We start from the raw sequence: 57,671 nt of genomic DNA on the forward strand, positions 1-57,671 counted from the left end.
AGCAGAATAATGCGGCTTTTAATAGTAGATTTACGTACCGTGGTGAACACTCCTTCAAGAATAATGAACCTATTTAAAGCGTTTTCAACTACCATAGCATATTCCTGCGTTTCATTATAGAGCCAGGGGGAGAAGCTGAGAATTTTACAGGTTTCGGATAAGAAATTACAGGTTCGGGGCAGGCCGTGCGGAGAAGAGCACAGAATAGTGAATGAACTGTGTTTGATTTTGCATCCCCATCGGCTCTGAAAAGGCTTACAATTTGAACTAAGGCCGGATCAACAGGTGCCGGCCGCTGCACCATCATAAGAAGATAAAGGGGATACTTACATGAACTTGAAAAGATTCTACGGCATGACCCTTGCCACCGCGCTCTCCGTGAGCATGCTGGCCGGATGCTCCGGCAATAACAATACGAAAGACGCTGCTGCAACTAGCGCACCTGCTTCGGGCAACGCTGCAACCGCTTCCTCCGAACCAAGCCAGGAGCCGGTAACACTGAAATGGGCGCTGTGGGACTGGGAAGCAACTGCATACTACAAGCCGCTGATCGATGCTTACAAGGCTGCACATCCGAACGTAACCATTGAATATGTCGATCTTGGATCCACCGACTATATGACCATGCTCAGCACACAGCTCTCGGGCGGAGCGGATCTGGACGTCCTGACGATCAAAGACATTCCGGGCTACTCGAACCTGGTGAAGCAGAATCACCTGGAGCCGCTGAAGACTTACATGGGTGACAAATCGATCGATCCTTCCGTATACGGCGGTACGGTCGAGCAGATTGAAGTGAACGGCGAGGTGTATGCGCTTCCGTTCCGCAGTGACTTCTGGCTGATCTACTACAATAAAGCCTTGTTCGACAAAGCAGGCGTGGATTATCCGACCAATGATATGACCTTCGACCAATACGACGAGCTGGCCCGCAAGATGACCTCCGGCAGCGGCTCGGAAAAAGTATACGGTGCCCACTACCACACTTGGCGGAGCGCGGTTCAACTGTTCGGCATTCTGGACGGCAAGAACACCGTGGTTGGCGGCAACTATGACTTCCTGAAGCCTACCTATGAGCGGATTCTGAAGGAGCAGGAAGACGGTATTGTTATGGATTATGCGACCCTGAAGACCTCCAGCACGCATTACTCCGGCGTATTCTACAACAACTCCGTAGCCATGATGAACATGGGCAGCTGGTTCATTGCCACCCAGATTGAGAAGGTGAAGAGCGGCGAATCCCAATCTGCGGAATGGGGCATCGTGAAATACCCTCATCCTGACGGCGTTGAAGCCGGTACAACTCTGGGAACGATTACTTCTCTGGCTGTGAACCAGAAGTCGAAGCATAAGGAAGCTGCCCTTGATTTCATGAACTTCGTAACGGGTGCGGAAGGCGCTAAGGTTATTGCTTCGACAGGTACGATTCCTGCGATCAAGAATGATGAAGTTATCAATTCCATCACCTCCATCGACGGCTTCCCGGCGGATGAGAACAGCAAGGCTGCACTGAATACCGTTCAGACTTACCTGGAAATGCCGATTCATGAGAAGAGTGCGGACATTGAGGTTATTCTGAATGAAGCGCATGACAACATCATGACCAAGAACGCTACGATCGACGAAGGCTTGAAGGATATGAATGACCGTGTAGGCCAGCTTTTGAACAATTAATGTGAATCTGTAATGTTAGTGTCCTGAAGGAAGGGCGGGCGAAGGCCCGCCTTCCATATAAATAGAGGACATCACAGCACTCACATTAACAGGTGTCGATGTAATTCCCACTTTGCGGGGATGTTATATAAGGTTTGGAGGAGAACGAATGCAGAACGAAACCATATTGCGTACAAATAAGAGCCCAAAAAGCCGGTTGTCGCGCGGACTCCGGGATAACCTGGTCGCGTACAGCTTTATTGCGCCGAACTTTATCGGATTTGCCCTGTTCACCCTGGTACCGATGATTTTTGCCTTTATTCTGGCCTTTGTGAAATGGGACGGGGCCAATCCGATGAAGTTCATCGGGCTGGACAACTTCTCCCGGCTGATCTCGGATACCACCTTCCACAAAGCCTTGTGGAACACGATTGTCTACACCGTCGGAGTCGTGCCGCTGACCATGATCGTGGCGCTGGCATTGGCGATTCTGCTCAATCAGAAGATTATGGGCCGTAATTTCATGAGAACGGTCTTCTTCTTCCCTTACGTGGCTTCGCTGGTAGCGGTTGCGGCGGTATGGAACTTCATCTTCAGCCCGACCATGGGTCCGGTGAACAACATCCTGCACTTGATTACCGGCATTCCGCTGGAGGAGCTGCCCCGCTGGGCGGCGGATAAGCAGTGGGCGATGTTTACGGTAGTGCTTTTCACCGTGTGGAAAAATATGGGCTACTACATGGTCATCTATCTGGCCGGTCTCCAGGGCATTAATCCAGAGCTGTATGAAGCGGCTGAGCTGGACGGGGCAGGCCCGTGGAGAAGATTCCGCAACGTAACCGTGCCGCAGCTGGCACCAACCACCTTCTTTGTCCTGATGATTCTGGTCATCAACTCGTTCAAGGTCTACGATATCTTCATCAACCTGTTCGCGGGCGCGGATAACCAGCTCAACAATGCTACACGGGTCATGGTCTATCAGATCTACAACACGGCGTTCCGCTCGCTGGATTACGGATATGCCAGTGCCATGGCGATTGTGCTCTTCTTGCTGGTACTCGGCATTACCATCGTCCAGTTCCGCGGCGAGAAGAAATACGGACAATAGGGGGATCTATAAGATATGGTTGGTAAAAGTAAAGGACTTAAAATCAGCTTAATGGTGCTTGTATATGCCCTGTTAATTCTGACCGTGCTGGCAATGCTGGTGCCGTATATCTGGATGCTGTCGTCATCGCTCAAGCTGAACAAGGATGTCTTCTCCTTCCCGATGCAGTGGATTCCGGCGAATCCGCGCTGGGAGAATTTCCAGGATATCTGGACCCGGATTCCACTCGGACGCTTCATCTACAATACAGCGAAATTATCCATTATCGTTACGATTCTGCAGCTGCTGACTTCCAGCTTCGCGGCGTATGCCTTCTCGAAGCTGCATTTCAGAGGCAAAAATGTGATCTTCCTGGGGTACATCGCGACAATTGCGATCCCTTGGCAGGCCTACATGGTGCCGCAGTTCATTCTGATGCGCTACATGGGACTGAACAATACCCACCTGGCAATCATTCTGCTGCAAGCCTTCTCGGCCTTCGGCGTGTTCATGATGCGCCAGTTCTATCAGGGGGTGCCGGATGAATTATGTGAAGCGGCCCGGATTGACGGACTGAGCGAATACGGAATTTGGGCGAGAATCATGCTTCCGCTGTCCAAGCCCGCGCTCTCTACGCTGACCATCTTCACCTTTGTCGCTACCTGGAATGACTTCCTGGGGCCGATGATCTACCTGACGGACACGAAGCTCAAGACCATCCAGATCGGTCTGCGGATGTTCATCTCACAGTACTCTGCGGAGTATGGCCTGATTATGGCGGCGAGTGTGGTGTCGATCATTCCGGTAGTGATTGTGTTCCTGGCGCTTCAGAAGTACTTTGTGCAGGGCGTTGCTGCTTCGGGGATTAAGGGGTAGTGGATTGAGGTGAGTAGAGTATCCGCCTGGCAGTTGCAGCTTGTCGCAGTCTGCCAGGTATTTGTATACCCGCATTGTGAATTTAGACGAAGGTCTGCCCAAGTCAATCATTCTTCTACCGACATGTTGAATGCGCTTACTTAAGTGAGAAAGAGGAGGATTAATGAATGAACAGAAAGAACCGCGTGAAGAAAAGGTTTTTCTCCGTGCTGATGTCCGCTACACTCGTGGCTGGAATGTTCCCTGCCCTTGGTCTGCCGTCGGCATCGGCGGCTGCCGTCGATACGGTCTATGCTGCGGCTTATATGGGCGCCAAGACTACCGCAGGAACGACACTTCCGGCAAGCATCGAGATTGCAGGCCAGGCTGCAGCCGTGAACTGGAACATCGGAGAAGATACCTTCGATGTGCCGTATGATACGGTGGCAGTTACCGGAACCGCGAACGGCGGACCGGTGGTTGCCAGTGTGGAGGTGGTTCCGCCAGCCAGCAGTCCGCTAGTCTATTTTGTGGATAGCGGCAGAGGAGGGGATTCTTTTGGTAATGGTCCTTCTGCTTCACCGCTATACGAAGCGGTCAAAACGTTGACAGGCAGTGAGCTACTTAACCTGTCACCGGACCAGAAGTATGTCGCGGGGACGACGGACTGGGGTTTTGATGATTCGATCCATAAAGTGAAAAATTCCAAGAACGGGAATCTCACCGATCCGGCCACTGATCCAAGTCTATGGGTCGTGGGGCTGCGGGCGGACCCGGCCAGCAATGACATTATCTATAAATTGAAAGCGCTTCAGTCCGGCACCTATACACTTAGCAGCGGTTTCTATGATTGGTACGGCAGCCGTGACCGGGTCATACAGCCCCGGCTGGAATACAAGAATAGCAGCGGGGAGAGCAAGACGATCCCGTTTGCTCAGTTCAACACGAATACGACAAAATTTATTTCCGGTGAATTTACCATTCCCGGAGATATTGATACCGGCAGTCCGATGACACTAACCTACGCCTATGTCAGTGGTGAGAAGCCGATCCTTAGCTGGTTCGCTGTTGCCAAGGGCGCGATCAAGCAGAAGTTAGACAACGCCCGTGAGACCGCTGCTTCTACGGTCCGGATTCAGCTGGACGGCACGGACATCAAGGACGGGAATGTTAACGGGCTGACCTTCAAGGGGTTCGGCGTACTGAGCGGCAACAGTACCAGTGCGCTGCTGATGGACTACAAGTCCGAGCAGCCGGAGGCGTATGCCCAAATGCTGAAGATCCTGTTCGGGGGCGAACGCCCGCTGATCGACCATGTCAAGATAGAGATGGGCAATGACCGGAATAACTCTACCGGTCCCGACCCTTCGACGATGCGTACGGAGGATGAAGCGGCCAATGTGGCCCGGCATCCCGGTTTCCAGCTTGCGGCTGATGCGAAGGCCATTAATCCGGCAGTCAAGGTGAGCTTCCTGCGCTGGAATGCTCCGGCCTGGGCGAACAGCAATGATAAAATCTATACCTGGTACAAAAACACCATTCTGGCCGCATACCGTGAATACGGGTATATGGTGGATTATGTGAATCCCCATATCAATGAGCACGCGCCGGATCTGGCCTGGACGAAGCAGTATGGCGAGAGGGTCAAGGGGGATACCGAGGGCTTCGAGAATGAGACGGAGAAAGAGCTATACCACAGCATCCAGCTGGTTATTTCCGACGAGGTTGGAATCGGCTCCTTCGGTGATGCCATGGTGAGTGATCTGTCGCTGCGAGATGCGGTAGCGGCTGCCGGATTTCACTACAATACCGATGACGACAGCAAAGGTAACTTCAAACGGCTTGCCGATGAATTCGACAAGGAAATCTGGAACAGCGAGGCACAGGCCACCTTCAGCAACTCGGCCTTCCGCCCCAATAATAATATGAAGGACCCGTCGGAGGCCGGGACGGGCATCGGCGGCACCGGCGGTCCGCTGGAGATGGGCAATACCATTATCAAGGGCTTCGTGAATTCCCGGCGGACGCATTTCATCTATCAGCCGGCGATTGGCTCTTTTTATGAAGGTGGACAATATTCCTTCAAGGAGCTGCTCAGTGCGCGTGACCCGTGGTCGGGCTTCATTCATTATGACGCGGGGCTGGTTATTCTAAAGCATTTCAATGGGTTCGCCAAGACCGGCTGGGAGAACGAAGACAATACGGCTGGCATCTGGAGAGCAGTTCCTGCGGCCAGCTATACCGGAGCAACGGGCACGAATCCGGTCAGCGGACGCAACGGTACTCCGAGTTATATGACGCTTGCCGCTCCTGACAAGCAGGATTTCTCGACTGTAATCATCAATGACAGCCAGTATGAGAAGATCTACAAGCTCCAGGCCGTGAACATGGGCTATACCGGAAATCCTTCGTTAGAGGTATGGGAGACCCGCGCGGCGGACAAAGGTCAGGCTTTTAACAGCAACTATATGAAAGATCTTGGGGATGTGCATGCAGACGGCAGCGGTGTGTATACCATCCGTGTGAAGCCGTTCTCGATTGTTACGGTAACTACGCTGGATAACCGCACGAATGAAGAATTCGGTACCCCGCTCCCGGTGGAGGGCGAACGCACAGTGCTTGATACAGATGCTACCGGGTCCGTGCAAAATACGGAGGATCAGATGCTGTATGCCGATGACTTCAATTATGGCGACCGGAGCGTTCCCGTGATCGGAGAGGGCGGACAGATTACCGGCGCGCAGAGCTATGTCACCTCGCGCGGAGGCCCGTATAGCGTCATGCCGCGTTATACGCAGGATCTCAACGGGGCGTTCGAGGGCTATCTGGTCGATGGCACGGATAACTATGTGCTGCGGCAGCAGCTGGACCAGACGACTACCGGAGTAGGCGGCGCTTGGAACGGTGGCGACCCAGTCACAGCCATCGGGGATTACCGCTGGACCAATTATAAAGCGAGTGCCGATGTGTCTTTTGAACAGAATAGCACTTACGGCGGAAATAATTACGCTGCGATTGGAGCCAGATACCAGGGCGGGCCGCAGACGATTAACGGCACCCCTTATGCGCTAAAATTCTGGTTCGACGGCGGCTGGCAGCTGCTGTCCAGCGGGACCGTGGTAGCCAGCGGTAACGCAGTGACCGGCTCAGGCGGTGTGAAGATTGCTGATTTCAATACGGCACATGACGCGTGGCATAACATTGCTATTCAGGTAACTGGTGACACGGTCACTGCATATCTGGATCAGGTTGAGCTTGCAGCCTATACTGATCCGAGTCCGAAGCTCTCCGGGCGCGTACAGCTCGCCAGCGGCTTCTATCATGTCCGCTTTGATAATCTGAAGGTGGAGAAGGTAGACGGATACACCCCTTACTACGCCGAGCAGTTGGATAATCTGGAGATGACGGATCTGGCGGAAGTCCCGGGGACGAAGCTGGTCTATGAAGGCGATTGGGCCCATGAGAATGGCAAAGGCATGTATGTGTATCAGCGCTCCCTCTCTACCAGCCAAGGGGCCGGTGCGGTGCTGAAGTATACTTTTACCGGCACGGGACTTGATATACTGGGGCCGAACGACGGCTCTGCCAAGCTGGAAGCTGTAGTGGACGGAGAGGTTGAAGTGGTCTCGGGCAGCACGGCGGCAGCGAGGGAGCTGTACCAGACCTTCACACTCCGCGGACTGAAATACGGTGAGCATACGGTTCAGCTCAAAGTGCTGAGCGGAACCCTGGCGGTAGATTCCGTTGCAGTCATTGGCGGGGAAGGCGCAGGCAGCGCGGATACAGCGGAGCTTAAGCAGGCGGTGGATACTGCACTTGTGGTCAGCAGGGAAGACGGCTATCCAGAGAAGGATTGGGAGTTGTTCACGAATGCCCTTGATACTGCCCAGGCAGCGCTGAATGATCCGGTTCTCTATAGGCTGGACCAGGAAGGGGCAGCACAGCTTGTAGAACGTCTGTCTTCCGCTCTGAATCTGCTGCTGCTCGGAGATGTGAGAGAGCTTGCGTCCATTCCTGATAGGGCCACCTATGCCGGGAAGCTGCCGGAGCTTCCAGCCAAGGTAGAAGCCACACTCGCAGACGGCAAGACCACACAAGTGGCGGTGAAGTGGAATCTCGATGCGCTCAGCTTCAACACTCCCTTTGAACGGGTAGCGGTCACTGGCACCTATGGAAGCCTGAAGACCATTGCCTATGTGGAAGTGGTTCCTGAGGGGCTGGTGTACTTCCTGGACATGGGTCTTGCCGGGGATGGCGACACTCCACCGTATACAGCCATCCGGGATCTTGCAGGCGACAGTCTGCTGAATGACAAGGGAGATCAATTGTCCACAGGAGATACGTTATGGGGACATACGAATACGGGCGTTAACTACAGTGTCAAAGGACTGGGCGGTGATGTAGTTGCCTCCAATAAAGCCCAGACTGGAGTGTACAGCTCGAATACGAAAAATACACCGCTGGTCTACAACCTGCCTCTAAGTGCAGGTAAATACACAATTACTTCCTATCATCTGGACTGGTGGAACAATGCCAGCCGGACCATGGATATTACCCTTAGCTATGTTGATGCGGGGGGTCAGACCGTGAGTGAGACGGTTAAGACCGGACTGGTTGCCGGTCTGGGAGGAGTGAAGGTTCAACATGATTTCACGCTGCCGGTCAGCGGTACGGTGAAATATTCGGTGAATAATACGTTCAGCCAGGCTTCGCTGATCAGCTATCTGGCTGTGGCGAAGGACTTGGCCAGCGCGGCCAATGAACAGGCAGTACTTGAGGCGAAGGGAATTATTGAAGGCGCAACATACAGTGTGAAAAAGGATGCAGCTGTCAGCGAAGAGGCTGTACGTACCTGGCTGGCGCAGACCATTAGCGGGTTGCCGGGCTTCAGCGACACCGGGGTTACCCTGGGTGACATTACCTTGTCTGCATTCCAGGAAGCCACTGAGGATACAGAGGGCAGCTTCACTTTCTCGGTAACACTGAGCAAAGGCGAAGCATCGGCAGAAGGCACTGCTAGCGGAACGATCACGCTGCCGGAACCGGATATGGTTCCGCCGGTTATTAGCCTGATTGGCGCTGCGGAAGTGACTTTATCACTGGGTGCGGAATACACCGATGCGGGAGCTAGCGCTTATGACGATCAGGACGGGGATATCACAGAACGCATTGTGACCACCGTAACCAGTGATGTCTACAGCTTGACCGAACTAGATACGGCGCAAGCAGGGGAATATATCTTCCACTATAATGTCAGCGATACAGCCGGCAACGCAGCCGAAGAAGTGACAAGAACGGTGACGGTAAGCGAAGAGGAGCTGCCGCCGGTGGAGCAGCCACCAACCCCGACGCCAACACCAGCTCCTGAACCGTCAGCCACATCGGTTCCAACGAATGAGCCGGTATGGATACCGGCACCGACTGCAACACCAACACCGAAACCGGCTGTAACGCCTTCCCCGTCCCCGTCTTCAGAGACGGAGAAGGTGATTAAGCCGCAGGACCTTCCAGCTCCGGCTGACGGAGTCCTGACCGTTCAGCTTACGGATGTGACTGAATCCGTGCTGCTTCCAGCAGAGATAATAGGCATGACAGGAGCGAATACCCTGCGTCTTGCCTGGAATACAGTGGCTGTTGATCTGAGCCCGGAAGTACTGAAGAGCATCCGGGAGAAGGCTGTCAGTGCAGGAGGACAACAGGAGGGGACGGCAATCCGGCTCTACGCCGTGAAGACAGCGAGGGCAGCTGCGGAGCAGCTGATGAATAATCCGGCAGTCAACGGGTCTGTCCGGTTAACAGCAGCGAGCGAGGTCATCAGCTTCAGCCTGGAGGTTGTTGCTGCGGACGGAAGCACCGTACCGGTGACGGCTTTTGCCAAGCCGCTGACTGTGACCTTCGCAGTAGATTCTAAGGCGAACCGCGATTTGCTTGGCGTCTACTATATCGCTGCTAATGGAGCTGTAGATTACATGGCCGGTAAGCTGACAGACGGTAATGGTACAATCTCTACTGCTGTCAACCATTTCAGCCAGTACGCCGTACTGGAGTACGATAAGAGCTTCTCCGATGTCAGCAGCAACAGCTGGGCCAGCGGTGTCATTAAGTCCATGGCTGCTAAGCATATCATCGAAGGCATCTCCGGCACCGAATTCCATCCGCAGGGTGAAGTCACAAGGGCGCAATTCGCCGCAATGATTACACGTGCGCTTGGACTTAAGGCGGCAAGTCCATCCGCATCGGCCTTCACCGATGTGGACTCCAGGCTGTGGTACGCCGAAGCTGTTGCCGCTGTAAATGAAGCGGGCATCGTGCTCGGACGCAGCAAGGAAGCCTTCGCTCCGGATGAGCACATTACCCGCGAGGAGATGGCGGTTATGATTGTCCGTGCTTATGAACACTTGAAAGGAAGCAAGGGCAGCAGTGAATCGGCGGCCAGCTCGTTCAGTGATTATTCCCTGATTCGTGACTGGGCGAAGCATGCAGCAAGCATTGCCGAACAGGCGGGCCTGATCAAGGGGCGCAGCAATCAGCAATTCGCGCCGCAAGCCACCATGACCCGTGCCGAGAGTGCGCAGGTCATCTCGAATCTGCTGGGGCATATGTAAGCAGGCGAATAGTATGTAGTATCAAATGAATCTGCAGGTTGAATAGATGAGCGCTCCAGACCATTAAAGGCTAACAGCGCAGCGGTTCTCCAGCTATGGGAGATCCGCTGCGCTGTTTTGCATTCTTCAATCTTTACAACGATTGATTACTATAACCGGAAATAATATTCTTGACGGTAACAGGATTATTACTTGCATGCCCAAGCGGAATTGCGGGCAGGGCCGATGCGGTTGCCAGATCAATCGGCCGAACCGAGGTCAGTTCTCCCACATAGGCCATGGTGTCTGAGAAGAATGCCAGGTCGCCGACCTCAGAAAGAGGAACAAACCGGGAAGCAGCATTTTGAACATCGTAGATTTGCAGACCGCCGTCCGGGAAAGTAGTGGGCTGAATGGTGATGCCAACTAGCTTTGTGTACGCGATACACGAATTTTATCCTGGCCTTTGTAACTGGGGATATCTGCAAAATTATCATAGGTGATCTCACCCTTCCAATCAATGTCTAGATCGGCAAATCGTTTCAGATAGGCTCTTTCTCCTTGGGTGGTGCAGAATAGCAATTTGTTCTCCAGATAGAATCGCTATTCGCATTCCCTGCAAAGGCGTAAGGCTTGCCTGGATTGCCAGGGACAACATCCACATTTATGATAACCGTATCCGTGAGGGTGTCAATAATCGTTACGTTACGTTCTCCGGCATTGGCTACATAGACTTTGTTACCTTTGGGAGCGGCGAAGATAGCAATAGAATTGGTCTTCGAGCTTCCTTAGTGGACTCGCCGGGCCCGGCGGACAGACAACCTAATGGGCAGGCGCGCCAGGTGTGTCCGGATGCCGCATGAGGTTGTTTGCTGTATGTTATGTCTGAATGCTCCGGCTCGAATAATCCATTTTTCCATGAAAGCCACAAAAAGGGGGGCTACCCTTGAAGGAACAAGAGAGTCCACGCAAATAGAAGCTGCCGCAAAGTCCATTTCGACTTGAAGAGGCAGCTCTACGTTAACGTTACATGTACCTTAGGTTTGATTGCTATAACCGCAAATAACATTCTTCACTCTGAAGTACACTGTTCCTATGCTGATCTCTTCTAGAGGTCTTGCATTGATCAGATCAATGGGTTGAACCGAGTTAAATCCTCCCACATAGGCTTTGGTGTCTGAGAAGAATGCAAGATCGCCAGTGGAAGCAAGCGTAAGAAACCGGGAACTTAAATGATCTACATCAATAATTTGCAGACCACCCAGCGGGGAATCATAAGCTTGAACGGTGACACCAATATACTTTTGCGTAAGCGAAGCGCGAATTTTATCCTGGCCTTTGTAACTGGGGATTTCTTTGAAATAATCATAGGTGATGTTCCCATTCGCATCAGTATTCAGGTTCTTAAATACTTTCAAAATTTCCCTTTCTTCCCGCATCGTGCAGAATAACAAGCCATTGTCCAGATAAACCCCGGATACCGTATTGTCCAGCAAACTTGTCGTATTAAAGGAAGAATTAAGACCATTAATAAAATCGACAAATCCAATATTTGCAAGCTCGACCAGCGTTTGTCCATTCGGGCGAACGGTCAAGGGATTATGGGTCGGGTCATATACACGTTCCTTCGCATGAGTGGAAGAATTGCCATACCCATTTTCAATCATGTTAAAATAAACAACAAAATCTGGAATTGGAGAAAATCCCTTGCCGGCAACAGAGACAAAGGGGTTGTTCTCATTGCACGCAATGGCGAAAGGTGTGCCGTATTTCTTCAAATTGAAACTTCCAAGCACTTTAAGAGTGATGGGATCAAAGAACGTCACACTCGCTTCTCCATAGTTGGCTACAAAGCCAAATTTGCCGCTAGGCTCTATGAGGATAGCAGCAGGTTTGTTGCCAACTGGAATTCCGCCTAAATAGCGAAAGTCATCCGTACTATAGACAAAGACTACATTCCCAAGGTCATCCGCCACGAAAAGCTTATCCCCAGAGGGACTCAAGCACATAGCGGCCGGACTACGGCCTGTTGAAATTCGTTTTTTGATCTCATCGGTAGTGGGATCAATAACAGCGACATATCCATTATTATTATTACTTACATAAGACACATACACATAAGAAAGGCCACTCCGTGTATTCCTGTTACGGTTTGCAGTTCGATTCATATTCATAGATGAAATCCCCTTTCATGGAGCTCTAGTTGGTGGACTCGCCGGGCCCGGCGGACAGACAACCGGATGCCGCATGAGGTTGTTTACTGTATGTTATGTCTGGATGCTCGGGCCCGAATAGTCCTAATGTCCAGTAAGATAGAAAAAAAGCTGCCCCCCAAGTCAGTTCGACTTGAAGCGGCAGCTCGATTTTTATACTAAATCTACATTCAAGGATTGATTGCTATAACCGCAGATTATATTATTGACGGTGATGCGATCAGTGGAATTGTAGCCAATCAGAAGAGCGGGCAGCGCTGTTGCCGTTCCCACATCAATCGGAACAATCGAGTTCACCTCTCCTACATAAGCCGTGCTGTCACCGGCAAACGCTAAATCACCTACATAGGGGAGCGGAACAAACTTTGAACTAGAAGTGTTTACATCGTAGAGTTGCAGACCACCTGTCGGGGAAGTGGTGGGCTTTATGGTGATGCCAATATAATTTTGACTATGTGTAGCACGAATTTTATCTTGGCCCTTGAAGCTGGCGGGTTCTGTAAATTCATCATAGGTAATGTTTCCTTGCTGGTTGAAAAATAGGTTTTTAAATTTTTTCAGATAAGCTCTATCTTCTTGCGATGTGCAAAATAACAAATTGTTGTCCAGGTAGACTCCAGATACTGTATTGTCCAGCAGACTTGTAGCTTTGGACTCTAAAATTGCATGAAATGAAGAAACAACCACCATGCCAGTCGGTCCAAATGTGACCAGCCCCGCTCCATTTGGATAAAAGGTCAAGGGGTTGTGGATCCCGTCAAATTCAAGCTCAATATCTTCCCCAACAGGTTGAGCGGTGTTATATTCAACATCAATACCGACAACATTACCTTTATCATTATCTTTAGACTTGCAGGCAACAAAGACAAAGTAGTTATTCATGTTACCGGCAAAGGCGAACGGGTAGCCACTTCCGTCAGGCAATTCCACTTGTGCAATAACCTCGTCCTTGTCAGCGTCAATAATTGTAACGGCCTTGTCACCAGAATGGGCTACATAGACTTTGTTCACGCGAGGAGCAGCGAAGATAGCAACAGGAGCGCTTTGAGCGGACGAACTGCTAATGGGAAGGGTTTTGATAACTTTAAAGGAATACGCATCAATGATAGTGACCGAATCCTGGACATTACTCACTACATAAAGCTTATCCTCCTGGTTATTCAAGCACATAGATACGGGCTTTGGGCCCACCATAATCCGTTCAATGATCTTATTTTGTGCAGGATCAACGACAGCAATATAGCCAAAGTAAAGGGAATGTTCATAACTCACAAACACGTAAGGATTAGTACCTGATGATAAATTTCTGCGACGCTTTGCCATATTCGTATTCACGAATAAAAACCCCTTTCATGTGCTGCTGGATAATGGACTCGCCGGGCCCGGCGGACGGACAACCGGATGGGCAGGCGCGCCGGATCTCCCGGATGCCGCATCAGGTTGTCTGCTGTATGTTATGTCTGAATGCTCCGGCCCGAATAGTACATTTGTCCAATAAAGCCACAAAAAGGGCTGAGGTTACCCCTTCACCGCTCCCGCCGTAAGTCCGCTTACAATGCATTTCTGGCAAAAAAAGAGCTGTCCTCAAGTCCATTTCGACTTGAAGAGACAGCTCGATTATTATACTAAATGTGCATTACAAGGATTGATTGCTATAACCGGAAATAATGTTCTTCACGTTGACGCGGTCTGAGGGACTTGTGCCAATCGGAATAGCAGGAATGGGATTACTTGGATCTCCCAAAGCTATCGGTTGAATCGAAGTCAGTTGTCCTACATAGGCAATGATGTAATCGTAAAGTGCTAAATCACCGACATAAGGGAGCGGAACAAACCGTGAACTAGCAGCGTTTACATCGTAAATTTGCAGACCACCTGTCGGGAAAGTGGTGGGTTGAATGGTGATGCAAATAGTACTTTGATCACTTGAAACACGGATTTTATCCTGGCCTTTGTAGCTAGGAATTTCTGTGAATTGATCATGGGTGATGTTTCCTTGCTGGTCCATGAACAGGTTGTTGAATTTTTTCAGATAGGCTCTATCTTCCCGCGAGGTGCAAAATAACATATTGTTATCCAGATAGATCCCGGATACCGTATTGTCCAGCATACTTGAAGTTTTGGACGGACCAATTGTAAGTTGTTCAAAATGAGTCAACATGCCAGTCGGCCCAAGTGTGACCAGCTCCACTCCGCCTGGGTACACGGTCAAGGGGTTGTGGGTCCCGTCAAATTCAAGCGGAGTATCATCCCCAACTGGATGGGCGGTATCATCGTCAACGGAAATGGCGACAACCTTGCCTTTATCATTATCTTTAGACTTACATGCAACAAAGACAAAGAGACTGTTCACCTTACCGGCAAAGGCAAAAGGGTAGCCGCTTCCGCTAGGCAAATCCACTTGCTTAATAACCGTATCTGTGACGGAGTCAATAATTGTAACGGCCCTGTTACCCGAATGGGCTACATAGACTTTGTTCACGTTAGCAGCAGCGAAGATAGCAACAGGAGCGCTAGAGGTGGACGAAGAGCCAATGTGAAGGGTTTTGATAACGTTAAAGTTATATGCATCAATGATAGTGACCGAATCATTGCCCGTATTTACTACATAGAGCTTATCCTCACTTGGATTCAAGCACATAGGACCAGGGTTAAGGCCTACCGGAATCCGTTTGGTGACCTTATTGTATACAGGATCAATGACAGCGACGTAGCCAAAATAATAGGAAAGTTCATAACTCGCAAACACGTAAGGATTAAAATTTGATGCTAGATTTCTTCTGTGGTTTGCTATTTTTGTATTCATAATTAAAAGCCCCTTTCATGTGCTTCTGGCTCATGGACTCGCCGGGCCCGGCGGACAGACAACCGGATGGGCAGGCGCGCCGGATCTCCCGGATGCCGCATCAGGTTGTCTGCTGTATGTTATGTCTGAATGCTCCGGCCCGAATAATCCATTTGTCCAACAAAGCCACAAAAGGGGCTGAGGTTATCCCTTGACCGCTCCCGCCGTAAGTCCGCTAACAATGTACTTCTGGCAGAAGATATACAGGATCAGTACGGGGAGGGAGGTCAACACCAGATCCGCAAAGATCAGGTTCCAGTCCCGGCTGTACTTGCCGTAGAAATTGTATACCGAGAGCGGCATCGTCCAGTCCGAACTGTCCGTCAGGAAATAGAGCGGAATGGTGATGTCGTTCCAGACGGACATGAAGACCATAATGGCTACGGTGGCGTTCACCGGGACGATCAGCGGGGTGACGATCTTGAAGAACACATCGAAGGTATTCGCCCCCTCCAGAAAAGCCACTTCATCCAGCGCCTTCGGAATAGACCGGATGAATCCGCTGTACAGAAACACACTGAACGCCGTATTCAGCGACGCATAGATCAGAATGACGCTGGTGATGCTGCCATAGAAGCCCATCCATTGCACAACACGGATCGTGGTGATGGTGGACATCGGCGCAATCAGGCCCATGAAGAAGAACATGTACAGGAAATTCGACCACTTGGTCTCCCGGCGTACCAGAATGAAGGAGGCCGCCGAGGAGGTGAAGATATTCAGAACAGACGAGACGCCGGTAATCAGCATCCCGTTCAGGAATGCCCGTCCCAGACCGCCTTCCTTGAAGACGGTTGTATAGTTGGAGAACTTCCACTCCTCCGGGAGCCGCAGGGAGAACTTCAGTACCTCGGAGCTGGTCATGAAGCTGCCGAACAGCATAATCAGGAGCGGTAGGATAATCAGGAGCGAGGCCAGGATCAGGAACCCCTCCACCAGATAGTTTCGCCAGGCCATTTTACGGGAAAAGCTCATTATTCCGATACCTCCTTACGCCGCATGAAGATCAGCAGGGGAATGGCGATGACAGTTACAGCAGCGAACAGCAGGGTATTGACGGCTGTGCCCAGCCCCCAGCTGCCTTCCCCGAACGAGCGGAGGATGATGGTACCGACCACCTGGGAGGCATTGCCCGGTCCCCCGCCGGTGAGCACGAATACCTCGGAGAATACCTTGAGGCCGCCGATCAGGGTCAGCATCAGGTTGATGTTGATCGCAGGAAGCAGCAGCGGAATCGTGATGCTGCGGAAGCTGCGCCAGGAGCCGGCGCCGTCAATGGTGGCGGCTTCATAATATTCCTTGGAGATCGACTGGAGCCCGGCCAGATAGATCGCCATCTGGAAGCCGGTATGCTGCCAGATGGATACGAAGGCAACTGTCCAGATGACAAGAGCCGGATTGGTCAGCCAGGCCTGGCTCAGCGAAGGCAGACCCACAGCCTCGAAGATGCGGTTAATCGTCCCGTCGGAGCGCAGCATGGGCGTGAACACAATGCTGATGACCAGCACGCTGAGGATCGACGGCGAGTAGAAGATCGCCCGCAGAAGGTTTTTGGACTTCAGCTTCATGTTCAGGCCGACCGCAAGCGCGATGCCGAGCAGATTTTTACCGAGTACGGTAACGATGGCGAAGATCGCTGTGTTTTTCATCGCAAGCAATAGCGTTCGATCTGTGAAAATCCGTTCGAAATTGTCCCAGCCGATAAACTTGATAGCTTCTCGGTCCAGCCGCCAGTCGGTGAAGGAATAGAAGAGTCCGATCAGCGCTGGCAGCACGAAGAAGATCGAATAGATGAGCAGTGCAGGCCAGATCAGGTAATACGAGTATAGTCTCTTGGATACATTCATCTCTTCACACTCCTATATAGCCAGGGACAGAATAAAGCCCTGGACGGGCTTTATTCTGCCTGCTGTATGGTTAATCAGATTGGATACTTGATTTAAAAGCCTTCCACGCCTTTGTCCTTCATCAGCTGGCTGAATTTCTCATCCCAGGCCTTGAGTACGCCCTGGGCATCCAGGCCGCCGGCGAATTCATCCTGAAGCAGACGGTACAGCTCGCTGCGGTCTACGATCATGTAGGCATCTGTGGTCAGCGTAGTCTTCTTAGGTGTGATATATTGATCGACAATCTCCTGCTTGTATTCCGGAAGCTTCGGTGTAGTGACATCGCTGAAGTTGGAGACGGAGCCCTGGCTGTCCACCATTTTCTGTGCGACTTCTTTGGTGGCAAGGAACTCCAGGAATTTCTTCGCTTCATCCATATGCTTGGCTTTCTTCGGAATGAACAGCTGGCCGCCCAGCGGGCTTGCGCCCAGTTTGGCGTCTTCAGAGGAAGGGATGGCGAACAGGCCCAGATGCACATTCGGGTCCTTCTCGGCCACGTTCACGATCAGCCAGTCGCCCATGAACATCATCGCCGTTTCCTTGTTCAGGAATTTGCCCACGGCCATATCGTAGCTGTCGCTGAGAATGTCTGTGTTGGTGTAGCCTTTCTTGTAGACCTCGTATTGTTGGTCCAGGAAGGTGGCGAATTCAGGGACATCGGACCACTTTTTGCGGCCGGCATTAATGTCCTCGAACAGGGATGGCTCATTCTTGGCTGCCCAGTCAGCAAAAGCGGCTGCCGGCCAGATATTCGCCGCCCAGTTATCCTTGAACGGCATGAACACCGGCGTAATGCCACTGGCCTTGATTTTCTCGCACACGGCCAGGAATTCCTCGTAGTTCTTCGGAATGCTCAACCCCAAGTCCTTGAAGATATCCTTGTTATAGACGACTCCCTGCATCCCTGTATCCTGGCTGTAATGGAAGCTGTAGACATGATCGTAAGCGGAGAGCACATCCTTATTCAGCAGCCGGCTCACCCAAGGCTCATTATCGAGAATCTCGAAATTACGCTCCAGGTTCAGGTCCGTGGTCGCACTGGCGAGATTATATTGAATCAGGTCAGGCACCTCGTCAACGGCCAGCTTGGTCTGTAGTACGGTGGCGGTCTGTTCTGCCGGAAGCAGCTGGAGATTTACTTTGATGTTGGTTTTCTGCTCGAATTCATCCAGCACATCCTGGGCCACGAACGCTGAATCCTGCGAGCTTTTGGAGATGGCCAGCTCGATGGTTACCTTTTTGCCGCTGCTGCTGCCTCCGCTGTTACCGCCTCCGCTGTCCGTTGCCGCAGCATTGCCCTTACCTGAATTGTCAGAGCCGCATGCCGCCAGCGTTAAGGTCATGATTCCAGCGAGCAGGCCTGTCGCGATTTTCTTCATTTGCTTACTCATGTGATCGCCCCCGTAGTGTATTTTCTGTGAACTGAATCCGTTTACATTGCCCATTATAGAATGAGGACGGCGCAAGGTACATGTTTGTACTTGACACTTTCTGTGTAATATTCTGAACTCCGGGGATGGCTTGTCATTTCGCCCGATTGGTTGTAAAGTAGGCAGCATCCTAAGGTTCAGGGAGGGCTCGGGCTTGGCTACTATTGTTCAGAAATTGCGCGGAGGCAGGGTTCAGGCCAGTCTGCAAACGAAATTCTTCTTCACCTTCATGCTGCTGCTGCTGATTGTGCTGGGCTGCTTCCTGGTCTACGTGAATTATATGGTGATCCAGCCGCTCAAGGACAAGACGGAGAACGAAATGAAGCGGGCGGCTGTCCAGGTCAGCGACCAGCTGAACCTGTATATCAGTAACCAGAACCAGCTCTCCCAGCGGATTCTGTCGAACAAAGAGGTGTTCACGCTGCTGTCCGCAGGTGATTACTCACAGCTTACCCTTGAAGGGCTGACCCGGAGCCGCCGGCTGAAGGACATCATGTTCCAGGCGCTGGGGCCGAGTCTGAACATTGAGGATATGATGATCTATGATCTGACAGGGGAGCGGGTGGCAACCTATATCGGATATGCGGATAGCCCGGCTTCGCTCAGGCCGTTTCTGGAAGAGAGCAGCAACCTGCCGACCTGGAATGCAAGCGGTTACGCGCTCTATCGGCAGGGGGCGGATGCCATCTCTTTTGTGCGTGCGATCAGGAACCAGAATGGTCAGGTGTTCGGCTATCTGGCGGTGCAGCTTGATCAGCGGTATTTGAACAGATCTGCTGCGGGCCTGGCGGGCGGCAAGGTCTATATTGTAGATCAGGACCAGCGGCTGGTCTCCAGCTCTCCGGCACTGCGTGAAGGGGAGAAGGTCCCCGAATTCGCAGCGTCTCCCTCTGAATCTGCAGCAGCTAGCGGAATTTATCTAAGCAGCGGCCAGAACTATGTGGCTTACCACCGCTCTGCTGAGACGGGCTGGACTACCTACGTGGTGAACCCCAAGAATGTGGTGCTGGGCCCGGTCAATTCGGTGAAATACATCTCTATTCTGCTGATCACCGCGCTGATTCTGTTCTCGTTCATCTTCATCTACTTCTCGACCCGGAACCTGCTGCTTCCGATCCGCAAGCTGCGCAGCCAGATTCTGCGGATGAACTACAGCAACCTGAATATGAAGACGGGCCCGCGTACCCACAACAATGAGCTGATTCAACTGAATAGCGCTTTTCAGGAGCTGCTGGAGCGGCTGCAGGAATCCATCGAACGGGAAAAGCTTGCGCTCCACGAAGAAGTGAAGTCGCGGAATTCCGCCTTGCAGGCCCAGATCGCGCCTCATTTTATCCACAATGTCCTGTATCTGATCAGTATTGCCGCCCAGGAAGGGAAGAATAACGTGGTGACCGAAATGTGCAAGCATCTCTCGGACAGCCTGCGCTATATTGTGTCCTCCCCTTATCAGCATGTGACATTGACGGAGGAGCTGAAGCATACCCGGCATTATTTGTCCCTGATTCAGCAAAATTTCGAGGATGACCTGGAGTGGGAGATTGACGGGGACGGGGGGCTTGAACGGATTGAGCTGCCCCGGCTGGTGATCCAGCCGTTCGTGGAGAATTGTATCGAGCATGCTTTTAAGAATACGGACCCTCCTTGGAGGATTGAGGTGCGGGTGAAGGTATATAACGGTCTGTGGGCCATCGAAATCCGGGATAACGGGGAAGGCTTCGCGCCGGGCAGGATCAGGGAGATTCTGGACAATATTGAGGACTCGGATTCCGGGGTTAACGAGCTTCGGCATGATACCTCAGGGATTGGCAATATGGGGATTGTGAATACGGTGAACCGGCTGAAGCTGATGTACAGGAACCGGCTGTTCTTCAACATCTACAACCACTTAGACGGGGAAAAGGGTGCCACGGTCCAGATTATCGCATCTATGAGTAAAGACTTCTACTAGAACCGGGGAGGGAGCGCTATGTATACCGCTATCATTGCAGAGGACAGCAAGCCGATTCTGCGGAATATCGAGGCTCTTTTGCAGTCTATGGAGCTGCCTGTCCGTATATCCGCCACCGCCTCGAACGGGCTGGATGCCCTGGAATACATCAAGGCTAACCCGGTGGATATCCTGCTGACTGATATCCGCATGCCCAAGCTGGACGGACTTGCGCTGATCGGGCAGTGCAGGCAGGTGAATCCGGCGCTCAAGGCGGTGCTGATCAGCGGCTACAGCGACTTCGAGTATACGCGCAAAGCGCTGAATCTGCAGGTATTCGATTATCTGCTGAAGCCGGTGGAGCGGCAGCAGCTTGTCGAAGTGATGCAGCGGCTGGTCGCACAGCTGCAGGAGCAGGAGGGCAGCAGAATAGGATTGCCGGAGGGAGCGATCTCAGCCGGGCAGCAGCGGCCTAAGAGCAGCGAGGAGCTGTTCCGGCAGCTGGAGCAATACGTGCAGGAGCAGCTCTACGCTCCGCTCTCCATTACCGAGGCCGCGCTTAAGTTCCACGTGAGCCCTTCCTATGTCAGCCGGATCTTCAAGCGCTATTCGCACCAGACCTTCGTGCATTACAGCATGCGGCTGAAGATAGCCGAAGCCTGCCGGCTGATCGCGCTCCGGCCGGAGCTGAAGGTGAAGGAGCTGTCGGAGCTGCTGTCCTTCGGCGACCAGCATTATTTCTCCAAGGTGTTCAAGGACTATACGGGCGTAAGTCCTACGGAGTATAGGGGAGGGGAGCGGTGACGGTAGCGGGTATAAAGATCGATCTTAAAGAATTTGAGTTGAGAGAAAAGTGGCGGAGGGGAATTTTGGAACTGGAGGAGCGGTAGCGTCCGCCTTTGTATTAGGATTTCTACCGCAAAGAGTGGTACAAATTCATGAAATCCTAATACAACAGCGGCCGGAAGTCCAAAACTTCTCTGGAGTCACGGCTAGGCCCGCAACAACAAAATCATTAGTTCTCTTGCTAAGACGGCAGCGCTGCGGATAGGCGGTGCCGTTTTTATTTGCCGTATTTTCCTGGAGGAATGCCCGTGATGTTCTTGAAGGTGCGGATGAAATTGGCATAATCATTGAAGCCGGACAGGTAGCAGGTATCGGACACGGAGTTGCCGGCGGACAGGAGCTGCTTGGATAACGCGATCTTTTTGAGCAGCACATAACGGTAGATGGTGCCTCCGGTCTGCTGCTTGAACAGATGGCTGAGATAATATTTATCCAGATTCAGCTCCCCGGCGATATGCCCCAGCGACAGATTCAGGTGCAGGTGGTTGTCGATATAACTCATCGCGGATTGAATATGGGAGGAGATTATGCTGGGCACGGCGGCACGGGAGCGGCTGTACAGCTCGTTGACCAGTACCAGAATCTGAATCAGATACGTCAGGGCCAGCACCTCGCTGCCGTACTGCTTGCGTTCCAGGGCTGTAATCAGCTGTGAGGAGAGAGCGGTATACTCCGAGAGCAGCGGCTCCTCCATCCGGGCCAGGTTATTCTCTCCGGGCTGGCGGTTCTGGAAGCAGGCCAGCAGATTCGTGGTTGCCGTACAGAACGGATAGACCAGCGGGGCTTTGAAATGTATGGTCAGCCGCTCATAAGGGTCGGGGGAGCGGTTGATGATTTTATGAATCTCATGATTGTTGAATAACAGGACGTCGCCGCGCTCCAGCGGATAGCTGTACTGGTCCACGAAGCCGTTCACGCTGCCTCCCAGGAACAGGAAGATTTCGTAGTGGTCATGGATATGGAAATCCCTTGTCGGCGAGATCGGGGAATTGCCGATACCGGCCAGAATATCGCCGTCGAACGTTTCATAATACCGGGCATGCTTCATTGTCACTGCCCCTTTCATGTTGATCACAATATACGCAATATTTCACCACTATTCGCAAAGACATTGCAATAATACCACAATACACTAGAGAAGAAGAATACCTGAGAGGGTGGAACTAGGGATGAGTGGGATAGAACAGCGTAAATACTGGCTGGATACGATGCTGCGGATTGGAACGCCGGTCCTGGAGGCGCTCTCCGCGCGGAAACTGAAAGAACAGTTACCTGCGGAGTTTCATAGCGGGCGCAGCCAGTTTGCGCATCTGGAAGCTTTTGCAAGGCTGGCTTGCGGCATGGCTCCCTGGCTGGAGCTTCAGGGGCTTGAGGGTGAAGAAGAGCAGCTGAGGGCCCGTTATGCCGGGCTGATGCTGGAAGCGATTGATGCGGCGGTCGATCCGCAGTCGCCTGACTATATGGAATTCAAGACCGAGGGCCAGCCGCTGGTCGATGCGGCATTTCTGGCCCATGCTCTGGTGCGGGCACCGAAAGCGGTTACAGCCCGGCTGGACACACGGGTCAAAAGCAATCTGATTGCGGCGCTCAAGCAGACGCGGCGGACCGCCCCCAGCGGCAGCAACTGGCTGCTGTTCAGTGCGATGGTGGAAGCAGCCTTATACCTGCTGGGCGACCCGGAGTATGACCGGATGCGGGTGGGTTATGCGGTCCACATGTTCATGGACTGGTACAAGGGTGACGGGGTCTACGGGGACGGAAAGGATTTTCACTGGGATTATTACAACAGCTTTGTCATTCAGCCGATGCTGTTGGATGTGGTTACCCTTTTCGAACAGGAGAATGAGGAGTATGCCCGGCTTAGATCCTTGGTCCAGCAGCGGGCGCAGAGATATGCCTCCGTGCTGGAGCGCAGCATCGCCCCGGACGGAACGTATCCGTTCCTTGGGCGTTCTATCGTTTACCGGTTCGGGGCATTTCAGCTGCTGTCGCAGGCGGCGCTCCAGCATCTCCTGGAAGACTCGCTGCCCCCGGCCCAGGTGCGCTGCGCTTTGACCGCTGTCATTAGCCGGATTATGCAATACCCGGGCACGCTGGATGAGAACGGCTGGCTGCAGCCGGGGATCTACGGCTATCAGCCGGAGCTGGCCGAGAGCTACATTAATACGGGCAGTCTGTATCTGTGCGCCGCTGTTTTCCTGCCGCTGGGGCTGCCTCCTGCTGACCCCTTCTGGTCGGGAGAGGACATGAAATGGACGGCCCGGAGAATCGCAGACGGCGAGAATGTGATGCGGGACCATGCTTTGGAATAAGGGATACAGACAGAGCGAACAGGAGAGGGAGCTTGGGCATGAACATACAGGAACTTAAGGCAATCGTAGAGAACATGAAGCCGGCAGATCTCAGCTTATATTATCCGCAAGGGGATGCGGCCGCTTTTTGGAGTGAGGCGGGATCTTCTGAAGTCTTACAAGCCAGTCTCAGTGAGATTCATGCAGAGGCACGGAGGCTGGAAGGGCAGCCTATACCGCTGCTGACGTATCGTTTGTTTACCCTTTTCCGGCAGACGGGGTCGAGACTGGAGTATGAGCGGCCTTATTTTGAACGGAGAAGAAGATTGAATACGTATGTGTTCCTTAGTCTGCTGGAGCCGGAGAATGCAGCAGCTCTGGAGCAGCTTACAGATATTCTATGGGCGATCTGCGATGAGTACACATGGTGTGTTCCCGCTCATCTTCCTGAGAAGCATGATGCTGCAGACATTAATCGGCATATCGACCTGTTTTCTTCCGAGACGGGCTTTACCTTAAGCGAAATTCTGCTCCTGCTCGGGGAGCGTCTCCCGCTGCTGCTCCGCTCCCGGATACGCAGTGAGGTGGAGAATCGAATTTTCCGGCCGTTCCTTGCGCATGGCCCTTATTTCTGGGAGACCTCGACTCACAATTGGGCAGCGGTCTGTGCGGGTTCTGTCGGGGCGGCTGCACTGCTGCTTGTGAAGGACAAGGACATGCTGGCGGAGATCCTGCTGAAGACAGAGAGCAGCATGAATTATTATCTGCAGGGCTTCGGGGCAGACGGAGCCTGCCAGGAAGGGCTGGGCTACTGGAATTACGGGTTCGGCTATTTCACTTATTACAGCGATCTGCTCCGTGCAAGAAGCGGAGGCACGCTGGACTGGTTCAAGCAGGAGAAGGTGGCACAGATCGCCCGCTTCCAGCAGCAATGCTTCATAGACGGCAGCTATGTCGCTAATTTCTCCGATTCCGTGCCCCGGGTGCGGGTGCATATGGGACTCTCCCATTATCTGGCGGACGTCTATCCGGATGTCCTGCGCCCGCCTTCTGCGCTGCGCGCCCCGTTCACAGAGGATCATTGCAGCCGCTTCGCACCGGCTCTGCGCAATCTGATCTGGACAAGATCCGGAGAGGAGAATGAGTCATGGGAGGCAGGCAGCAGCTATCTGCCCGATGCAGCCTGGCTGGTAGCAAGGCATATCTCCGCTGCCGGCGCCTTCGGCTTCGCGGCCAAGGGCGGCCATAACGACGAGCCGCATAACCATAATGACCTGGGCCAATTTATTCTGAGCGGCCGGGGGGAGATCTTCGCGGCTGATCTGGGCAGCGGAGAGTACACGTCGGACTATTTCGGTGCCGGCCGTTACGGCTATGACTGCAACGGGTCGCAGGGCCACAGCGTGCCGATTATTGACGGCCAGTACCAGGGGGCAGGACGGGAGTTCGAGGCAACGGTGCTGTATGCATCGGCAGCGGAGGCGAAAGATGAGCTGACGCTGGAGCTGGCCCGGGCGTACCCGGTAGCCGGACTGCAATCCCTGGTCCGTTCGCTGGTCTGGCATAAGGAGGAGCTGCCCCGTCTGGAGCTGACAGACACTTACCGCTATGACGGAGCTCCGGCAAGCTGGACGGAACGGTTCGTAACGTGGCGCAGACCGGAGTTGACGGGTACAGGGCGAGTACTGCTACCGGGTGCCGAAGGCCACGGCGTTCAGGTGATCTACGATCCGCAGATCGTCCGGCCGGAGATTACCGCACATGTGTACCAGGATCACTATGGCCAGGACACGGTGTGGAATACTCTGGACTTCCAGGTTCTCCAGCCCGGAGCAGAGGGCGTATTGATGTTTACTTTTCAATTTATATAAGGCGTACGGCATGGGTACATCATTCACACAAAGGCGGGATTCATATGAGCAGAACCATAGATCAGGCATGGGTAGATGAGGCTTGGAGTAAGGCACTGGAAAAGACGAGAACGAACAGTATCAGCATCGGAGCCGAATTCCCGCATGCCAGTCAAGGCGGCAAGTATGTTCTGGAGGTACCAAGCTGGTGGACCGCCGGCTTCTGGCCGGGCATGCTCTGGCAGCTCTATGCCGGGAGCGGTGACGAGGGTCTGAAGGCAGTAGCCGAGCGCTGCGAGGAGCGGCTGGATGAGGTGCTGGACGGCTACGTGAAGCTGGATCATGACCTTGGCTTCATGTGGCTGCTGACCAGCGTCGCCAATTACAAGCTGACGGGCAGAGAAGAATCAAGGGTCCGCGGGCTGAAGGCCGCCAACTATCTGGCCGCCCGCTTCAACCTGAAGGGCCGCTATATCCGGGCCTGGAATCCCTGGAGAGAAGGCGAGGACAACAGCGGGGTCGCCATTATTGACTGCAGCATGAACACCAGCCTGCTGTTCTGGGCCTCCGAAGTCACCGGAGACCCGCGTTACCGGCATATCGCGGAGGCACATATGGATACGGTGCTGGAGCATTTCATCCGGCCGGACGGCTCCGTCTATCATATTGTCAACTTCAACCCGGAGACGGGCGAAGTGGCAGAGAAGCTGGGCGGACAGGGCTATGCGCCGGAATCGGCTTGGTCGCGCGGCGCGGCTTGGGCACTATACGGGCTTGCGCTGGCCTATCACCATACGGGCAAGCCTAGCTACCTGCATGCGTCCAAGCAGGTTGCGCATTTCTTCCTGACCCGGCTGCCGGAGGATCAGGTCCCGCATTGGGATTTCCGCGCTCCCGGCGATGTTGGCGAGATTCGCGATTCTTCGGCCGGTTCCTGTGCGGCAAGCGGTCTGCTGCTGCTGGCCGGGCTGGTGGAAGAATCAGAGGCTCAAGTCTACCGAAACGGGGCGCTTAGAATCACGGAATCTCTCTACCGCAATTATGGAACGTGGGACAATCCGGCTGAACAAGGGCTGCTGCTTCACGGCACCAGTAACTATCCTGAAGACCGGAACATCGATGTGCCGCTGATCTACGGGGATTTCTTCTATGTTGAGGCACTGGCCCGGATTAAGGGAGCAGGCCCGTTCTATTGGGAGTAGGAGGAGTATGATCATGACGAACGATAAGAGGACTCCGGTGGTTGGAAATCTGGGGACAGGCGATCCGGCGACGGGCAAGCTGGGGATTCAGAGCAATCCGCTGAAGACCCGGGACGACCTGCTGGCTGCCCTTGAGCAGCTGACAGAGCCGCTTCGGCCGCTCTATAGCAGAGGCAGCGCAAGACTTGAGATCGGGATTACGGGAGCGAGCTATCCGTCAGCCACCGCCGGAATGGAGGGCTTCTCCCGGGTGCTCTGGGGACTAATTCCACTGCTCGCCGGAGGCGGGAACAGTGAACTATGGGCCACTGTGCTGGAAGGCATCCGGCACGGCACCGATCCGGCCCATGAGGAATATTGGGGTGATGTAAGGGACTATGACCAGCGTCTGGTTGAGATGGCCGCCTTCGGCTTCGCGCTGGCGGCTGCGCCGGAGCATCTCTGGTCCCCGCTTGCTCCGCAGGAGCAGGAGCATCTGTACAGCTGGCTGAACCAGATCAATTCCCGTCCCTGCTACGACTGCAACTGGCTGTTCTTCAATGTGCTGGTGAATGTCGGCTTCCGCACAGTAGGACGGCCTTATGATGCGATTCAACTGGAGCGGAATCTGGAGCGGATGGATGCCTTTTATCTGGGTGAAGGCTGGTACAGTGACGGTGTTGGCGGACACTGCGATTATTACGGGCCCTTCGCCATCCATTACTATTCGCTGCTGTATGCCAAGCTGATGGAACGGGAAGACCCGGAGCGTTCCCGTCTGTTCAAAGAACGCGCCCGGCTCTTCGCCGTTGAATTCATAGTCTGGTTCGCCCCGGACGGCGCTGCGCTTCCCTACGGGCGCAGTCTGGCCTACCGGTTCGCCCAGTCTGCATTCTGGAGCGCTCTGGCTTATGCAGAGGTGGAGGGCTTCCCTGCCGGTGTGGTCAAAGGCATCGTCCTGCGCAACCTGCGCTGGTGGTTCCGCCAGCCTATCTTCGATGCAGCCGGTGTGCTGACCATTGGATACACGTATCCGAATCTGGTCATGGCGGAGAATTATAATGCGCCCGGCTCGCCTTACTGGGCGCTGAAGACCTTCCTGCCGCTTGCCCTCGGCGCGGAGCATCCGTTCTGGAGAGAACCGGAGCTGCCGCTGCCGGAGCTTCCGGCTGTGACGGTGCAGCATCCGCCGCATCTGGTTCTGGTCCGCGAACCGGCTTCCGGTCATGTAGCCGCCTTCAACAGCGGGCATCTGTCCACCAATGAGCATACCCATACCTCGGCCAAATACGAGAAATTCGTCTATTCCACAGGCTTCGGGTTCAGCGTTCCCCGCTCAGAATGGGGATTGTCGCAGGGTGCCTATGACTCCATGCTGGCGCTAAGTGAAGGCGGGGACAATCTGTACCGCGTTCGGCGGCGGAATCTGGAATCAGAGATCACAGACAACGTCCTGCGGTCCGTCTGGAAGCCTTGGGCTGATGTTGAGGTACGTACATGGGTGGTAGCGGGTCTGCCGTGGCATATCCGGATTCACCGGATCGAGACGGGCCGGGCGCTGGACGTTGCCGAGGGAGGCTTCGCGCTGGGACAAGAGACGGAGCTTGTGCAGCAGCTGGACGAACTGGAGGCGGCGGCAGCGACCCCATGGGGCACAAGCGCCATCAAGGGGCTGATGGGTTATACCAAGGCTCAGCTAATCTCGCCGAATGCCAACACGAACCTGCTTCATCCACGGACCGTGCTGCCTACCCTGACGGCATCGCTGGAGCCTGGAGTTCATTGGCTGGCTTCTGCTGTGTACGGCGACCCTTCATCTGCGCCGCTGACAGACGGGGCAAAGGAACTCGGCCTGATGCTGGAACAGACTCCTGAAGACCTGCTCCAGATCAAGCTTGCCGGAGAGCGGATTACGGTGCTAACCTCCGGCGGGACAGAGCTCAGCATTCCGGTGCAATGAGCAGAAATATGGTGCGAAAACACAGCATTTTGGTCATAGTACAGCAATTTGGTCATAGTACAGCAATTTCGGTCAATAACTCAACATCGGCTCTTTAGTGCCACCTACACAAGCAGGCCAGCAGCTTCTCCTTTGGAGAGGCTGCTGGCCTTTCGAGGCTCGTGGACCAAAATGTATGTTAAAAACCGATCACAATTGGACTGGATGCGGCGCGTGGACCAAATGTAATCGAAAAACCGATCACAATTGGCCTGGATACGGCGAGTGGGACAAATGTAATCGAAAAACCGATTACAATTGGACTGGATGCAGCGCATGGACCAAATGTAATCGAAAAACCGATCACAATTGGCCTGGATGCGGCGCGTGGACCGATGGCGTAAAGTAAGTTGTGTACCAAGATTTGGAGCCTAGTCAGGCACCAAAAAAGTAGGGTACCCTCGGGATTGCGAAACCACCAAGGAGGAACTCTACCAATGAATATTTTACCCGAAAGTTCTCTGAATAATCTATTTGAAAAACTTGTTAAAGATTTTGTGAAAGACAACATGGAACGCCTGTTGCGCGCCGAAATCCAGGGGTTTATGGAGAGTGAAGAAGCCGGCGCCAGCAATAGTCGCAATGGCTACTATACGCGAGACTTACACACGAAATATGGCCATATCGAGGATCTTCAGGTGCCCCGGGACCGCCAAAGCCTTTTCCAGACGCAGATGTTTGAGCCGTACCAGCGGCGGGACGGATGGTTAGAAGAGGCCGTCATCCAAATGTATAAATCGGGCATGGGTACGCGGGATGTGGCCCGGTTCATTGAAAGTATGTTTGGCAGCCACTACTCCCCCACCACGGTCAGCAATATTACGGCTACAGTGCTGGACGATATCCACCAGTGGCAAAAGCGGCCACTGAGCAAACGGTACTCTGTGATCTATTTAGATGGGCTGTACGTGAAGCTGAAACGGGGCACGGTTCGTGGTGAAGTGGTCTACTTTGCGATGGGAATTGACGAGGAGGGACAGCGTCAAATTCTCGGGTTCTACGTGGGTGGCCAAGAGAGTTCGAATGGCTGGCGGGAGGTACTCAAAGACCTGTACGACCGCGGAGCGCAGGAAGTCCTGCTGGGTGTGTTTGACGGGCTACCGGGACTGGATGCGGCTTTTAAAGAGACCTATCCTCAGGCGGATGTACAGCATTGCGTAGTGCACAAAGTGCGGGCCACGTTTCATAAAATTCGGGTGGAGCACAAAACCGATGTCATGGAGGCGTTGAAAACCATATATACGGCACCGGATGAAGTGGTAGCCCGGGCTAACTTTGATACGGTCAAAGCGAAGTGGAACAAGCTGTATCCGAAGGAAATGAGGTCCTGGGAGGAACAGTTATCCACACTCCTGACGTTCTACAAGTATCCGCAGTCGATCCGTAAAGCGATCTACACGTCGAACCCCATCGAACGGATGAACAAGGAAATCCGCAAGCGTCTGAAACCGATGAACAGTCTGACGAACATGGATGCGGCAGAGAAAATCGTGTACCTGGAGATGCTGGAATACAATGAACGTCATGCAGGGCGGGTCGCCCAAGGCTTTGGCATGGATGCCGTTAAAAAGAAGCTAAAAGAGCTATTCGAAACACGCTATCCCTCTTTGCCCACACCGGAAGAGGCGTAACAGAGAAATCCAGTTTCTGGGGGGTCGGGGTTCCCCCTTCCCCCAGAAACACTACATCCCAACCCGTAACCCGGGGGAGGCACTTCTACTCTTTTACACAAACTTCTTGACGCTACCCGTGGACCAAATGTAATCGAAAAACCGATTACAATTGGACCGGGTACGGCGTGTGGACCAAATGTATGTTAAAAACCGAACACAATTGGCCTGGGTGCGGCCACAAGCCCCTGCACGCATATGAAGCATCCGGTGCAGGGAGCAGGGCGGGCAGTATGAACAATATCCATTATTCCGTATTGCTGCGGAACTGATTGGGCGTGAGTCCTTTATACTTTTTGAACACCTGATAGAAATATTTCGTATCATTATACCCGGACTGCAGAGCGATATCCTCGATCCGCATTCCGGGATCTTTGAATAGCTGGCAGGCATGCTCAATACGGACCTTATGCAGATAATCGATGAAGCTGATCTTAAGCTGCTGCTTGAACAGCAGGCTTAGATAACCGGGGGTAATATAGATCTCCCTGGCGACAATCTCACGGTTGATATCCTTCATGAAGTGCTCGCCGATATAGCTCTTGGCCGCTTCGAGCAGCTTGTTGCTGTTCTTCTTGGATGTCAGATGCTCACTGACCCGCTGGGCCGTCTCCAACAGCGACTGGAACAGATTATCCAGACTGGAGCGGGACAGCACATGGATCAGCTCAGTCAGATTCTGCCCAAAGACTTTATTTACATTGACATTGTTCTCAATACATAATTTATACAGGGCGAAGAACAGGGCGAAGCTCGATTTGATCACCTGGTCCCTGGACACCGTCTCAGGCTGCAGGGCTACATTGAACAGCGTGAGCTTATCGGCGATGTCCCCGGGAGAACCGCCGCGTACCGCCTTCAGCACCTCCTGCTCCTCATGCAGGGGATAGGAGGATTGAGAGGACTCGGCATCGAATTCTCCGCTGTACTCCACGATTTTAGCAATTCCGGTGTAGTTGGTTGTATTCAAGGCCTGGCAGGCTTCCACGAAGGAGTGGCGCAGATGCTCAATATTCTTGTCAATACTTCCGATCCCGGCGGATACGGTGAACTTCAGGAAGCTGGCGATATTCTCCTGAATAATCCGGATATAACCGCTTAATTCCTCCTGATCCGGCAGCTCGTCCATATTGAGAATTAGCACAATATCGTCCTGATGCTCGAAGGCAACGCAGAGCACAGTCTCCGGCAGCGACTCCTCGCAGATATTCTTCAGCCCGTACTTCAGCAGCTCCGTATCCTCATGCATATACTTCTCATGCAGCAGCTGGAAATTGTCGATGCGCAGCAGAATGATGCCGTACAGCAAATAGGGGAAAACCAGCTGGTTCATCTTCAGATTAGCCAGCAGCCGGGAATACGCGGGACTCTCAGTGAGGATGAGCTGGCTTAACGTCTTCTCCTTCAGCAGGGGCAGACTCTCCCGGAACCCTTGCCGCAGATGCTCAAGCGTGGTAATCTCCAGCTTCTCGGATTGAATCTGCTCCGTGATGGCCAGAACCGTGCTCAGAATCTCCTGCCGGCGGCTCGGCTTCAGCAGATAGTTACTGACCCCGGATCTTATGGCTTGCTGGGCATAGGCGAAATCATCGTATCCGCTCATAATGACCGATTTGACGCTGGGGTATTTCTCCGAGACAACCTTGATTAACTCCAGGCCGTCCATTTGCGGCATCCGGATATCCGTTAGCATGATATCGACGGCATAAGTATCCAAGAGTTCAAGTGCCTCCAGGCCGTCTCTGGCTTCGCCTGCAATATGGATGCCGTGCGAATGCCAGTCAATCAGAGTCCTTATGCCTACCCGCGCCCGCTCCTCATCGTCCACAATAATCATATTATACAAGGGACATCCCCTCCGATCTGTATTCGTATTGTTTATTCGCCCCGGCTTCTTTTATTCTTGCATGTCAGTTACAATCACCGGAACTACGATCTCCACCCGCGTGCCTTCTCCGGGGACACTGGAATAGTTCAAGGCATAGTCACCTTTATAAAAATGCTTCAGCCGTGCCTGGACATTCTGCACCGCATAGCCACCGACATCCCGGGCCGTGTAGACATCCGTCTCATCAGGCATGGTGAGAATCTTTTGCAGCGTCTCCTCGCTCATGCCGCCCCCGTTATCCTCAATCACGAACATCAGCTGGTCTCCGGTACGCTGTCCGCTGATGCTTACCCGTCCGCCGCCGCGCTTGCGTTCAATGCCGTGGATCAGCGCGTTCTCAATGAACGGCTGCAGGCTGAGCTTCAGGATGACATAGGCATACAGCTCCTCAGGAATGTCGATCACATACTCCAGAGATTCCTGGAACCGCATCTTCTGGAGCGACAGATACAGCTCAATCAGCTCTTTTTCCTTGGCTACGCTGGTGAAGCTCTTGCCCTGGTTCAGACTTAACCTGAACAGCCGGGAGAGGTTGATCACCATCTCGCTGATCTTGTCCTGCCCTGCCGCTTCCGCTTCCCAGAAGATCGTGTCGAGCATGTTGTAGAGAAAATGGGGGTTGATCTGCGATTGCAGCGCCTTCAGCTCCGCTTCCTGCTCCTTTAGCTTCAGCAGATAGGCATCGTCCACCAGCGCTTTGATGTTGCCGACCATATTATTGTAGCCCCGGCTCAGCTGGCCGATCTCATCCCAATATTTGATCTCCACCTTCTCCTCGAACTGCCCGTTCTGGAAGCGCCGCATCGACAGCAGCAGCGTCTTGATCGGCGCTGTCAGGAAGGAGGAGAAGAACATCAGCAGAGGAATGCTAAGCACCAGGCTGGCTAATACCATCACGAGCACTGCTGATTTGATGGAATTAAGCTCTTGGGTCAACGAACGGAGCGGAACACTGTACAGGGTGATCCAGCCATCCTCGTTGATGTTGTAATTCAGCAGCGTATCCTTGCCTTCCAGGCTGACGATGGTGTTGCCGGAGAGAATGCCGGCTTTGGCCTGCTTCATTACGAAGTCTATGGCTTCGGGACTATAGGTCTCTTTGCCTGCCGACAGCAGCTGTGTGCCCCGTTCACTCAGAATGAGGATGCCGTGATCCTTGTCATACAGATTCGTCAGATAGGTTCTGCGGATGGTCTCCAGATTAATGCCGACGAACACAAAGCCGATCCGGTTCCCGTTCACAATATCGCGGATAATCCGGGTCATGCCGAGCTTGTCATTTCGGTTACTCTGAATGAATACATTGTTCTCTTCTGTCAGCGGGAACCAGTAGGAGGCACCGTTTAAGGCGACGGTCTGTTTATAAGTATCATTTGAGGTAATTTTGCTCAAACTATACGCACCGCTGCTGTCATCGGTGGCAACCTGAAACAGCGGCTCGGACAAGCTGCCGTACAGAGCCAGATAGTCGAAGCTTCCGGTCACCAGCATCTGGTTCATGATCGACGCGGTGGGTCCGTTATAGAGCTGGTTCTCGATCTTCGCCGAATCCGGGGTATTGCTCCTCAGAGTGTCCTGAACGACTGGTGCGAGGCTGAATACCGTGACCCAGTCGGCTAACGTCTTTTGCATACGGGCGAGATTACTGTCGATCTGCTTGAGCACACTCTGGTTGGAATTGCTCACCTTATTGATAATCTGCTGCTTGGAGATCTTATAGGAGTATGCGCCCAGTGTGCAGGCCACCCCGGTGATCAGCAGGAAGATCAGAATCGTTATCTTGTATCGAAGGTTCATATTCAAGTAGTAGCGCAGCACAGGATCACTAACCTTTTTGATTTTTATCTTATGCGCAATGCCGAATATACACAAGGGAGCTGACAAGCGAAGTCGACAATTTTCAACATTACTCTCTTTTTCTCTACTGACCCTGACTCTAGTGCTCTGGTACGATGTGTTCAGAAACAAAGAAAGCAACCCACGATCCATAACAAATAGGGGGAATTGACATGGTTATGAATTCAAAATCCACACGTAATATACTGCTGGTTACGGCCCTTGCGGCAGTCTCGGTGCTTAGCGCATGCGGAGGCGGCAACGACAAGAACAATAATGCAGGCAGCAGCACGAACGGCGGTACAACCGGCTCTGCGGACAAGGAAGTGACGCTGCGTCTGTTCTCGAACCTTCCCGACCGTAAATCCGGCCAGGGGCTGGCAGAGCAAATGGTAATCGACAACTATATCAAAGCGAACCCCAATGTCAAGATCGATATCGAGACCCTCGCCGAGGAGCCGTTCAAAAACAAGCTGAAGGCTTACATGGCCTCCAACGAGGCGCTGGATGTGACCATGGTTCACGGCGGAGCAGAGCTGAATACGCTGGTACAAGCCGGCTATGTGAAAGAGCTAAACCCTGCGGAATACGAAGGAGATACTTATAAATTCCTGCCGGGCGTCTACAAGTCGTTCACCTTCAACGACAAGCTCTACGGCTTGCCCCGCAACAGTGACTATGAAGTGATCTATTATAACAAAAAGCTGTTCGATGACAACGGCATCAAGATTCCTACCACCTATGCCGAGCTGCTGGAAGCGGGCAAGCAGTTCCGCGCCAAAGGCATTGAGCCGATGTCGATGAACGGTAAGGACCTGTGGAGCTTCGCGGCCTTCTTCCAGGATCTTGTCGTACGCCTCACCGGTGATCAGAACCTGATGCTGGATGCGGTAGCGAAGAAGAAGAATTTCACTGGCGATGAGAACTTCCTAGCTGCGGCTAAGCTGCTGGCAGAAGCCAGAGACACCAAGCTGTTCCAGGAATCGTTCATGACAGCGGACTACGGCGCTTCCCAGAACCTGTTCACGCAAGGCAGGGCTGCTATGTGGTATATGGGCTCCTGGGAAGCAGGGATGGCAACGAATGACAAGCTGCCGGAAGACTTCCGCAACAATGTGAATGTACTGAAATTCCCGGTTGTCGAAGGCGGCAAAGGCAAGGACACCGATCTTTTGGCCTGGAACGGCGGAGGATATTCACTGGTGAGCAGCTCGAAGCATCCTGAAGAAGCCAAGAAGTTCTTCGATTATATGATGTCTGCCGATCAATGGGCCAAGATTGTATGGGATACCGGAGCGGCTGTACCGGCACAGAAATATGAGCTTACCGGCAAAGAGAGCGAGCTGCAGAAGCAACTGACCGAGGTTCTGACAGGGGCTACCAGCACAGCGGGTTCTATCGCCCTTGACTCTGGTACACCTAAGTTCAAGGATGATGCACAGAATGCCTTCGGGAAGTTCTTCGCTGGCGGATCGACACCTGAACAGCTGCTGGCCGATCTTCAAAAGGCTGCGGAAACACAATAACAGATTACAGATCACTACTATAGAGAGTGAAAGGAGACGGGGCGGGAAGCATTCTTGCCCCTCTCTAATCTTAAGGATGGAGTTGGAGTTCCATGCAAAAAGTATTTAACAACAAAATGGCAATCTTTCTGTTCGTCTTTCCGGGGATTCTCCTGTTCGCCCTGACCTTTCTTGTGCCAATTGTGCTCAGCGCCTATTACTCGTTCAGAGACACTTTGTCTCCGGGAACACCCTCGGCATTCATCGGATTCGCCAACTATACAGAGCTGCTGTTTCACGATTCCAGGTTCTGGCTGGCACTTAGAAATGCCGTACTGCTCGGTTTGGGCTTTATCCTGATCCAACATCCGATTGCCATCTTTTTTGCCATTATGCTGGACCGCCTGGGCGGTAAGGCAGAGAAGTGGTTCAGAACGATATTCTTCATCCCATGTGTCATTTCTGTAGTCGTTATTTCAAAAATGTGGTTATCCCTGCTTGACCCGACCTTCGGCGCCTTCAACAAAATGCTGGATTCCCTGGGACTCGGCTTCCTTAAGCACGCTTGGCTGGGGGACAGCAGCACTGCGCTCGTCTCCATGTTATTCATCCTGATCTGGGCCGGCTTCGGCTGGGGATTGCTGTTCTATTATGCAGGACTCAAAGGCATTCCCGATGATATGTATGAAGCCGCTTCACTGGACGGAGCCTCCGGCTTCCGATTGCACTGGCGGATTACCGTTCCGCTGCTGTCACCGGTTATTACGGTGCAGATTACTTTGGCTATGATTACCGCCTTGAAACAGATGGAGACCGTGTTCCTGACCACTAACGGCGGTCCCGGCGATTCCACCCAATTCCTGGCCGTGTATCTCTATAACAAGGCGTTCTCGGCAAGCCAATACGGTTATGCCAACGCCATCTCGATTCTGTTCATTATTGTCTGCCTGCTTGCCACCTATCTCAGTAACAAACTGACCCGCAGTGATGCGACGGAATTCTAAGGAGGACTCACCATGACAAAAAGCACAAAAACCATACTATGGGTGTTCTTCCTGATCGTCGCCCTGGTTCAGCTGTTCCCGCTCATCTGGCTGGTAGATTTCTCATTCCTCAGCAGCAATGAATTCTACTCCTCCAGCGTCCTGAAATGGCCGAGTGACCCCCAGTGGCAGAACTATATCAATGCCTGGGTGGACGGCAAATTCCTGCGCTACTTCATTAACAGCGCCTTCGTTACCTCCGTAACCATTCTGTTAACGGTGATTCTGTCCCTTACGCTCGGCTATGCCTTTACCCGGATGCAGTGGAAGCTGCGCTCAGTCTTCTTCACCATTATCCTGCTGGGGATTATGATTCCGATTCATGCGACCCTGTTGCCTAACTTTGCCATCTTCAAGGCGCTGGGCTTAACGAATTCCTATCTCGGGCTGATCCTGCCATACACCGCAGTGTCTGTACCGCTGGGAACCTTCATCCTGACCGGCTTCATGCGTAGCATTCCTAGAGCAATGGAAGAGTCCGCTGTAGTAGACGGCGCGAATATTTACCGGATTGTCTTCCAGATCATTGCACCGCTTACCGCGCCTGCACTGGTTACGGTCATCGTTACAACGTTCCTGAACTGCTGGAATGAATTCATTATGGCCTCGACTTTCCTCAGTAAAGATGCGCTGAAGACGCTGCCCTTCTCGGTCATGAACTTCGCCGGCCAGTATTCCTCAGACTACGGCTCACAATTTGCGGTCATGGTGCTGACATCGATCCCGGCCATTGTCATCTACGCCATCTTCAACGAACAGATTACCAAGGGCGTGACAGCGGGCGCGGTAAAAGGATGATCTTAAAGCGGACCAAACTCTAAGCGTATGCTATCAAAACTCTAAGCGTATGCTTCCGAGCCAGATTTGCGAAGAGATTCAGGATGTGTATGCTATCAAAACTCTTAGGAGGATTATAATGGATCACTTGTTATACGGCGTTGCTTATTATGATGAATACATGCCTTATGACCGTCTTGCGCAGGACATCCAAATGATGAAGGATGCGGGCATTAATACCGTCCGGATTGCCGAATCCACCTGGAGCACACATGAGCCGCAGAACGGGGTATTCGACTTCTCCTCTGTATGTAGAGTGCTGGATGCGATGCATGAGGCCGGAATTCATGTCATTGTAGGAACACCTACCTATGCGGTTCCGGCCTGGATGGTCAAGGAGCACCCGGAGGTGCTGGCGGTCACCGTGAACGGGGAAGGCAAATATGGTGCCAGACAGATTATGGATATCACCAGTCCGGCGTATCTGTTCTACGCGGAGCGTATCATCCGCAAGCTGATGGCTGTGGTACATAAGCATCCGGCGGTGATCGGCTACCAGATCGATAATGAGACCAAGCATTATGAGACGGCCGGACCGAACGTCCAGCTTAGATTCGTCAAATACATGAGGGAAACCTATGGAACGCTCGAAGCCATCAACCACCAGTTCGGTCTGGATTACTGGAGTAACCGGATCGACAGCTGGGAGGACTTCCCGTCCATGGTTGGGACGATCAACGGCAGTCTGGGTGCGGAATTCGCCTGGTTCCAGCGGGGACTGGTGAATGAGTTCCTGGCGTGGCAGGTCGGAATTGTGAATGAGTATAAGCAGCCGGGGCAGTTCACCACACATAATTTCGATTTCGAGTGGCGGGGCTATTCCTTCGGTGTTCAGCCTTCGGTAGACCACTTTGCGGCTTCGCAGCCTTTTGACATTGCCGGTACAGATATTTATCATCCGTCCCAGGACCAGCTGACCGGTGCCGAGATTGCCTTCGGGGGAGATCTGATCCGCTCGCTGAAGCAGGATAATTACTTCGTGCTGGAGACGCAGGCGCAAGCGTTCCCGGAGTGGACGCCATATCCAGGACAGCTGCGGCAGCTGGCATTCAGCCATCTGGGCTCAGGGGCTTCGATGGTCGCTTACTGGCATTGGCATTCGATTCATAACTCCTTTGAGACCTACTGGAAGGGGCTGCTCAGCCATGACTTCCGGCCTAACCCGGTGTATAAGGAAGCTATGACTATCGGCGCGGACTTCAAGCGGTTAAGCGACCAGTTAATGGGACTGAAGAAGACCAGTAAGGTGGCCGTTATGGTCAGCAATGAAGCGCTGTCGGCGATCGAATGGTTCAAGCTGCCGGGAGGATTGATCTATAATGATGTGGTCCGCTGGATGTACGATGAGCTCTATAAAATGAACATCGCCTGCGATTTCATCCAGCCGGGCAGCCCGCGCCTAAGCGAGTATGAGCTGGTTGTGGTTCCTGCGTTATACGCCGTCTCCGATGAAGCGCTGCAGCAGTTGAATGACTACGTCCGCAGCGGCGGCCATGTAGTCTATTCCTTCAAGAGCGGGTTCACCGATGAACAGGTGAAGGTTCGTCATACCGCACAACCCGGGATCATTCATGAGGCCTGCGGGATTGCCTACAGTCATTTTGCCACACCGAATGCGGTTACGGGACTTACCGGCAAGCTGTTCCCTGAGGGAGCCGAAGCAGGCGTTCACACCGTCCGCACCTGGATGGAGATGATTGTTCCCGGTTCAGCGGAGGTGCTGGCCAGCTACGATCATCCCCAGTGGGGCGAATATGCGGCGGTCACCAGAAATACCTTCGGCGAAGGAACAGCCACCTACATCGGCTGCATGACCGGACCTGCCGCACTTGCGGAGATCCTGCGCGATACGCTCCAGTTGGCCGGGTTATGGGGAGCAGACCAGCAGCTGTCGTTCCCGCTCATCGTGAAGTCCGGTGTGAACCGGCAGGGAAGCACCATCCGCTACTACTATAACTATTCAGCCCAGCCGCTCAGCTTCCAATATCCGTACGAAGCCGGAACGGAACTGCTGTCCGGCAATCCGGTGGCACAGGATGAGGAACTTACCCTTGATGCTTGGGGCGTAATGATTATTAAATAAACATAGCACTGGAGAACATCTACAGCATTAGGAGGCATAAGCGTGGACGTTACGGGACAAGTATGGATATCGAGTACAGAAAATGAGCCTTGGGTATCCCATCCCCTGGAAGCCACCACTGCCGAAGCAGTGGATCTGGCGTTCACCGGACAATTGCATCAGAATATCGAAGGGTTCGGCGGATGCTTCAATGAGCTGGGGTTCGAGGCGCTGAATCTCCTCGCGGACGAAGACAGAAGCGCTGTGCTGCATTCGCTCTTTCACCCGGAAGGGGATCAGCGATTCAGTATTTGCCGCCTGCCGATCGGGGCCAGCGACTATGCCCTGGAATGGTACAGCCTGAATGAGACCGACGGCGATTACGCCATGGAGCATTTCTCTATCGAGCGGGACCGCAAGTATCTGATCCCCTATATCCGCGAGGCTCTCAAGCTGAACCCGGAGCTGAAATTATTCGCCTCCCCTTGGAGTCCGCCAACGTGGATGAAATTCCCGCGCGTCTACAATTACGGCACCTTGCGCTGGGAGAAGGATATTCTGGAGGCCTATGCGCTCTACTTTGTGAAGTTCGTCCAGGCTTATGCTGAAGAGGGAATTACCATTCATCAGGTACATGTACAGAACGAAGTGGTGGCCGATCAGAAATTCCCTTCCTGCGTATGGACCGGCGGGCAACTGCTGGAATTCATCCGGGATTATCTGGGGCCGGCTTTTGAACAGCATGGACTTGCTACGGAGATCTGGCTGGGCACGATCAACGCACCGGAGCCTTGGGACGAGTGGATGAAGAAGAAGGATAGCAGCTTCGATGCCTATGCCCATACAGTATTAAGTGATCCTGAAGCTTACAAGTATGTGAGGGGAGTCGGCTACCAGTGGGCAGGCAAATACGGCATCCAGCGTACGGTACAGGCCTATCCTGAACTGCGTTATATGCAGACGGAGAACGAATGCGGGGACGGGGAGAACACCTGGTTTTATGCCAAATATGTATTCAATCTGTATCAGCATTATTTCACTAACGGCGTGAACGCGTATATCTACTGGAATATGGTGTTGCTGCCTAAGGGGCGCAGTACGTGGGGATGGGAACAGAACTCCATGATTACTGTAGACCCTGGAGGCGTCAAGGCAGTGTACAATCCTGAGTTCTATGTCATGAAGCATTTCGCCCATTTCGTGGGTCCCGGCTCCAGCCGAATCGGACTCAAGGGCAAATGGACCGGCAATGCAGTCGCCTTCGAGACGCCGGAGGGCAGACGGGTCCTCGTCATTGCCAATCCGTTCAAGGAATCGCGGACGGTTACCCTCTCGAATGACGGCACGCATTACAAGCTGGAGCTGGATGCGGAATCTTTTAATACCCTTCTGCTATAAAATAGCTACGCCATGCCGCCGTCATCCCTTCAGGCACTCTGCTGTGTACACTATTAGAATTGTTCCGTCCGTAATTCCCTGCTATACTTTTGTCAGGTTAGTTTGATAGGGGGTTATACAGATGGCAACGAATTGCTCATTAGCTAGGGAGTCCTCATGCAGAGCCTGATCCGGGGCGATACTTTGCGTGGGGCGCGGCAGGACAATCTTGATCGCCCAAACAGATATATCGTTTCTAATCGCAGGCTCTGCACCTTATTGCTGTAATCAATAATAATAAGGGGCTGAAGAGCTGTGAAACCAACATTTATTAGAAACCATCAATATAATTATATTAAGAAACAAGCGGATTTTGTGCTGAAAACACTGCGTTCGGTAGCGGACCGCCGTGTACTGGAGACCGTAAGATACAGCGCCGAGCTCAACGTGACGGGGGCTTTCGCCTCACTGACCGCCGATCAGGAGCAGATGCTGCGGGCAATCTCCACCTTCGAGAAGGCCGAGGACTTCCAGCAGTATACCAGTGGGCTGGAGCCTTATCTGGAGCCGTTTCCGCCGATTACACTGAAGCAGATTCAGAAGCTGTTTCCCAAGAATAAAAAGATGAAGCTGCCTGACCTGCAGTCCTTTGATTTCCGTTATGTCACGTATCTGGCCTGGGCGGACATCGCCACGAACAAGCTGTTCATCGTCTATCCGCATGAGGGGGAGTTCATTGGGGTGGAAGGCCGGATGCTGCCGATGCATAAGAAGGGCTACTGCCTGTTCTGCAACCGGCAGCAGGAGCTTGCCTTCCTGACCGTCAAGACCAAGCCGGAGTTTGCGGCGGCAGATAATTTTGCTTCCGTGGGCCAGTACGTATGTTTGGATAATCAGGGCTGCAATCAGAGCATTACGGATATAAGCGCGCTGGAGCGGTTCGTCCTCTCGGTGCGCAAGTAGCAGTATAGTTAGATTAAAAAGAGCAGAGCAGCGGTTCCCGGTTGGGGGCCGCTGCTCTATTTGTTTTGTATGGTAGAGGAGCTATCTGCTAGGCTGCGTAGTCATCGTCAAAGCTACCAGTTCCTCCAGAAGCTGTTCTTCCAGGCGGATGATCTCACACATATTCCTGTGAAGCTTCACCCGCGCGGCGGGCTTGTTGCCCGAGCACATCCCCTTAATCATGAACTGATTGATCAGATCCCACTGCTCGCCTGCCTGACGGTAGTCTTCAGCCGCCCGGGAGAGAGCAGGCGCCGGGCCTTCGCGCTCCAGCAGCTGCAGGAATTGGCTGAACCGGATTCGGCTGATCGGCAGGGCGTTGGCATAGATTTTGAAGGCCGAACTGGCTTCGGGTGAGTTATCAGGCTGTATCCCTATTTCCAGATAGGCCTGGGCATACGCCCTGAGCTGGACGCCCACTTGATCCGGCCGAATCTGTTGGGCAGGGCTGGTAAGCACCTCTTGAAGGATCGTCTGCCAATCTGAGCAGGAACGGGAGACTTCGCACCGCCCGAATAAAGCATAGAAATGACAGGCCCCTTCAAGGATGCTGAAATCTATCGCTTCAAGATCCTTGCCATAGTAAGCATCCGTTAGATAAATCAGACTCTTCTCCCTGTCCAGGCCCACGGCAAGACAGGCATGGCTCGTATGCAGCCTGCGGTAGGCTACACACCAGGGACAGTCATAGGAATCAAAGCCAACCAGAACCGGCATGCCTGAGGACAGCTGATTCTCCAGCAGGTCAAGCATGTAGCTTCTATCCATTGCCGGTTCAGTCCGTTCTATATAACTGAAGGTAAGGCCATGATACGCGGACAGATAGCCGGTATTGATCCGGGGCAGCCGTATCCGTTCAATCAAAGGCTGGTCCGGGGCTTGCGGCTCATCCAGGAACATCTGCCAGGCATCGCCGTACATGCCTTTGCTTTCCACTCCCTGCCACTGTGCTACAGACTGGATGCAATCATCAATACAGCTGCGCAGCTTAGGGTAGGGGGTACTTTTAACAGGAGCAATGTTCAACACTGCTCATCATCTCCTTCGCCGAGCAGAAGTGGCTGTGCAGCCGGTCGCGATAAGAAGCGGGAGTCATGCCGCTGAATTCGCGGAAGAGCCGGTAGAAGTATTTCATGTCGTAAATGCCGACCTCAAGGGCCACGGACTGGACGCCAAGCTTCGTGAACAGGAGCAGGATACAGCTGTATTTCATCCGGATCTCCTGGAAGATCTGGATGTAGGACCTGCCGGTCTTATTCTTAAGCAGCCGCTGGAACTGGCGGGAGCTCACCGCAAGCTGGCGGCTCATCTCATTCAGCGTGATCCGCTCACTATAGTTACTGATCATATATAGGAGGACATCATGCAGCGGGTCATACTGCGGTCCCGGGCGTTCGGCGAAGGGAGTGTCTGCTGCGGGCATAATCAGCTTGGCCAGCTCCAGTAGCGGCGGGTATAGCCGCTGCTCATCCATAAGCGGGCCAGAGTTCAGCATCCCCTGCAGCCGCCCGAGCAGGAAGAGGATTTCCTTATTCTTCTCCCTGTATCCGAACCATTGCCGCACCTCCAGAAGCTTAAGCAGCGGCAAGAGGGCCTCTTCGGATAAGGGACCCGGCAGCTCTCTGAGCACACTGTCAAGCCCGGGCCTGAGCATACAATTCAGGATCAGCAGCGGCTCGGTACCGCTCAGATCCTGCGGATGAAAGACATGGGATATCCCCGGCGGAATCACTAGAACATCCCCCTGCACCACCTGCATTTTATCCTCACCTGCCAGATGAATGCCTGTCCCTTGAACCACGTATGCCAGCTCTACGAAATCGTGCTGATGACGTACGGAAGTGACCGTATTTTGAGTCAGGAGCATTTGTACGGGTGAAGAAGAGTCGAATAAATAATCCCCCGTAAATACCGGAAAAGCTTCCATAAACAAACCTCCGTTTCCTGCTTCCTTATGTTGGATGACTGGAATCCACCCTAGTATATCTCAATATTTTGGCGCATTCAACCATATATTAACAACTTAAAATTTGGTATATTCATGCTATTCATTCCAATTCCGCAACCTGAAAGGGGTAGACACATGCAGCAGAAAGTCATTGAGATTATTGCCGAAATCAAGGAGGAACCAGGTTTGCTTCAGACGCTCAGCGGAGCTTCTGACCTGACCCTGGACGCCGCACTTGACTCCCTGCAGATCATTAATTTTATTCTGAGAGTCGAGGATGAATTCAATATAGAGGTAGATTTCGACACCTTTGATCTGGAGCATCTGAAATCAGTGGACCGGTTCTCCGCTTATGTCGCCGGGCTTGCGGTATGATGAGGAATGCTGTGCACTGCGGCAGCCTGGAGTCGGAGCGGTACTGGCGGGAGGAGGATCTGGCCTCCTTGCCGGCCATTCCCGATGCGAAGGCGCTGGCTATCGTGCAGGCGATGGATGAAATGCTGTTTGTCTTTTGCGGGAGCGGCGATGTGCTCTTAACCCGCCAGGGGATGGACCGGGCACAATATGACTATCTGCAATCGCTCGGTTATTCATTCAGCACCAACATGGAGCCGTTCAGTCTGGAGGCGGAGGCGTCTGCTCCCGCACAGGCGGCGCTGAATGTATTTGAACTGCTGGGCCGGATGGACGCCGGGCAGGAGCCGGAACGCTTAATACCGGAAGGAGCGCTGCTGGAGCCCTTTGCCGTGCTTCCCGGGACACAGGCTGCGGTTAGCCGGTACAAGCTTTTGCCCACGTTGCCTGATGAAGCGATTGTACGGGCAGTGAATACCAAGAGCTATTCTACAGCCATGCGGGACCGGCTCGGGCTGCCGAATATTGCGGTAGTGGTCCACAGTCTGGAGGAGCTGCTGCAATCGGGACAAGCACTGCTGGAGAAGGGGGCCTTCCTGATCAAGGACGAGTATGGGGTATCCGGTAAAGGAAATCAGCTGGTGGATTCCGAGCGTATGCTGCGCCGGATGGCCGGGTATCTGGAGTCGAGCCGCAATCAGGGCAAAAGAATCCGGTTTGTCCTTGAGCCTCTGCTGGACCGGGAGACAGACTTCTCCTGCCAGTTTCAGATTGATCCGGAAGGCCGGATCAACCTGTTGTCCGTTCAGCAGCTGGTGAACCAGGGCTTCGCCTTCGGAGAATCCCACTCCCCGCAGCCGTCTCTGCTGGACAAGCTGGACAAGGAAGGCTACTGGGAGACCATGCACAGCATAGGCCGGGAGCTGCATGCTGACGGATATTACGGTGAGGTGTGTGTTGATTCCATGCTGCTGCGTGACGGAAGCTTGGCGCCTCTGGTAGAGATCAATGCCCGCAAGTCGATGAGTCTGATCAAGCATTATGTGGACCGCCGGTTTAAGCAGGAGGACATGCACACATGCCTGATACAGGTACCGCTGGCGGCTATGGGCAAGGTTCATTATGAGGAGCTGCTGGAGCGGATGGAGGAGACGGGGATTTTATTCTCGCTGGGGGCAGGTGAAGGTGTGATGCCCTTGACTTCAAGCGCGCTCCAGCCGCTGGACCCCGCCCATACTGCCGGTTCCACGAAGGGCAAGCTGTATGCGGCCTTGACTTACCGGAGTGAAGACAGTAAGCAGAGCCTCATCCGTACGCTGGACGAGTCTCTCATGCGCACAGGCTATACTATCCTGCGATAAAGAAAGGAACCCTCCAATGAATAACACCGTGACGATTCTATGCTCAGGCTTTGGCCTGGGCTTCTATGTCCCTGGTCTGCTGCTGGAACGGAAGTTCACAGCGATGGGCCTTCAGGCAGAGGTTGAGGTGTTTGAGGCCTTAATGCCTGACCACAAAAAGGAGCAGACAGACAACAGCCGCAGGGCATACCAGCAGAGCTTTGCTGTCGCCCTGACCTCACAGAAAATACCGTCCGATATAAGAAGCAGCCTTGACCCAGCAGCCGTTGAACATTTGCTGCAGCAATGGAAGCAGGAGGAGCGGCAGCACTTCATCGTCTTGTCCGGGCACTGGGTGCATGTCATGGACCGGTACCGTGAGATGGCGGGAATGAGCGTGTATGCTGACCTGCTGTATATCGACGCCGACCTGTCGCCATCGTGGAAGAATCTTCGCAAACTGAATCCGGGTTACGCGGAACGCTACCATGAAGTAAGTCTGTATGATCCCGGGAAGCAGGAGATTCTCTGCAGCATCGATGCCGGATCTGGGGAGACACTGCCTGCTGCGGAGAGGAACGGGCGGCTGGTCGTTCATGGGGGCGGCTGGGGAATTGGAACCTTCCGCGAGAAATTCGACGCGCTGGAGTCGGCGGGGTACGAGCTGGATATTGCCGCTTACAGCATTCAGGAGATTGGCGGGGCTATCGATGGCAGACGCTATTATATGAATGATCCGCAGTGGCGCACCTGGACGAAGGACGGCAGCGGGCAATATACCTTCCCGCCGTTTGCAGAGGTAACGGGTAACCGGACTGGGCATTTCCCACCCTGCCAGAGCTACGGGGAGGGGATGTACGGAGTCATCCGGCAGGCGTCCGCAGTCATTAGCAAGCCGGGCGGCGGCGCTTTGATTGATTCCCTGGCTTCGGGCACACCGCTGGTGCTGCTCGACCCCTTCGGCCCGCATGAGAAGATCAACAGTGATCTGTGGGTCGGGCTTGGTTACGGTATCACTTACGGGGAGTGGGCCGCGTCAGGATATGATGATGATGTACTTCGCAAGCTGGCGAATAATCTCAGAGCCGCTAGAGGTCAATACCCTGACTATGCGGCAAGCTATGCCGAACAATTATCCACAGCAGGAGGGAGAAACTAATGCAACCTACCAGTAGAGTGAGCCTGGACGCCAAGTCCTTCGAAGCTTTGAAGCGTACGATTCGAAATGTCGTGGTCCCGCATAGAGAACGCAAGCTTGATCCGGGATTCCGGACCGTTATGCCGGAGATTATGTCCCTCAAGCTAACCAATCGCTGTAATCTGCGCTGCAAGCATTGCTATCAGTGGAATGAATCCGGCTACCATCATGATATGGATACCGCTGAGCAGAATCTGGATATGGATCTGGGAATGATCCAGAGGCTGCTGGAGGAGACGGATGAAGCGCAGTCCCGCCTGTATTTATGGGGAGGGGAGCCGCTGTTTCACCGGCAGGCTAAGGAGATTCTGGAGCTGTTGAAGGAGCATCCCCGGGACACGACCATCTGCACCAATGCCTATATGATTCCGAAGTTTGAAGAGGAGCTGTGTGCAATCTCGGACAATCTGGAGCTGCTGATCCCGATCGAGGGGTTCCAGGAGGAGCATGATTTCCTGCGCGGCAAGAATTCGTTCCAGAAGGTCATCGACGCCGTTGACCGTTTGCTGGAGCTGCGCGAGCAGGGCCGCTTCCGCGGACGGATCTCCGTGCATAACGTCATAAATGATAATATGATCGGCAGATTGTACGAGCTGGTGGAGTTTTTTGAACAAAAGGGTGTGGATCTGGTCCTGCTTTGCTTCCCATGGTATATCTCTGAGGAGACCAGTTTTGCGATGGACCGCTTCTACGATGAACACTTCCAGTGGCTGGCCGAGCTTCCGCCGGATCACCGGAGCAGCTGGCATGCGTTCAAATACCATATCAAGCCGGAGAATATCACCAGACTGACCGATGACCTGCGGCGGATTAACAGCAACACCTGGCACAATACCCGAATCCGTTATCAGCCTGGGCTGGATTTTGATGAGATTGAGGATTTTGTGGCTGGCAAGCCGATGAAATCCCGCAGCACGTCGAAATGTCTTGCGCTCAGCACCCGGGTGGATATTGCCCCGAACGGGATGGTGAGTGCGTGTAAATTTTTTGGCGAGCTGGCTATTGGCAATGTGAAGGATCTGACACTGACAGACATATGGAATTCTGCGCGATATGACCGGCTGCGGCGGATTATGGACGAAGGCTTGTCCCCGGCCTGCTCCAAATGTAATGTGCTGTACCTCAACACCTATGCTGCGCTGGCGCAGATATGAGCAGTGTGGTAGAGGAGCCAAGCTATAAGCTTGGCATTCTGGGCGCCTCGAATATTGCTGTTCCAGCGATGCTGGAGCCGGCTCGGATAGTGGACAAGGTGAAGATCACCGCGATTGCCAATCGTACCTTGGCGAAGGCGGAGGCTATGGCGGAAGCGTATCGGATTCCCTATGTGGCGGGCAGTCTGGATGAGCTGCTGGAGCTAGATGAGCTGGACGGGGTGTACATTGCGCTCAGCAATGAGCTTCATGCGCAGTGGGCGATCCGGGCTTTGAACGCGGGCAAGCATGTCTTGGTGGAAAAGCCGATCTGTCTGCGTCCTGAAGAAGCGGAGCAGTTAAGGCTGGCGAAGAGTAACCCTGCTGCCCCGAAGCTGGCCGAGGGTCTGATGATTGCCTGTCACCCCTGGCAGCAGGCGCTGAAGGGCATCGTCGATTCGGGCGAATTCGGTGCGCTGCGCAGGATCAGCACCCGAATCTCCGTTCCTGCCAAGAACAGGTATGCCGGCAATTACCGGAGTGTCAGGGGGAAGGGCGGAGGTGCTTTTGCCGATCTTGGCTGCTATTGGTTGCAGTTCGTGCAGACCCTTGCCGGTCTACAGCCGGAGGAGATCCTGGCGCAGTCGGCCTTTGACGGGCCGGATGGCTGCGATTGGACCTTTCAGGCGGCGTTGCAATACAAAAACGGGCTGAGGGCCGAGTGTCTCACTTCCTTTGAGCTGCCATTCCGGGCCTCGCATATCCTGTATTTCGACCATACCGTGCTGACGGTCCCCGATTTCTTCCGGCCGATCAAGGGGTTCTATAAGCTTAAAATCCGGCATGATCTGCCGGACAACCGTACCACCCTATGCGAATTCGAACCGCTGAACTATTATGTGGGCCAGCTGGAGGCTTTTGCAGCGATCATGAGCGGGCAGCAGGCCGAGGGCCTGAGCGCTACCTGGGAACGGGTGCAGCTGCAAGCCCGGATCATGGCTGAGGCGCAGCGGCGCCGGGCCTCTGAGGTGCTTCCACTATAGCCATTGTGCTAGCAGAGTGAGACCATTGACAGCAGCTACTTCCAGCAACAGCAAACAGCGACTCCCTTTGTGGGGGCCGCTGTTTGCTGTTCCACAATACATCCGTCCGCTGGACCTGCTGGCAGTGTCTTTAAATGGAAAAACTCCAACTATTCCGGCGCGAAGTCATGCAAACGGTGAAGCAGTTGGATAAACAACACTTAATCTGGCGGAATTCGGAGCTTTGGAGGAAAGTAGTGAAATTACATGGAGAAAAACCATTTATTGTCCAAAGGTGAAACGTTCAGGGGATTTTAAGTGGAGGAAATCCAACTGCTTTGTTTGAATTCACCCCGCCGGAGGGTTCCCATAAGTAAGCCGAATGATGAAATAAGTGCCTCATTTAGCGGTCCAGCAAGGAAGGGGAATTCTCTAGCCAGGCACGCTCGTTGTTCAACACATAGATCCCGAGTGCCTGCTCGAAGGACAAGCCATGATTATAGAAAGTCAGCATCTTCGCGGCGAAGCGCACACTCTTATGTGCACTGGGCGATTGAAGCAGCTCTGTTGCCAGTGTACGGAAATTCTTCGGCTGGGCTTCCGCAGCATCGACAGCATCCAGCAGCCCTTTAGGGCTTGGAAAAAGCAGCCGGTTATACGCCAGAATCATCCGTCCGCTAAAAAACACCAGTTGGACCGCCGTATGAGCGAGCAGGTAGGCGTCATTTTTTTGGCCCGCTTCCTTGGCGAAATACAGCCCGTACAGGTAGATCTGGGCGCAGAATTCCCGCAAATTACGCTCGCGGTTCTCCTCGGGATAGACGGGAATCCGGGCCACCAGCTCACCCAGCTCCGGGATTCTGGAGAATAGTACCTCTGCACCGGTAAAAGCATACCTCGTCGGCTCATTGCCGCGTCGGGCGGCAAGATCCAGAAACCGGAGGTTGATCACCTTGATATCGGCATATCCGCCTTCATAGGTGCTGACTTCCCGGTCCACGTAGGAGAGCCTGCCGTTCCGCTCATATTCCGCATATGCTTCATCGGTGAAGACCAGATGAACATCCACATCCGAGGTCTCGCTGGCGGTTCCCTTGGCTACAGATCCGCTGGTGATTGCCGCCAGACAAGCGGGGTCTTGCTCCAGCTTCTCCGCCAGCTTCTCCAGCGTCTGCCTGTGGTGCGCGTACATATAACGTTCCGCCTCCTTGATTAGATTCTGCTGCGTTAAGCGTATCAATTGGACAGCTTGCCAGCTATGGTCAATTCAGACATTCAGGCCCCCGCCTGCTCTGTCTTCCCCTGAGCGGCCTGTTGAGCAGCGACACTGCTGCGGACAAGGCCTCTCTGTCCGGCCAGCGTGACCGCCAGAATAGCTGCACCGGAGACGAGCAGAATGAACGAGCCGGGAATCCGGTCGAGGAGGACTCCATAGAGCAGCATTCCGAGCGGAGCGATGGAACCGGCGATGCCCTCCACCAGCCCGAATACGCGTCCACGGTACTCTTCCTCGGTAGTCTGCTGCAGATAGACCTGAATCGGAATATTAATGACCATAATCACGACGCCGATAAGGACCAGCAGCGGCAGGAAGAGAAGGAAGGTGGCCTTCGGGGTGAAATGCAGCAGCAGCGGAACCGCCAGTGCGAGGAATAACACTCCCATTGCGCTTAAGCCTCCGAGGATCGGCTTCACCGGACTCTTGCTCTGGGGAAGTATAGCAAGCAGCAGCGACATCAGCAGTACGCCTGCCGCCAGCATCGCTTCGAGGACTCCATATTGCTTCGAGGAGAGTCCGAGTGTCTGTACTGCAACGTAGGGCAGCACAACATTCAGGGCGACGACGAAGAAATTAATCCAGAACACAATCCCCATCAGGGAGCGGAGGACCGGACGGCGGATCACATAAGCGAAGCCTTCCTTCAGATTCGTGCGAACCCCGTTAACAGCAGTGCCCAGACGTTCGTGGAGCGGCTGGGGATCTGCGGTTTCGGCAGGTTCAAGGGCAGCATGAAGCCGTGGAATCGGCTTGTATCTCAGCATGCAGCCCATCACGGTCGAAACGGTGAAGCCTGCCGCGTTCAGCAGCATGAAATCCTGAAGGGGAAGGAAGGCATACAGAAGACCGGCGAGAATCGGAGCCAGCAGGTGGCCAGCCGATCCGGCAATCTGATTCAGTGATCCGGCCCGCTGGACGGAACCACTGTCTACAAGCATCATCATCGAGGAGGAGACTGAGATACTATAGAAGGTAGAGCAGATAGATAATAGAATGAGCGACAGATAGATAGTCCATAGGGACATTCCCTCCAGCGAGACGAATAGAAAGGCCAGGGACATAATCAGGGCACTGGCCAGGTCCGAGCCGATCAGCAGCCTGTGGCGGTTAACTCTGTCGGCGAGCACACCGGCGAAGGGGGACAGCAGGATACCGGGCAGTAGCCCGCACAGCAGTGTAACGGCGAAGCTGCTCCCTGAACCAGTCTCGTGCAGGATATACAGACCGGCTACGAAGGTGTACATACTGGAGCCGAGAACAGAGACCAGCTTGCTGCTGAAGAAGAGAAATATGTTACGGTTAGTCGCTGCCTTATCATGGGTTGCAGATGTTATTTGAGACATAATAGCACTCCCTTTGATCAAAAAGTTAATTTTAATTAAACTTATTGTATGAGTAAAAATTCAAGAATGCAATAAAAAGTTTAATATAATTTAACTTTAGCGTATTTCCAGCTTTCTCTTAGGGTATAGGTAAGCTATACTGAAAAGAAAAGCTACCTGGAAAGTTGGCAAGCAGATGACCACCAAACAAACTATCGGAGAGAAAGTCAAGCAATTGCGCAAGGCTAAGGGGCTTACGCAGACGGACCTTGCCGGAGACCATATGACCAAGAGCATGCTGAGTCAAATCGAGAATGGACGCGCCCTGCCCTCGATGAACAGCTTGCAGGTTCTGGCCGGCAGGCTGGGAGTTGATCCGGGCTACTTCCTCGAAGGCGAGGAGGAGGCGGAGCTCGCTCCGCTTGTCCGGGAGATGGAGGCTGAGTTCAAGGCGAAGAATTACAGGGAGGTCATCCAGCGGCTCCAGCCGCTCACGGAGCGTACGCTTCCGATGACGATTGATGCTGCGCGTCTGCTGGAGTTCTATGTAAGTTCCCTTTTCTATACGGGAGCCGGAGGCGGGGAAGCGGAGCTGGAACGGGCAGCGCTGATCTATGAACGCTTCGGCTTATTCGTGGAACGGGCGAAGGTGCAGTATATTTCCTATGCCCTGAATTTCGCACAGAACAGATATGCGGACGGGCTGGAGCTGATCCGCCGGGTCCGCAAGGAGTATGAGGATAACAAGGTGGGGAATGATTTTATCTTTGAAATCGATCTTCATTATGCTGAGAGTATTAGTCTGTCTGCCCTGGGGGATTATGCGGGAAGCCGTGAAGCTGCATTGGCGGCGCTGCAGGTTTCACGGGAAGAGGGAATCTACTATATGACGGATCATCTGTACCGGGTGCTCGGTATCCTGGCGCTGACCGAAGGAGAGACCTTGGCGGCAGAGGAGGCCATGAAAAAGGCCAGAGCATTCGCAGAATTCACCGAATCTGAGGATTCACTGAAGCTGGTGGTGATCGGAGAGATCAGACTCGCGATAGCTAAGGGAGAATACAGTAAGGTTCTCGCGCTGGCGGAGCAGTATCCGCTGGAGGATGAACCGTATGAGTCAAGCGTCCAGCTCATGTCCGGCATCGCAAGGTATCATCTCGGCCAGGACGATGAAGCGCTGATCAGCCTGTCCAAAGCCGAGCCGGGAGATCAGGTCTACCACCCGCTTGACCGCGCCAACCTGCTGACAGCTTATGCTTACCGCGCACAGATCTGTATGCGCCGGGGCATGAAGGAGGAAGCACTGCGGCTGTCCCAATTCGCCTACGATCAGGTGAAGGAATACCCGCCTTCCATATACACCGAAATGATTAACAAAACTTACCACGAGCTGCATAGCTAGATTGTATTTCCTGCAATAGAAAAGGCATAGCTTACCGTAAAATGAGATTCTATTGTATTTCATACAGTGGAATGTTGAGTTTTGGGTGAAAACTGGCCTTTTTTCAACATTCAATTGTACGGAATAGAGCGACCGAGCCTAGGTTGAGTAACTTAGCAGGTGGAACCCCTGCTTGGAAAGGCGAAAGCCACGCCACCAATAGCGAGTCTTGGAGCGGCAAGGGTAACCCTGCCGTTTAAGCGTAGACAGTTAGGATGCAGGCCTGAAAGTGATGGAGCCTCGAAAGGCAACAAACGGGAAGGTCGACGGGCTTATTTCCCCGGAAGACAACATGACTCCAGCCGAAAAAAAAAAAAAAAAAAGGCGAGGATGGAGGAGCTTCCCCGGGGTCGAAGAGCCAGGCATGTATACCCATGGTTACTCAGCAACTCGGGAGACCCTGACGCTCTTCTGCGAGAGAAGTACTCTTTAGGAACCTTTGCAGGAGTATGGCAAACAAGCCGTAACACGTAAGGATGCCAAATGGCGCTCAGGGAGTCGGATTGCCGCATAAGACCTGTGAAACCCCTGTAATGGGGGCGGAGGAAAGGCAGGCGACACCCTATCAATCTTGGTAAGGACACATTGGCCACACACAGAGGTGGGGAAAAATGGAAACGAAATTAGCAAGAATAGCAGAAATGGCCAAAGCAGATCCCAAAATACGGTTCACCTCCATCGGACATCTCATTGACGCAGAAGCATTAAAGAAAAGTCACAAAGAGATGAAACCGGGAAAAGCAACGGGAGTCGATGGATCGACCAAAGAGACGTACGAAGCAAACGTGGAAACGAATGTAGCACACCTAGTAGACCGGCTAAAGCGAAAAAGCTACAGACCTCAGCCCGCAAGAAGAGTCTATATCCCGAAGGATGAGAAAACCATGCGGCCCCTAGGAATTCCTGCGTACGAAGACAAACTGGTGCAGCATGCGTTGAAAAGAGTTCTCGAAGCCATCTATGAACAAGACTTCATGGATTTCTCGTATGGATTTCGCCCAAACCGGAACATGCACAATGCGCTGAAACATCTAAACCGGGTCATTGAGCACGGGAAAACCAGCTATGTCGTCGATGCGGACATCTCGGGTTTCTTCAACCACGTGGATCACGAATGGCTGATGAAGTTCCTCGAACTACGGATCGGAGACCCAAACATCCACCGGCTGGTGAGACGGATGCTGAAAGCGGGCATACAAGAGGAAGGACACTTTGAACCGACGGAGGAGGGAACTCCCCAAGGATCGGTGGTGTCGCCCCTGCTAGCCAACGTCTACCTGCACTATGTTCTGGACCTATGGTTCACCGTGACGGTGAAGAAGCAGTGCGCGGGGCAAGCCGAAATGGTGCGCTTTGCCGATGATTTTGTGTGCTGCTTCCAGTACAAAGAAGACGCAGAACGTTTCTATACCGCGCTTGTGCTCCGGCTGGAGAAATTCGGGCTAAGCATTGCGGAAGAGAAGACAAAAATCATCGCGTTCGGTCGCTTTGCGGAAGCAGAGTCACGGAGGAAGGACGAAGGGAAACCGAAAACATTCGATTTCCTAGGGTTCACGCACTACTGCGCCAAAAGCCGAAGAGGAACCTTTCGAGTGAAGCGCAAAACGAGCGGGAAGAAATTCAGACAGAAGGTCAAAGCCATGAAGAGCTGGGTCAGGTGGAATCGCCACCTGAAGCAGGAGGAGTTTCTAGGCGTCATCCGGTCCAAGCTGTCGGGTCATTACCGATACTACGGAATCACGGATAACTCACAGAAAATGAAGGCCTACTACATGCAAACCCTGGACCTGATCTATAAGTGGCTAAACCGCAGAAGTCAGCGCAAGAGCTACACCCGGGAGAGATTCTACGAAGTGCTTAAAGAATTCAAGCTACCTAAGCCGCGGATCTACGTCAATATCTACGACTAAGGCCAACTGTGAACGATGGGGTGAAGAGCCGTATGCGTGAATTGCGCACGTACGGATCTGTGAGGGGTAGGGGCACAATCCACGATGGAGAGGCCCCGCCTACTCGACCAATAGATTGTATTTCGAAGCCCTTCTTCCAGCATTCTGTTGTACAAAATGCAGTTGCGATCGTTCCAGCGCAGCAAACAACACCCGTGCTATTCCGCACGGGTGCCCTTCTGCAATGAAATATAGGTTGAACTACAAACTTTAGTAAATAGAAGGGAGCGGCGGAGGAGATTTTGGAACTGTAGGAGCGTTAGCGTCCGCCTTTGTCTCCGGATTTCTACCGCAACCAGCGGTCTAAATCAGGAAATCTGGAGACAACAGCGGCCGGAAGTCCAAAATCTCCGCAGTGGCGACTACTCTATTACTAAGATTTTTCGATCAAGGTTTATGGAATCTTATTTGCTAGTCCACAGCTCCACACGGTCCTGCACATACTTGGTATAGCCAGCTTCCATTTTCTTCACGCCGGCTTTTTCCAGATCGGCCATGTAATCATCCCAGATTTTATCGAATTCAGCCGGTTTGGCCAGAATCGCTTGCGGGATGCGTTTCCACGTAATATCCTTCATTTTATTGCCCAGAATGGAGACTTCATCCTCACCGGGAATGGAAATGTTCCAGGCTGCGCCGTAGGCTTTCTCCTTGAATTCCTCTTCTTTCGGGAACAGATCCTTCCAGGTCGTAGCCTTGTAGGCTGCCAGCGTCTCTTTCTCAACATCGCTATAGCCCAGCACGAGTTGCTCAGGGAAGTTCTTGGTGTAGTAGTTGCCCGTAGAATCCTTGGCACCGTCACCATAGTGAACCATCATGTTCCAGTAGAAGCCAATGCCCGTTTCCTTCGTGAAGGCGGTGTTGTCGTTGTTGATGCGGTCCTGGACTTCCTGCGGAACTACGCGTTTGCCGTTCTCCACTTTATAGTGCTTGCCTTCAACACCCCAGTTGTTCAGAATCTGACCTTCATCGGAGGCCAGGTAATCCAGGAACTTGATCGTCCGCACCGGATCGGGGTTAGTGGTGGAGATAGAGATGCCGTAGCCGCCCATGAAGCCGGTAGGCCAGAAGCTGGTTTCCTTGTATTCATCCGTCAGAGTGACCGGATAATGTCCGTAAGTCTGATCGAATTTGCCGGCGGCTTTGAGCGCCTGCTGTGCGTCGTTGTAATCCCAGTCCTGGTCAATCAGGCCAAGCACGCGTCCAGTCGCTACTTTGGCTTTGTACTGGTCATATTTCTGAACGAAGCTCTCCTTATCAAGCAGGCCGATGTCGTTCATATGGTTCAACCAGCGGAAATACTCCTTCTCTTCCGGACGGCGGAAATGGTAGATCGCTTCATGAGTCTCCTGATCGATGTAATATTCACCGTCATCGGAGCCGCCGGTCGTAGCTACCGCAGGGTTGGTTACGGAAATATACATATGCCAATCGTCTGCATTCAGGGAGACGCCGATGTTTTTGTTGCCGTTCTCATCGGTTGGATGCTTATCCAGGTACGCCTTAATAACGTTCTCATAATCTTTGACTGTCTTAATTTCCGGATACCCGGCTTCCTTCAATACCCGGTGCTGCAGCTCGAAGCCGCCGCCCGCTACGAATTTCTTCTCATCCACTGCTGCCCAAGTTGAGATAGCGTAGATCGACTGGTCTTCATTCGTGTACTTGGCCCGGGCCAGATTATCGCCGAGCACGCGCTTAATGTTAGGGGCATGCTTATCGATTAGATCAGTCAGATCAAGGACCGCGCCGGCATCCACCAGCTTACCAATGTCGCCTTTAGCCGAGATAATGTCGGGATAATCCCCGCCCGCTGCAATGAGGGCGATCTTCTGCTGCGGATCACCGACAGCGAATTCGGCATCGAGGGTGACGCCTGTCTTTTGTGTAATGACGGTGCTGACCTCATCCTTCATATTGTTCCAGTTCGGATTAGGGTCTTCCGCGAAGAAGGATAGTGTCAGGGGACTTAGGTCCTCAGCCGCCGCCGTAGCCTCAGCCGTTGCCGTGGCATTGCCGCTGTTCGTAGCCTTGGCCCCGGTATTCTCAGCCGTATTCTTGTTGCCGTTATTATTGCCTCCGCCGCAGCCTGCCAGCACACTAAGCAGCAAGGTCAGCACCATCAGCGCCACAACCGGTTTCGCCGTCTTTCTTGTCATGAATAGAAACCCTCCCTTTGTCTGGTAGAAACATATTGTATTCACAGGCGTCAGCCTGAAGATACCGCTTAAGCCGATTAGCTTTTGACCGAACCCAGCGTCATGCCTTTGACGAAATAGCGTTGCAGGAACGGATAGACGATCAGAATGGGAACGGTGACGACAATGGTGATTGCCATTTTGACCGATTCCGGGGAGATCTGAGCCATGACCTCTGTCATATTGCGTCCGCGGAAATTATCCGCGTTGGTCGTGGTGCTCTGAATGACCTTCATCAGCTCGAATTGCAGCGTGGTCAGCGAGTCCTTCGAGCCGTTATACAGATAGGTGTCAATCCACGCATTCCACTGGCCGACGGCCAGGAACAGGGCGATGGTTGCCAAGGCTGGCTTGGTCAGAGGCAGAATAACACGCCAGTAGATGGTGAAGTCATTGGCTCCGTCCAGCTTGGCAGATTCCTGAAGAGCGTAAGGCAGACCATCGATGAAGGAGCGGATCACGAACACATTGAAGGCGCTCACCAGACCGGGCAGAACATACACGCCGAAGGTGCCCATCATATGCAGATCTTTAATCAGAATGTAAAAGGGGATCAGGCCTCCCGATACATACATCGTCAGCGCCAGGAAGGTAGAGACGAACTTGCGGGCCTGGAA

41 protein-coding genes (2 of these 41 only partly in view) are annotated in these 57,671 nt (G+C 53.3%); 24 read left to right on the forward strand and 17 right to left on the reverse strand.

Going from position 1 to position 57,671, the window contains the following annotated elements; genetic code table 11:
• Positions 1-95 carry the 5' end (the start) of a sensor histidine kinase gene (locus MHH78_RS12350; protein ID WP_341167566.1) on the reverse strand. 1,729 nt of this gene lie to the left of the window's left edge, so the window shows 95 of its 1,824 coding nt (coding positions 1-95); it begins with the start codon at positions 93-95; the stop codon falls past the left edge of the window.
• Between the two features lie 235 nt (positions 96-330).
• Between MHH78_RS12350 and MHH78_RS12355 the strand changes: the two genes are divergently transcribed.
• The 4 genes from MHH78_RS12355 (at position 331) to MHH78_RS12370 (ending at position 10,200) form a co-directional block, all read left to right on the forward strand.
• Positions 331-1,674 carry an ABC transporter substrate-binding protein gene (locus MHH78_RS12355; protein WP_341167567.1) on the forward strand — a complete coding sequence of 448 codons (1,344 nt, stop codon included), beginning with the start codon at positions 331-333 and terminating at the stop codon, positions 1,672-1,674.
• A 148-nt stretch (positions 1,675-1,822) separates the two neighbouring features.
• Entirely contained in the window at positions 1,823-2,761 is a 939-nt protein-coding gene (locus tag MHH78_RS12360) for a carbohydrate ABC transporter permease (RefSeq protein WP_340939259.1), read from the forward strand.
• 15 nt (positions 2,762-2,776) lie between these two features.
• The gene (locus MHH78_RS12365) at positions 2,777-3,616 is read left to right on the forward strand and encodes a carbohydrate ABC transporter permease (protein WP_051493958.1); all 840 of its coding nucleotides are present in this window, start codon (positions 2,777-2,779) and stop codon (positions 3,614-3,616) included.
• Between the two features lie 167 nt (positions 3,617-3,783).
• Positions 3,784-10,200, forward strand: coding sequence for an S-layer homology domain-containing protein (locus MHH78_RS12370; RefSeq protein WP_341167568.1), 6,417 nt, complete (start codon positions 3,784-3,786; stop codon positions 10,198-10,200).
• 521 nt (positions 10,201-10,721) lie between these two features.
• On the opposite strand, the gene MHH78_RS33940 is transcribed toward MHH78_RS12370, so the two are convergent.
• The 7 genes from MHH78_RS33940 to MHH78_RS12400 all read right to left on the reverse strand — a co-directional run bounded on the left by MHH78_RS33940 (position 10,722) and on the right by MHH78_RS12400 (position 18,514).
• On the reverse strand, positions 10,722-10,946 hold the full coding sequence (locus MHH78_RS33940) for a hypothetical protein (protein ID WP_445668092.1): 225 nt from the start codon (positions 10,944-10,946) through the stop codon (positions 10,722-10,724).
• A gap of 270 nt (positions 10,947-11,216) precedes the next feature.
• Positions 11,217-12,353 carry a YncE family protein gene (locus tag MHH78_RS12375; RefSeq protein WP_341167569.1) on the reverse strand — a complete coding sequence of 379 codons (1,137 nt, stop codon included), beginning with the start codon at positions 12,351-12,353 and terminating at the stop codon, positions 11,217-11,219.
• 192 nt (positions 12,354-12,545) lie between these two features.
• Positions 12,546-13,727, reverse strand: coding sequence for a YncE family protein (locus MHH78_RS12380; RefSeq protein WP_341167570.1), 1,182 nt, complete (start codon positions 13,725-13,727; stop codon positions 12,546-12,548).
• A 301-nt stretch (positions 13,728-14,028) separates the two neighbouring features.
• A complete protein-coding gene (locus MHH78_RS12385; RefSeq protein ID WP_076086941.1) occupies positions 14,029-15,198 on the reverse strand; it encodes a YncE family protein in 1,170 nt (389 codons plus the stop codon).
• A 183-nt stretch (positions 15,199-15,381) separates the two neighbouring features.
• On the reverse strand, positions 15,382-16,212 hold the full coding sequence (locus MHH78_RS12390) for a carbohydrate ABC transporter permease (RefSeq protein WP_341167571.1): 831 nt from the start codon (positions 16,210-16,212) through the stop codon (positions 15,382-15,384).
• Complete coding sequence (locus MHH78_RS12395; protein ID WP_076081290.1) at positions 16,212-17,084, reverse strand: carbohydrate ABC transporter permease; 873 nt, start codon at positions 17,082-17,084, stop codon at positions 16,212-16,214. The genes MHH78_RS12390 and MHH78_RS12395 overlap by 1 nt, the downstream gene beginning before the upstream one ends.
• Positions 17,085-17,176: 92 nt before the next feature.
• A complete protein-coding gene (locus MHH78_RS12400; protein WP_341167572.1) occupies positions 17,177-18,514 on the reverse strand; it encodes an ABC transporter substrate-binding protein in 1,338 nt (445 codons plus the stop codon).
• Between the two features lie 193 nt (positions 18,515-18,707).
• Here MHH78_RS12400 and MHH78_RS12405 point away from each other — a divergent pair, with 193 nt between their 5' ends.
• On the forward strand, positions 18,708-20,504 hold the full coding sequence (locus tag MHH78_RS12405; protein ID WP_341167573.1) for a sensor histidine kinase: 1,797 nt from the start codon (positions 18,708-18,710) through the stop codon (positions 20,502-20,504).
• Between the two features lie 18 nt (positions 20,505-20,522).
• A complete protein-coding gene (locus tag MHH78_RS12410) occupies positions 20,523-21,287 on the forward strand; it encodes a response regulator transcription factor (RefSeq protein ID WP_341167574.1) in 765 nt (254 codons plus the stop codon).
• A 259-nt stretch (positions 21,288-21,546) separates the two neighbouring features.
• Here MHH78_RS12410 and MHH78_RS12415 read toward each other — a convergent pair whose 3' ends face one another.
• Entirely contained in the window at positions 21,547-22,377 is an 831-nt protein-coding gene (locus MHH78_RS12415) for a helix-turn-helix domain-containing protein (RefSeq protein ID WP_341167575.1), read from the reverse strand.
• Positions 22,378-22,498: 121 nt separating this feature from the next.
• Between MHH78_RS12415 and MHH78_RS12420 the strand changes: the two genes are divergently transcribed.
• The 5 genes from MHH78_RS12420 to MHH78_RS12440 all read left to right on the forward strand — a co-directional run bounded on the left by MHH78_RS12420 (position 22,499) and on the right by MHH78_RS12440 (position 30,281).
• Positions 22,499-23,641, forward strand: a complete 1,143-nt coding sequence (locus MHH78_RS12420) for a DUF2264 domain-containing protein (RefSeq protein WP_341167576.1) — start codon at positions 22,499-22,501, stop codon at positions 23,639-23,641.
• 38 nt (positions 23,642-23,679) lie between these two features.
• A complete protein-coding gene (locus tag MHH78_RS12425) occupies positions 23,680-25,491 on the forward strand; it encodes a hypothetical protein (protein ID WP_341167577.1) in 1,812 nt (603 codons plus the stop codon).
• A gap of 44 nt (positions 25,492-25,535) precedes the next feature.
• On the forward strand, positions 25,536-26,672 hold the full coding sequence (locus tag MHH78_RS12430; RefSeq protein WP_341167578.1) for a glycoside hydrolase family 88 protein: 1,137 nt from the start codon (positions 25,536-25,538) through the stop codon (positions 26,670-26,672).
• A gap of 13 nt (positions 26,673-26,685) precedes the next feature.
• Positions 26,686-28,611 (forward strand): DUF2264 domain-containing protein, encoded by a 1,926-nt coding sequence (locus MHH78_RS12435; protein WP_341167579.1) that lies wholly within the window; start codon positions 26,686-26,688, stop codon positions 28,609-28,611.
• 476 nt (positions 28,612-29,087) lie between these two features.
• Complete coding sequence (locus tag MHH78_RS12440; protein WP_341167049.1) at positions 29,088-30,281, forward strand: IS256 family transposase; 1,194 nt, start codon at positions 29,088-29,090, stop codon at positions 30,279-30,281.
• Positions 30,282-30,567: 286 nt separating this feature from the next.
• Here MHH78_RS12440 and MHH78_RS12445 read toward each other — a convergent pair whose 3' ends face one another.
• Positions 30,568-32,157 (reverse strand): response regulator, encoded by a 1,590-nt coding sequence (locus tag MHH78_RS12445; RefSeq protein WP_341170319.1) that lies wholly within the window; start codon positions 32,155-32,157, stop codon positions 30,568-30,570.
• A gap of 60 nt (positions 32,158-32,217) precedes the next feature.
• Positions 32,218-34,005, reverse strand: coding sequence for a sensor histidine kinase (locus MHH78_RS12450; RefSeq protein WP_341170320.1), 1,788 nt, complete (start codon positions 34,003-34,005; stop codon positions 32,218-32,220).
• A gap of 212 nt (positions 34,006-34,217) precedes the next feature.
• Between MHH78_RS12450 and MHH78_RS12455 the strand changes: the two genes are divergently transcribed.
• The 6 genes from MHH78_RS12455 to MHH78_RS12480 all read left to right on the forward strand — a co-directional run bounded on the left by MHH78_RS12455 (position 34,218) and on the right by MHH78_RS12480 (position 41,831).
• On the forward strand, positions 34,218-35,570 hold the full coding sequence (locus tag MHH78_RS12455) for an ABC transporter substrate-binding protein (protein ID WP_341167580.1): 1,353 nt from the start codon (positions 34,218-34,220) through the stop codon (positions 35,568-35,570).
• Between the two features lie 92 nt (positions 35,571-35,662).
• Positions 35,663-36,553, forward strand: a complete 891-nt coding sequence (locus MHH78_RS12460; protein WP_036731631.1) for a carbohydrate ABC transporter permease — start codon at positions 35,663-35,665, stop codon at positions 36,551-36,553.
• A 12-nt stretch (positions 36,554-36,565) separates the two neighbouring features.
• Positions 36,566-37,390, forward strand: a complete 825-nt coding sequence (locus tag MHH78_RS12465; protein ID WP_036731633.1) for a carbohydrate ABC transporter permease — start codon at positions 36,566-36,568, stop codon at positions 37,388-37,390.
• 118 nt (positions 37,391-37,508) lie between these two features.
• Positions 37,509-39,512 carry a beta-galactosidase gene (locus MHH78_RS12470; protein ID WP_341167581.1) on the forward strand — a complete coding sequence of 668 codons (2,004 nt, stop codon included), beginning with the start codon at positions 37,509-37,511 and terminating at the stop codon, positions 39,510-39,512.
• A 105-nt stretch (positions 39,513-39,617) separates the two neighbouring features.
• Entirely contained in the window at positions 39,618-40,889 is a 1,272-nt protein-coding gene (locus MHH78_RS12475) for a glycoside hydrolase family 30 protein (protein ID WP_341170321.1), read from the forward strand.
• Positions 40,890-41,183: 294 nt separating this feature from the next.
• The gene (locus MHH78_RS12480; RefSeq protein ID WP_076081269.1) at positions 41,184-41,831 is read left to right on the forward strand and encodes a FusB/FusC family EF-G-binding protein; all 648 of its coding nucleotides are present in this window, start codon (positions 41,184-41,186) and stop codon (positions 41,829-41,831) included.
• 81 nt (positions 41,832-41,912) lie between these two features.
• On the opposite strand, the gene MHH78_RS12485 is transcribed toward MHH78_RS12480, so the two are convergent.
• Together MHH78_RS12485 and MHH78_RS12490 are read right to left on the reverse strand one after the other, a co-directional pair.
• Entirely contained in the window at positions 41,913-42,899 is a 987-nt protein-coding gene (locus MHH78_RS12485) for a hypothetical protein (RefSeq protein WP_341167582.1), read from the reverse strand.
• Positions 42,877-43,797 (reverse strand): AraC family transcriptional regulator, encoded by a 921-nt coding sequence (locus MHH78_RS12490; protein ID WP_340951268.1) that lies wholly within the window; start codon positions 43,795-43,797, stop codon positions 42,877-42,879. Before MHH78_RS12490 ends, MHH78_RS12485 begins: the two co-directional genes overlap by 23 nt.
• A 156-nt stretch (positions 43,798-43,953) precedes the next feature.
• Between MHH78_RS12490 and MHH78_RS12495 the strand changes: the two genes are divergently transcribed.
• The 5 genes from MHH78_RS12495 to MHH78_RS12515 are packed head-to-tail and all read left to right on the forward strand — an operon-like array spanning position 43,954 to position 48,886.
• Positions 43,954-44,193 carry an acyl carrier protein gene (locus MHH78_RS12495; protein ID WP_036731643.1) on the forward strand — a complete coding sequence of 80 codons (240 nt, stop codon included), beginning with the start codon at positions 43,954-43,956 and terminating at the stop codon, positions 44,191-44,193.
• Positions 44,190-45,533 (forward strand): hypothetical protein, encoded by a 1,344-nt coding sequence (locus MHH78_RS12500; RefSeq protein WP_341167583.1) that lies wholly within the window; start codon positions 44,190-44,192, stop codon positions 45,531-45,533. The genes MHH78_RS12495 and MHH78_RS12500 overlap by 4 nt, the downstream gene beginning before the upstream one ends.
• A 16-nt stretch (positions 45,534-45,549) precedes the next feature.
• Positions 45,550-46,671, forward strand: a complete 1,122-nt coding sequence (locus MHH78_RS12505; protein WP_341167584.1) for a UDP-glucuronosyltransferase — start codon at positions 45,550-45,552, stop codon at positions 46,669-46,671.
• Positions 46,671-47,864 (forward strand): radical SAM protein, encoded by a 1,194-nt coding sequence (locus tag MHH78_RS12510; RefSeq protein ID WP_076081259.1) that lies wholly within the window; start codon positions 46,671-46,673, stop codon positions 47,862-47,864. The genes MHH78_RS12505 and MHH78_RS12510 overlap by 1 nt, the downstream gene beginning before the upstream one ends.
• On the forward strand, positions 47,861-48,886 hold the full coding sequence (locus MHH78_RS12515; RefSeq protein WP_341167585.1) for a Gfo/Idh/MocA family protein: 1,026 nt from the start codon (positions 47,861-47,863) through the stop codon (positions 48,884-48,886). Before MHH78_RS12510 ends, MHH78_RS12515 begins: the two co-directional genes overlap by 4 nt.
• 382 nt (positions 48,887-49,268) lie before the next feature.
• Here the strand turns inward: MHH78_RS12515 and MHH78_RS12520 are convergent, their stop codons facing one another.
• Both MHH78_RS12520 and MHH78_RS12525 read right to left on the reverse strand, forming a co-directional pair.
• A complete protein-coding gene (locus tag MHH78_RS12520; RefSeq protein ID WP_341167586.1) occupies positions 49,269-50,057 on the reverse strand; it encodes a nucleotidyltransferase domain-containing protein in 789 nt (262 codons plus the stop codon).
• A gap of 83 nt (positions 50,058-50,140) precedes the next feature.
• On the reverse strand, positions 50,141-51,487 hold the full coding sequence (locus MHH78_RS12525; protein ID WP_341167587.1) for an MFS transporter: 1,347 nt from the start codon (positions 51,485-51,487) through the stop codon (positions 50,141-50,143).
• Between the two features lie 175 nt (positions 51,488-51,662).
• Here MHH78_RS12525 and MHH78_RS12530 point away from each other — a divergent pair, with 175 nt between their 5' ends.
• Both MHH78_RS12530 and ltrA read left to right on the forward strand, forming a co-directional pair.
• Positions 51,663-52,868, forward strand: coding sequence for a helix-turn-helix domain-containing protein (locus MHH78_RS12530; protein WP_341167588.1), 1,206 nt, complete (start codon positions 51,663-51,665; stop codon positions 52,866-52,868).
• Positions 52,869-53,518: 650 nt separating this feature from the next.
• Entirely contained in the window at positions 53,519-54,817 is a 1,299-nt protein-coding gene (gene ltrA / locus MHH78_RS12535; protein WP_341167589.1) for a group II intron reverse transcriptase/maturase, read from the forward strand.
• 443 nt (positions 54,818-55,260) lie between these two features.
• On the opposite strand, the gene MHH78_RS12540 is transcribed toward ltrA, so the two are convergent.
• Both MHH78_RS12540 and MHH78_RS12545 read right to left on the reverse strand, forming a co-directional pair.
• Positions 55,261-57,015, reverse strand: coding sequence for an ABC transporter substrate-binding protein (locus tag MHH78_RS12540; RefSeq protein ID WP_341167590.1), 1,755 nt, complete (start codon positions 57,013-57,015; stop codon positions 55,261-55,263).
• Between the two features lie 77 nt (positions 57,016-57,092).
• Positions 57,093-57,671, reverse strand: the 3' portion of a protein-coding gene (locus MHH78_RS12545) for a carbohydrate ABC transporter permease (RefSeq protein ID WP_341167591.1). The gene runs 321 nt beyond the window's last position; only the last 579 of its 900 coding nucleotides appear in the window; its start codon lies beyond the right edge, outside the window; it ends in the stop codon at positions 57,093-57,095.

It is taken from the genome of Paenibacillus sp. FSL H3-0333, assembly GCF_038002805.1.
Lineage (GTDB): Bacteria > Bacillota > Bacilli > Paenibacillales > Paenibacillaceae > Paenibacillus_AQ > Paenibacillus_AQ silagei.

Excerpts from the sequence above, each read along its gene's own strand:
- MHH78_RS12395 (WP_076081290.1), bottom strand. The coding sequence starts at position 17,084 with ATGAATGTATCCAAGAGACTATACTCGTATTACCTGATCTGGCCTGCA.
- MHH78_RS12500 (WP_341167583.1), top strand. The coding sequence starts at position 44,190 with ATGATGAGGAATGCTGTGCACTGCGGCAGCCTGGAGTCGGAGCGGTAC.
- MHH78_RS12390 (WP_341167571.1), bottom strand. The coding sequence starts at position 16,212 with ATGAGCTTTTCCCGTAAAATGGCCTGGCGAAACTATCTGGTGGAGGGG.
- MHH78_RS12520 (WP_341167586.1), bottom strand. The coding sequence starts at position 50,057 with ATGTACGCGCACCACAGGCAGACGCTGGAGAAGCTGGCGGAGAAGCTG.
- MHH78_RS12420 (WP_341167576.1), top strand. The coding sequence starts at position 22,499 with ATGAGTGGGATAGAACAGCGTAAATACTGGCTGGATACGATGCTGCGG.
- MHH78_RS12375 (WP_341167569.1), bottom strand. The coding sequence starts at position 12,353 with ATGAATATGAATCGAACTGCAAACCGTAACAGGAATACACGGAGTGGC.
- MHH78_RS12425 (WP_341167577.1), top strand. The coding sequence starts at position 23,680 with ATGAACATACAGGAACTTAAGGCAATCGTAGAGAACATGAAGCCGGCA.
- MHH78_RS12365 (WP_051493958.1), top strand. The coding sequence starts at position 2,777 with ATGGTTGGTAAAAGTAAAGGACTTAAAATCAGCTTAATGGTGCTTGTA.
- MHH78_RS12530 (WP_341167588.1), top strand. The coding sequence starts at position 51,663 with ATGACCACCAAACAAACTATCGGAGAGAAAGTCAAGCAATTGCGCAAG.
- MHH78_RS12540 (WP_341167590.1), bottom strand. The coding sequence starts at position 57,015 with ATGACAAGAAAGACGGCGAAACCGGTTGTGGCGCTGATGGTGCTGACC.
- MHH78_RS12410 (WP_341167574.1), top strand. The coding sequence starts at position 20,523 with ATGTATACCGCTATCATTGCAGAGGACAGCAAGCCGATTCTGCGGAAT.
- MHH78_RS12355 (WP_341167567.1), top strand. The coding sequence starts at position 331 with ATGAACTTGAAAAGATTCTACGGCATGACCCTTGCCACCGCGCTCTCC.
- MHH78_RS12495 (WP_036731643.1), top strand. The coding sequence starts at position 43,954 with ATGCAGCAGAAAGTCATTGAGATTATTGCCGAAATCAAGGAGGAACCA.
- MHH78_RS12470 (WP_341167581.1), top strand. The coding sequence starts at position 37,509 with ATGGATCACTTGTTATACGGCGTTGCTTATTATGATGAATACATGCCT.
- MHH78_RS12460 (WP_036731631.1), top strand. The coding sequence starts at position 35,663 with ATGCAAAAAGTATTTAACAACAAAATGGCAATCTTTCTGTTCGTCTTT.
- MHH78_RS12515 (WP_341167585.1), top strand. The coding sequence starts at position 47,861 with ATGAGCAGTGTGGTAGAGGAGCCAAGCTATAAGCTTGGCATTCTGGGC.
- MHH78_RS12445 (WP_341170319.1), bottom strand. The coding sequence starts at position 32,157 with ATGATTATTGTGGACGATGAGGAGCGGGCGCGGGTAGGCATAAGGACT.
- MHH78_RS12510 (WP_076081259.1), top strand. The coding sequence starts at position 46,671 with ATGCAACCTACCAGTAGAGTGAGCCTGGACGCCAAGTCCTTCGAAGCT.
- MHH78_RS12385 (WP_076086941.1), bottom strand. The coding sequence starts at position 15,198 with ATGAATACAAAAATAGCAAACCACAGAAGAAATCTAGCATCAAATTTT.
- MHH78_RS12465 (WP_036731633.1), top strand. The coding sequence starts at position 36,566 with ATGACAAAAAGCACAAAAACCATACTATGGGTGTTCTTCCTGATCGTC.
- MHH78_RS12525 (WP_341167587.1), bottom strand. The coding sequence starts at position 51,487 with ATGTCTCAAATAACATCTGCAACCCATGATAAGGCAGCGACTAACCGT.
- MHH78_RS12400 (WP_341167572.1), bottom strand. The coding sequence starts at position 18,514 with ATGAGTAAGCAAATGAAGAAAATCGCGACAGGCCTGCTCGCTGGAATC.
- ltrA (WP_341167589.1), top strand. The coding sequence starts at position 53,519 with ATGGAAACGAAATTAGCAAGAATAGCAGAAATGGCCAAAGCAGATCCC.
- MHH78_RS12370 (WP_341167568.1), top strand. The coding sequence starts at position 3,784 with ATGAACAGAAAGAACCGCGTGAAGAAAAGGTTTTTCTCCGTGCTGATG.
- MHH78_RS12435 (WP_341167579.1), top strand. The coding sequence starts at position 26,686 with ATGACGAACGATAAGAGGACTCCGGTGGTTGGAAATCTGGGGACAGGC.
- MHH78_RS12505 (WP_341167584.1), top strand. The coding sequence starts at position 45,550 with ATGAATAACACCGTGACGATTCTATGCTCAGGCTTTGGCCTGGGCTTC.
- MHH78_RS12360 (WP_340939259.1), top strand. The coding sequence starts at position 1,823 with ATGCAGAACGAAACCATATTGCGTACAAATAAGAGCCCAAAAAGCCGG.
- MHH78_RS12430 (WP_341167578.1), top strand. The coding sequence starts at position 25,536 with ATGAGCAGAACCATAGATCAGGCATGGGTAGATGAGGCTTGGAGTAAG.
- MHH78_RS12450 (WP_341170320.1), bottom strand. The coding sequence starts at position 34,005 with ATGAACCTTCGATACAAGATAACGATTCTGATCTTCCTGCTGATCACC.
- MHH78_RS12455 (WP_341167580.1), top strand. The coding sequence starts at position 34,218 with ATGGTTATGAATTCAAAATCCACACGTAATATACTGCTGGTTACGGCC.
- MHH78_RS12490 (WP_340951268.1), bottom strand. The coding sequence starts at position 43,797 with ATGGAAGCTTTTCCGGTATTTACGGGGGATTATTTATTCGACTCTTCT.
- MHH78_RS12440 (WP_341167049.1), top strand. The coding sequence starts at position 29,088 with ATGAATATTTTACCCGAAAGTTCTCTGAATAATCTATTTGAAAAACTT.
- MHH78_RS12415 (WP_341167575.1), bottom strand. The coding sequence starts at position 22,377 with ATGAAGCATGCCCGGTATTATGAAACGTTCGACGGCGATATTCTGGCC.